The sequence below is a fragment of the Pedobacter sp. Leaf216 genome, assembly GCF_001421515.1.
Classification (GTDB): Bacteria; Bacteroidota; Bacteroidia; order Sphingobacteriales; family Sphingobacteriaceae; genus Pedobacter.
The window spans coordinates 115,343-171,886 of record NZ_LMKM01000005.1 but is presented as its reverse complement, the minus strand read 5'-3'; the positions used below and the strand labels follow the sequence as shown (position 1 = coordinate 171,886).

At 38.7% G+C, this 56,544-nt stretch carries 38 protein-coding genes and 1 tRNA gene (1 of these 39 running past the window's edge); 12 read left to right on the top strand and 27 right to left on the bottom strand.

From position 1 onward, the window contains the following. Positions 1-187: 187 nt before the first annotated feature. Together ASE74_RS04380 and ASE74_RS04375 are read right to left on the bottom strand one after the other, a co-directional pair. Positions 188-2,644 (bottom strand): TonB-dependent receptor domain-containing protein, encoded by a 2,457-nt coding sequence (locus tag ASE74_RS04380; RefSeq protein WP_055904707.1) that lies wholly within the window; start codon positions 2,642-2,644, stop codon positions 188-190. A 368-nt stretch (positions 2,645-3,012) separates the two neighbouring features. Further along, positions 3,013-5,403, bottom strand: a complete 2,391-nt coding sequence (locus ASE74_RS04375) for an ABC transporter permease (protein WP_055904704.1) — start codon at positions 5,401-5,403, stop codon at positions 3,013-3,015. A 396-nt stretch (positions 5,404-5,799) separates the two neighbouring features. Between ASE74_RS04375 and ASE74_RS04370 the strand changes: the two genes are divergently transcribed. Next, positions 5,800-6,258, top strand: a complete 459-nt coding sequence (locus ASE74_RS04370; RefSeq protein WP_029274701.1) for a MaoC family dehydratase — start codon at positions 5,800-5,802, stop codon at positions 6,256-6,258. Between the two features lie 93 nt (positions 6,259-6,351). After that, positions 6,352-6,585 (top strand): hypothetical protein, encoded by a 234-nt coding sequence (locus ASE74_RS04365; RefSeq protein WP_055904701.1) that lies wholly within the window; start codon positions 6,352-6,354, stop codon positions 6,583-6,585. Between the two features lie 232 nt (positions 6,586-6,817). On the opposite strand, the gene ASE74_RS04360 is transcribed toward ASE74_RS04365, so the two are convergent. Continuing rightward, positions 6,818-7,474, bottom strand: coding sequence for a hypothetical protein (locus tag ASE74_RS04360; protein ID WP_157255339.1), 657 nt, complete (start codon positions 7,472-7,474; stop codon positions 6,818-6,820). Positions 7,475-7,875: 401 nt separating this feature from the next. Here ASE74_RS04360 and ASE74_RS04355 point away from each other — a divergent pair, with 401 nt between their 5' ends. Beyond that, entirely contained in the window at positions 7,876-8,406 is a 531-nt protein-coding gene (locus tag ASE74_RS04355) for a DinB family protein (RefSeq protein WP_055904694.1), read from the top strand. 145 nt (positions 8,407-8,551) lie between these two features. Here the strand turns inward: ASE74_RS04355 and ASE74_RS04350 are convergent, their stop codons facing one another. The 6 genes from ASE74_RS04350 to ASE74_RS04325 all read right to left on the bottom strand — a co-directional run bounded on the left by ASE74_RS04350 (position 8,552) and on the right by ASE74_RS04325 (position 19,055). Beyond that, the gene (locus ASE74_RS04350) at positions 8,552-9,478 is read right to left on the bottom strand and encodes a metallophosphoesterase (RefSeq protein ID WP_055904690.1); all 927 of its coding nucleotides are present in this window, start codon (positions 9,476-9,478) and stop codon (positions 8,552-8,554) included. 327 nt (positions 9,479-9,805) lie between these two features. Next, positions 9,806-11,587, bottom strand: a complete 1,782-nt coding sequence (locus ASE74_RS04345; protein WP_055904687.1) for a RagB/SusD family nutrient uptake outer membrane protein — start codon at positions 11,585-11,587, stop codon at positions 9,806-9,808. A gap of 10 nt (positions 11,588-11,597) precedes the next feature. Further along, positions 11,598-14,975: a TonB-dependent receptor gene (locus ASE74_RS04340; RefSeq protein WP_082458641.1), complete on the bottom strand. Its 3,378-nt coding sequence runs from the start codon at positions 14,973-14,975 to the stop codon at positions 11,598-11,600. 227 nt (positions 14,976-15,202) lie between these two features. Continuing rightward, positions 15,203-16,375: a FecR family protein gene (locus ASE74_RS04335; protein WP_055904685.1), complete on the bottom strand. Its 1,173-nt coding sequence runs from the start codon at positions 16,373-16,375 to the stop codon at positions 15,203-15,205. 79 nt (positions 16,376-16,454) lie between these two features. After that, complete coding sequence (locus tag ASE74_RS04330; protein WP_055904684.1) at positions 16,455-17,021, bottom strand: RNA polymerase sigma factor; 567 nt, start codon at positions 17,019-17,021, stop codon at positions 16,455-16,457. A gap of 153 nt (positions 17,022-17,174) precedes the next feature. Next, on the bottom strand, positions 17,175-19,055 hold the full coding sequence (locus ASE74_RS04325) for a gamma-glutamyltransferase family protein (protein WP_055904682.1): 1,881 nt from the start codon (positions 19,053-19,055) through the stop codon (positions 17,175-17,177). Between the two features lie 261 nt (positions 19,056-19,316). On the opposite strand from ASE74_RS04325, the gene ASE74_RS04320 reads away from it, so the two are divergent. Continuing rightward, positions 19,317-19,904, top strand: a complete 588-nt coding sequence (locus ASE74_RS04320) for a hypothetical protein (RefSeq protein ID WP_055904679.1) — start codon at positions 19,317-19,319, stop codon at positions 19,902-19,904. A gap of 207 nt (positions 19,905-20,111) precedes the next feature. On the opposite strand, the gene ASE74_RS04315 is transcribed toward ASE74_RS04320, so the two are convergent. Then, entirely contained in the window at positions 20,112-21,092 is a 981-nt protein-coding gene (locus ASE74_RS04315) for an aldo/keto reductase (RefSeq protein ID WP_055904678.1), read from the bottom strand. A gap of 205 nt (positions 21,093-21,297) precedes the next feature. On the opposite strand from ASE74_RS04315, the gene ASE74_RS04310 reads away from it, so the two are divergent. After that, a complete protein-coding gene (locus tag ASE74_RS04310) occupies positions 21,298-22,053 on the top strand; it encodes a hypothetical protein (RefSeq protein ID WP_055904675.1) in 756 nt (251 codons plus the stop codon). A 56-nt stretch (positions 22,054-22,109) separates the two neighbouring features. Here the strand turns inward: ASE74_RS04310 and ASE74_RS04305 are convergent, their stop codons facing one another. Next, positions 22,110-22,466, bottom strand: coding sequence for a helix-turn-helix domain-containing protein (locus ASE74_RS04305; protein WP_055904672.1), 357 nt, complete (start codon positions 22,464-22,466; stop codon positions 22,110-22,112). A 100-nt stretch (positions 22,467-22,566) separates the two neighbouring features. Here ASE74_RS04305 and ASE74_RS04300 point away from each other — a divergent pair, with 100 nt between their 5' ends. Then, positions 22,567-23,097, top strand: coding sequence for an NAD(P)H-dependent oxidoreductase (locus ASE74_RS04300; protein WP_055904669.1), 531 nt, complete (start codon positions 22,567-22,569; stop codon positions 23,095-23,097). A 51-nt stretch (positions 23,098-23,148) separates the two neighbouring features. Here the strand turns inward: ASE74_RS04300 and ASE74_RS04295 are convergent, their stop codons facing one another. Further along, positions 23,149-23,697 carry a carboxymuconolactone decarboxylase family protein gene (locus tag ASE74_RS04295; protein ID WP_055904666.1) on the bottom strand — a complete coding sequence of 183 codons (549 nt, stop codon included), beginning with the start codon at positions 23,695-23,697 and terminating at the stop codon, positions 23,149-23,151. 162 nt (positions 23,698-23,859) lie between these two features. Here ASE74_RS04295 and ASE74_RS04290 point away from each other — a divergent pair, with 162 nt between their 5' ends. From ASE74_RS04290 to ASE74_RS04270, 5 genes are all read left to right on the top strand, one after another. Continuing rightward, positions 23,860-24,723, top strand: a complete 864-nt coding sequence (locus ASE74_RS04290; protein ID WP_055904740.1) for an AraC family transcriptional regulator — start codon at positions 23,860-23,862, stop codon at positions 24,721-24,723. 111 nt (positions 24,724-24,834) lie between these two features. Next, positions 24,835-25,695, top strand: a complete 861-nt coding sequence (gene bla / locus ASE74_RS04285) for a subclass B3 metallo-beta-lactamase (RefSeq protein WP_055904664.1) — start codon at positions 24,835-24,837, stop codon at positions 25,693-25,695. 150 nt (positions 25,696-25,845) lie between these two features. Further along, a complete protein-coding gene (locus ASE74_RS04280; RefSeq protein WP_055904660.1) occupies positions 25,846-26,079 on the top strand; it encodes a hypothetical protein in 234 nt (77 codons plus the stop codon). Positions 26,080-26,309: 230 nt separating this feature from the next. Then, positions 26,310-26,383 (top strand) — tRNA-Arg (locus ASE74_RS04275). A gap of 185 nt (positions 26,384-26,568) precedes the next feature. Beyond that, complete coding sequence (locus ASE74_RS04270; protein ID WP_055904657.1) at positions 26,569-26,955, top strand: VOC family protein; 387 nt, start codon at positions 26,569-26,571, stop codon at positions 26,953-26,955. A 455-nt stretch (positions 26,956-27,410) separates the two neighbouring features. On the opposite strand, the gene uxuA is transcribed toward ASE74_RS04270, so the two are convergent. The 15 genes from uxuA to ASE74_RS04195 form a co-directional block, all read right to left on the bottom strand. Beyond that, the gene (gene uxuA, locus ASE74_RS04265; protein WP_055904654.1) at positions 27,411-28,574 is read right to left on the bottom strand and encodes a mannonate dehydratase; all 1,164 of its coding nucleotides are present in this window, start codon (positions 28,572-28,574) and stop codon (positions 27,411-27,413) included. Between the two features lie 44 nt (positions 28,575-28,618). Next, positions 28,619-29,443, bottom strand: a complete 825-nt coding sequence (locus ASE74_RS04260; RefSeq protein WP_082458640.1) for an SDR family oxidoreductase — start codon at positions 29,441-29,443, stop codon at positions 28,619-28,621. 22 nt (positions 29,444-29,465) lie between these two features. Next, a complete protein-coding gene (locus ASE74_RS04255) occupies positions 29,466-30,932 on the bottom strand; it encodes a glycoside hydrolase family 30 beta sandwich domain-containing protein (protein WP_055904651.1) in 1,467 nt (488 codons plus the stop codon). 184 nt (positions 30,933-31,116) lie between these two features. After that, positions 31,117-32,295 (bottom strand): glycoside hydrolase family 88 protein, encoded by a 1,179-nt coding sequence (locus tag ASE74_RS04250; protein WP_055904647.1) that lies wholly within the window; start codon positions 32,293-32,295, stop codon positions 31,117-31,119. A gap of 1 nt (position 32,296) precedes the next feature. Then, positions 32,297-33,484, bottom strand: coding sequence for an alginate lyase family protein (locus tag ASE74_RS04245; protein WP_055904646.1), 1,188 nt, complete (start codon positions 33,482-33,484; stop codon positions 32,297-32,299). A gap of 21 nt (positions 33,485-33,505) precedes the next feature. Then, positions 33,506-35,968, bottom strand: coding sequence for a glycoside hydrolase family 2 TIM barrel-domain containing protein (locus ASE74_RS04240; protein WP_055904643.1), 2,463 nt, complete (start codon positions 35,966-35,968; stop codon positions 33,506-33,508). An 11-nt stretch (positions 35,969-35,979) separates the two neighbouring features. Next, positions 35,980-37,155 (bottom strand): DUF5009 domain-containing protein, encoded by a 1,176-nt coding sequence (locus tag ASE74_RS04235; protein WP_055904639.1) that lies wholly within the window; start codon positions 37,153-37,155, stop codon positions 35,980-35,982. 11 nt (positions 37,156-37,166) lie between these two features. Then, a complete protein-coding gene (locus tag ASE74_RS04230; protein ID WP_055904734.1) occupies positions 37,167-39,821 on the bottom strand; it encodes a glycoside hydrolase family 2 TIM barrel-domain containing protein in 2,655 nt (884 codons plus the stop codon). Positions 39,822-39,995: 174 nt separating this feature from the next. Next, positions 39,996-42,215, bottom strand: coding sequence for a beta-glucosidase BglX (gene bglX, locus ASE74_RS04225; RefSeq protein WP_055904637.1), 2,220 nt, complete (start codon positions 42,213-42,215; stop codon positions 39,996-39,998). A 12-nt stretch (positions 42,216-42,227) separates the two neighbouring features. Next, on the bottom strand, positions 42,228-43,322 hold the full coding sequence (locus tag ASE74_RS04220; RefSeq protein ID WP_055904634.1) for an endo-1,4-beta-xylanase: 1,095 nt from the start codon (positions 43,320-43,322) through the stop codon (positions 42,228-42,230). A 3-nt stretch (positions 43,323-43,325) separates the two neighbouring features. Then, a complete protein-coding gene (locus tag ASE74_RS04215; protein WP_055904631.1) occupies positions 43,326-45,128 on the bottom strand; it encodes a glycoside hydrolase family 2 protein in 1,803 nt (600 codons plus the stop codon). A 104-nt stretch (positions 45,129-45,232) separates the two neighbouring features. Then, entirely contained in the window at positions 45,233-47,026 is a 1,794-nt protein-coding gene (locus ASE74_RS04210) for a RagB/SusD family nutrient uptake outer membrane protein (RefSeq protein ID WP_055904628.1), read from the bottom strand. Positions 47,027-47,130: 104 nt separating this feature from the next. Next, a complete protein-coding gene (locus ASE74_RS04205) occupies positions 47,131-50,208 on the bottom strand; it encodes a TonB-dependent receptor (RefSeq protein WP_082458639.1) in 3,078 nt (1,025 codons plus the stop codon). A 36-nt stretch (positions 50,209-50,244) separates the two neighbouring features. Then, positions 50,245-51,978 carry a RagB/SusD family nutrient uptake outer membrane protein gene (locus ASE74_RS04200; protein WP_055904622.1) on the bottom strand — a complete coding sequence of 578 codons (1,734 nt, stop codon included), beginning with the start codon at positions 51,976-51,978 and terminating at the stop codon, positions 50,245-50,247. Between the two features lie 4 nt (positions 51,979-51,982). Then, a complete protein-coding gene (locus tag ASE74_RS04195; RefSeq protein WP_055904620.1) occupies positions 51,983-55,168 on the bottom strand; it encodes a TonB-dependent receptor in 3,186 nt (1,061 codons plus the stop codon). 470 nt (positions 55,169-55,638) lie between these two features. On the opposite strand from ASE74_RS04195, the gene ASE74_RS04190 reads away from it, so the two are divergent. Next, positions 55,639-56,544, top strand: partial view of a LacI family DNA-binding transcriptional regulator gene (locus ASE74_RS04190; protein ID WP_082458638.1) — the 5' portion only. The gene runs 114 nt beyond the window's last position; only the first 906 of its 1,020 coding nucleotides appear in the window; the start codon lies at positions 55,639-55,641; its stop codon lies beyond the right edge, outside the window.

The following is a 56,544-nucleotide window of genomic DNA, read 5'->3' as shown; positions in this document are numbered from 1 at the left end:
CCACGACACCCTTGTCTCGAGCTAACACTTCCTACTGCTAAGCGTGTTCGGGACTTGAACCCTATAGTCGATTGCCATGCCCGGCGCACGAAAAAAAATGGAAGATAAATTAATTACCTTCCATTCTTAAAACGAAACATTTAACACTAAAACATGGAAATTTATCCTACAATAATCTTTTCAACTCCTAAATTGGAATAATGACTTTAAAACTGAAATTTCTGCCCATATTGTAAATTCCAGATCGACCGTTGGCAGACTGTTTGTAATATTCAAAATATTTTAGCCTGTTTAAATTAGATTGGTAAGCGATATTGAAAATGTTATCTGCCTGAATAAAAATATCACACAAAACTTTTCCCTTTTTTGATTTTAAGGTTGATCCAATGCCACCATTAATTAATGTATAACCGGCGGTAAAAGTCTCCGTATCATCCAGGGCATAAAATTTATCCTGATCTGCAAAAAAAGCAGCATCAACCTTTATATAAGGCTTATCAAAAATGCCAAACGGTTTTTGTGAAGTTGCCTTAATCTCTGTTCTAAATTGCAATGGCGGAATAAATGGTAAATATTTAGCTTCCATGCCATATTTGTTCAATAGCTCCTGATTTTGATTTAACCCCACTACATAAGCCAGACTATTGTTGAAACTTAACCATTTTATGGCAGCAGGATGCAGGTTTACTGAAACTTCAGCACCATATAACCTGGCTTTCGATTGTTGATACTGGTAAGTTAAATTTCCCGGAACTATAACTACCGGATTTCCATTGGCATCGGTTAAACGCGATTGATAGATGTAATTCTGAATATTGTTGTTAAAAACTTCCAGGCTAATTTCTGCATCTTTTAAATAGGCAACAACGCCAATATCCTCCTGAAGATTAAACTCTGGCTTAAATGTCCTGTTGCCTAAATATACAATGTGGGCACCTGGATCTAGGCCATTAGAACCTATTTCGGTAATATTTGGGGCGCGGTAACCCCTTGCAATATTGGCCTTTACAAGTAATTTTTCAGAAATATTATACGTTATACCCAAACTTCCTGATAAGCCGTAATAATTTTTATTAAAAGCAGGAAACTGTAATTTCCCTGTAGGATCACTTAAATTAACCTGTTTACCAAATCCGGTTTGGGCATTGGTGCCTACGTAAAAATCGTTCCAGTTTATGTTTCTTCTATCAATTCTGATTCCTCCCGAAACCGCTACCTTACCCATCGATTTCTTTGCAAAATAAAAAGCACCAATATCAAAGAGGTCGTAATCAGGGATCGGAAAGTCGGTGGCCGCCTTGCTCCTATTGCCCTGGTACATTCCGTTTATGCCAATGGTGCTTTCGATACCACTAAAATCTGGCAGATTATATTTAAGATCGTAATTAAAAGTATTGAGCACTACATAAAGCCCAGCCTGGCTTGGCAACGTGGGGTGATTGTATTCTCTCCTTACACTTTGCTGTCCGCCGATTAGCAGATTAAGATCGCTGGTACCAAATTTAAACTGACTGGTGTTGTAAAACCGATAATGCTGAATGTGCTGATGCAGCGGATTAATGGTATAGCTGTTCAGATCGTTCTCCGCAACAATTGGTCTGTTTTTAATGTCATCACCCTCATCCAAAACCTGGCGTGTAAACTTTCTTGATAGAGAATCTCTGCTGCCATCGGGTATTTCCATTAAATTATCGTAATAGGTTATAGCCGTTTTAGAAAACCCCCAATCCTTATCTACCCTTGCGCTGGCTGATAAATTATATTCTCTAAAGGCTGTTCCATAAACTAAACCATCAATTTTATTCTTGTAGTTGTGCGCCGTTTTCCCTGTAGCCCTAAAGGTATATTTCCAGTCGTTTTTTATATAAGCAATGCCCAAAGAAGAACCAATCATCCCATTATTGCTTTGGTAATTTGCTGTAAAATCACCTTTTAAATTTTTATTCTCAAAATTTGGGCTAAATGGAATCATGTTGATTACCCCTGCCAGGGCATCAGAGCCATAAGTTAAACTGGCCGGACCTTTTACCACCTCAGCCCTAACAATACCATATTCATCTACTTCAATTCCATGTTCATCACCCCATTGCTGGCCCTCCTGCCTTAAGCCATCATAAAGTGTTAAAACACGGTTGTAACCCAAACCGCGAATAAATGGCTTTGAAACGTTTGGTCCGGTGGTAACTGCTGTAATGCCAGGAACACCTTTTACAATGGCTTCGATGAGGTTGGTATTGACATTCTGATCCATTGATTTTTTAGAAAGCACTGCAATTGGTACAGGGCTTTTACGCAGTTGTGTTGCCCGGTTAACGCCGGTAATTACCACATCACTTAAATCGGATGTTAAACTTAATAAATCAGCATTAACCTGAACACTATCCTCTTTAAGCAAAATCTTGATTCTTTTAGATTGATAACCTATGCCGGAAAAAATTAGGTCGTAATTTCCTGATTTGAGGCCACTCAATTGATAAATACCGGCATGGTCTGATTTGGCCGATAGTGCTGATCCAACAACTTTAATATTAATGTTTTCTACAGGTACATTTTGTGAGGTGACCAGGCCTTTAACAACAACTTTTTGTGCAATGGCATTTAGCGAGATAAAGAAAGTGAAGCAAAATAGAATTGAAGATTTCATGAACGCAATAGATTTATCTAAACATAATTTTAGACAAATCTAAATTTTAATTTAAATAAATCAAATAAAACATTTAGATAACATTTAATTGCAGGTAAATTTACATTCAGTTAAAGGCGAAAAGTGATGACTAAAACAGCGCAAATTCCTGTATTAAAGTTAAATACAAATAAATATTTTAAATGATTTAATAATCGTTCTGTGTTAATCTTCTTAAGTCTGCGGGAAATTGATAGCGAAATACTTACGCAGATTTCATGAATCAACACAGCGTTAGCTTTTAATTAGGCGAATTTTATTAGATCCTGAAACAAGTTCAGGATGACGAATGGCTTGAGAACACAATGCTAAAGATGCTCTACATTAATTTACTCATATTTAAGCGCATCTACAGCATTTGCCTTTGCTGCGCGGTATGATCTGAAACTGACTGTAATTAGCGTAAGCACCATTGATGCAACCATGGCCAACATAAAGGGCCAAATACCAGGCGAAACACGATAAGCAAAACCTGATAGCCATTTACTTGTTAAAATGTAAGCCAATGGCCACGCAACGAGGTTGGCAATAAAAACCATTTTGATAAAATTGCGATTCAGCATTTTAACCAGTTCAGCTGTGGTTGCGCCAAGTACTTTTCTGATCGCCATTTCACGCGTACGCTGAGCTGCAACAAAAGAAATTAACCCAAAAAGACCGATAAAGGAAATAAACATAATCACACCTGCAAATATTTTAAACAAAAGGCCTGTTATATGTTCCGACTCGTAATAATTATTAATGTCATCATCTAAAAATCTTGCATTATACACCTCATTAGGAAAAGTACTTGTCCAAAGATTTTCTATTGATTTCATGGCATGCATCATTTCCTTTGCGTCTAATTTTATTGCCATATTATAATATTGCCTTTTTTCCTGGTAAAAAACCATAGGCGAAATTTTTTCTTTGAGTGATTGATCATTAAAATCTTTAATAACGCCAACTATCGGACCTGTTCTTCCATTTTGTGCAATTACTTTTCCAAGGGCCAACTGAGGGTTGGCGATACCTATCTTCTTTACAAAAGTTTCGTTGGCGATGTAAGCATTAGCGGTATCACTCTTTTTGTAAACACTTCCTGCAATAAACTGTAGCCCGAACAGATCGAAATAGTATTCATCACTCATACTCAGCCGAACCTCAAAATCTTTATTCTCTCTACCATCAACATAAAAATTTGTGGTATTCATACTTCCTGAAAGTGGCGGCCGGGCAAAATAACTTTGCTTTTCAACCCCTGGTATATGAAGCAATTTTTCTCTAAACAGTTGCTGATGGCTTATGCTCGAACTATCTCCAGGGAATCCAATCATCACTACCGCATCCTTCTTAAAACCAAGTGGTTTTTCTCTTACGTATTGCATCTGTTTAATCACAACAAAAGTGGCAATGATGAGCACAATGGTAATAGTGAACTGTATTACAATTAATATCATTCTTAAACTCAAATTGCCTGATTGGACAACGATTTTGTTTTTTATGGCTAAGGCCGGACTAAAACCTGAAATAATCATTGCGGGATAAAAACCGGCTAAAAAACTAACCAGAACGATCATCAACAACAAAAACACAAAAACTGCCGGACTTGTAAATAGCGACAGAACAACTTCACCTTTAAGGAGATGCGACAATGAAGGCAAGAGTAATTCGGATAAGATACAAGCAAATAGCATTGAAATTAATACAATTGTTGTTGTTTCTGCCAAAAACTGAAATAAAAGTTGCTTGCGCATTGCCCCCATAACTTTACGTACCCCTACTTCTTTTGAGCGGTTAATCGATTGTGCGGTAGCTAAATTTATAAAATTAATACAAGCCGTAATGATTAAAAAAATGCCGATGATGGCCAGGCCATACACTTCTTTTTTAGTAACCGATGTTTCGGAAAAGTTACCATAACGTTCGCTGAAATGAATATCTCTTAAAGACTGTAAGTGACTATTTTGATTCCCTGCAAGCTTTTTCAGTTTAAGGTATTTCTCATTCATTCTTTTTAACGACTGCTCAAATGCAGCCACAGTTACACCCGGCTTTAGCAAAGTAAAACACTCATTATAAGTGCTTACAGAATCCCAATCTTGATTATTTTTCCCATAAAATGTTGGGTAGCTAATCATAATTTCCATTGGAATACTACTGCTGCCTGGTAAATCGGCAAATATCCCAACAACCCTGAGCGAGATGGAGTTCCAAAAGGTGAAATTTTTTCCCATGGCCGTTTCTGCAGAACCAAATAAAATTTTAGCTGTTCTCTCTGAAATAACCACAGTATTGGGTATTGAAAATGATTGGGTTGGTTTTCCAAGAAGCCATTTAACCTGTAGCACATCAAATAATTCCGATTCAGTGAAATATACATCCTTAACGGCTTTAAAATGTTCGGTACCATCATCATTGCGTACCAGTATAACACCACTATTACGCGAGATTCTGGCTATTTTTTCTATACCTGGAAGTTCGGCTTTGGCGGCAGGACCAAAAGGTAAAGGAACTCCGGCCGAGTAATCGTCAAAGCTATTGTATTTCCAATCGGTTACGAACCTGAAAATCCGGTCGCTATTTTTGAAATGGGTATCGTAACTCAGCTGAAATTGAATAAAAATAAAGATCAAAATACAACTGGTCATACCGATAGATAAACCAAGAATATTAATCAAGGCATATGATCGATTCCGCAACAGATTTCTAAAAGCAATCTTCAGGTTTAATTTGAACATAAGTTTATTTTTTATGACCAATGCGATTCTTATGCCAAATATAACCAAGCGTATTGAGCTTGTATACAAAGGGATTAAACAGTATTTTAATCAATTGCGCTGTTCGTTAATGAACAGCATTGTGCGTAAACGAACAGCAAAGATTAAAACATTTTGCTATAATAATCAATTGGTGACGCATTGCATACGAAAACAAACAAGCTGTATATTAATGCATTATCAATAAAACCCAAATGAGTAAAAAAAATCTTTAAAAGATTTTTATACGTATAGGCTTAAAAGCACCGTTATTATCGCTATAATTGGAAACAGAAGAGTGAAACCAACTACATAGCGGAAGGATTGCTGTACCTAACGGAGTTGTTAAAATAGTAATAAACAGATAAACAGAATTACATGTTGGTGATTAATAATTTTGAAGAGTATGAATCGCATTTAGGGAAAGAATTAGGCGTTTCACAATGGCATACCATAGATCAGGAACAGATTAATAAATTTGCTGATGCAACATTAGACCATCAGTGGATCCACACTGACCCTGAAAAGGCGAAGAACGAAGGACCATTTAAGGCTACAATTGCACATGGTTACTTAACCCTTTCGCTAATTCCTTATTTATGGAAACAAATTGCTGATGTACGCAATATTAAAATGGAAATTAATTATGGTATAGAGCGTTTTAAGTTTGGCCAGGCCGTTTTGGTAGATAGCGAAGTACAGCTGAAAGCAAAATTGAATTGCATTAGTAACCTTAGGGGAATTACTAAAGTAACCATCCAGGCTACTCTTGTTATTAAAGACCAACCCAAACCTGCTTATGTAGGCGATGTGGTATTTTTATATCATTTTATTTAATTACTTCTTTTGTCAGGAAACGTTACTTGGTATCCATTTGGCACGAATCCATCAGGATAAAAACCAATATGGGATAAGTTTGTTAGTTTAAGTATGGAAAATATCATCACACCTGATCAATTAATCAGCAACCATGCCAGCAACGGCAATAAGGCAACATTAAAAGTGGGAAGTAAATTTCAGTGGGATAGAAAACACGTTTCGAAAGAAATACCTACGCTAGAAGCATTTAAAAATGAAATCGATAACTTTTACGATTATAAATTGATATTGGGTTACGACGGTGCAGTAGGGCAAACGGTTTACATGGTTACTGCTATTAAATAGATTATTTTCTTCACTCAAGATTGCTTAAGTTACGTGTATGTAACTTGACAGATGAGGTATCTTGTTATTTAAAGAAGGCTTCTACGGGCGATGAAGCAAGGCAATCAGCATGAAGGATTACTTTTGTTTATTTTCACGAAGACGATTATTTATCGTAAACCTGTTTAATTGATGCCAAACCCGCTAAAGAATAGATTCAATCTGTAGATTTTAATACTATACGCCTAATCGCTTAATTAACTTCTGCAACATAACCGCCTTTGTAATCGGTTTTTGTTTCGATAATTTTGATATCAGGGATTCTGGTTTTGGCAACGGCAGTTTCTATGGCGAAAGATGCGTTTGATTTGGTGGCTAGGTCAGCTATATTTTCAGTAATTAACCTAATGGCTCTTAAAGCTGCAAAGTACTGGCGATCTAACGTTTTTATGGTATTAAGATCGCGTTTTTCGCGTTTGTTGGCCAAATTCGCCTGTGCACAGCAATACTGCTGCATCTGATCTAACTTTACTACTTTTTCGGTAATGGTTGCTAAAGCTGATGGCGAAAGTTCGATCCCATTAACACCGATTACCTTATTTTTTTTAACCAAATAATCAAATCCACTAAACGAAACGATGCTTGCCGGACCATTATTTATAATTGAGGTAATTTTTGGAGATTCTATTTTAGCATCAAAACCATTTTTGATGATTGACTTGTTAAAATTAAACCTTTGTAAGATTAATGTTTCAATCAATTGATCGCCATCTACCTTTTCCAATTTTGCCACTGGTAAGGTCTCATTCAGCTTATTACCTTTGAAAATCAGATTTTTATCCGACCGGAATCCCATACTTAGAGTAAGAATTACTGAGAGTCCTAAAGATAGTGAGATAGCGTTTTTCATAACCAAAATTTTATTTCGGTGCAAATTAGGAAAATAAATTCATGTTACAATTCACAATTTTTGTATAACTGGGTTTACAACTTTTACACATTTTTGTTCACAACCTATTTATAATACTTGATTATTCTCAATTGGTGTTTTGACTAAATCTTAATTAAACCTGTTTCATTATATTTTAGATATATAGATAATCAATGCTAATCTTCAGAAAATCGCAGTTAAAATAGTTTAATGCTATATTTAACATATACATTTCCCATTACCCCTCATTTATAAGGGTTTACATCGATTAGTAAAATGATGAATTTTAATCGTAATCATCTAACGAAATAAATTGCCAACCAGCAGATTGTAATCAATCACATTCTATCGTATCTTTATCATTACAAACAAAACAGATTATGAAAACGATTAAATTATTTTTAAGCCTGGCTTGCCTGTTGGTGATGTTAGGCACCGCGAAGGCGCAAACTGCAGCCAGTGTAAAAATTGCTGAATGGGAAAGAGCAAAAGCTTACACAAAAGAGTACCTGGATGCCATGCCTGAATCTGGTTATGCGTTAAAGCCAACACCCGAAATGCGCTCTTTCGCTGAACAAATGCTCCACCTTACAGATGCCAATTATGGTTTTACGGCAACGGCAACTGGCGAGAAAAGTCCTTTTGCATTGGGAGCAGTAGAAAAAATAACCGACAAATCGAAAGCAAACGTTACCAAAGAAGTAATGGCCGGTTATGATTATGTAATTGCAGCATTAAAAAAGATGACTCCTGCTCAATTGGAAGAAAAAGTAAAATTTATGGGCCGTTTTGAAATGACCAAGGATATGGTTTTTACTAAAGATTTTGAACACCAAACGCATCACCGTGGCCAGGCAACTGTTTATTTACGTTTAGCAGGGGCTAAACCTCCACAAGAAAAACTATTTTAAGGTTAAAGTATTGTTCCGTCATTTCGAGCGGAGTGCAACGCAGTTGAGAGATCTAATTTGAAACAAACTTCATTTTAGATCTCTACATTGCGTGTTGTTTCAGTTTAGATGATAATTTACTGATAACTAATATTACCTCGTATCACTATCCGGTTGTTTCGGGCCGCTCAGTTTCGATGTACTTATTTTCTAATGTACCATCACTGTATAATTTTAGTATGGCGTAACCCGGGGCTGTTTCCTGGTAATAATAAGGCCTGGCTGATCGTTTATCTCCTTTACCCCACCAGAAGCCACTCATTGCACCATTACAATAATATTCTACCCCGTTATACCATGCCCGATCTAATAAATGCTGATGACCGCTCAGGCACACTTTCACTTTATCTTTATGTTTATAAAACAATTGTTTAAGTTCTTTATGGTCGCCATGCTGCCCACCTTCAAAGGTACCTGTAACGGTTAATATAGGGTAGTGCGACATAAGCAATACAGGTATATTGGCAGGCAGATTTTCCAATTCGGCTTCGAGCCATTTATATTGTTCAGCATCCAAAGCTGTATTCTTATTATTTCCGTCTAATATGATAAAATGCCAGCCTTTTTTAGTGAAACTATAATAACGGTTAGGAATTTTTAGTCTTTTAACCACATAATCTTTTCCATACATTTCATCTGCGGTTGATGGTGCAGCCCACCAGATATCGTGGTTTCCGATACAGCTGTGTACCTCATAACCCGCAATTTGTTTGATGCAGTTATCCCAAATATCCCATTGCTCTGTTACACTTTCACGCGTAATGTCTTTATAATCTGCGGCATGGATACTATCACCTCCGTTTAGAAAAAAATCAACTTTCAGCTTTTTAATCTCCTGTAAACATTTCTCAAATCTTGCAGGCGCATTGTCGCCACCTCTGATATGTACATCAGTAATGTGTGCAATGGTTAATATAGGCTTACGGTTATTGCTTTTTTCAATAGGTGCAGCTAAAGTAACATTCTTTAAATCTCCTACCACAAGAGCAGCAGCAGCCAAAGGGATCGACTTTAATAAATTTCTTCTTTTCATATTGTTGTGTGTTTGTTGATTAAAGTAAAGGCACAACCGTTTTACTGAGCCTGTCAAAACATAATAAATGTTTTCAACCAAGTCTTTCGATAAGCTACCGTTGACAGGCTCAGTAAAGCGGTCGTTATTGCGAGGTACGAAGCAATCCTAAAACACACGCTACTAGCGATCGTTGTAAGATTGCTTCGTCGGCTGAAAAAGCCTTTTCGCAATGACGATAAACTGAGGATATTCATTTCCTTAAAATCATGTCACTCATATAGAGTTTTATACAATAAATTACTCCTCAATATGACGATGTTTTAATTAAACCCATCCTCTTATTTACTATTGCCAGCCAGTTGGTTGTTTTAAGTGCGGGTTAAGCAAAATTTGTTGTATTGGGATAGGAAAATAGTAATATTTTGGTTCAATGAATGATCTCGGAGCACTGATATTTTCGGGGAACATGATGAAGCCCGAACTCCCGTTACTCAAATAAAAACTGTTATCGCTAAGGTAATATTTTACCAGGTTCTTTTTTACATCGGCTGTAAGCCCATCAAGTGGACCTTCCTGATCTTTAGCCTGTAAAATGGCAATATCTTCTACCCCATCACCAGTTACATCATAGGCACCGAGTTTAGGTAAATACATGCCCTGGGTTGGCCTTTCGAGTAATTTACCTGCTTTCCACCTCAATAAATCACGAAATCTAAGCCCTTCACACGCCATTTCTACATTACGCTCTCTACGGATTTCTAAAAGAACTCCTTTGTTGCTTCCGTTAACCAATGGATACATATTGGCTAAAACAGGATCAGGTGAGGTGTTGGCATCAGTCATATTCAGTGGAGCAACTCCGGCACGGTTCCGTAGAACATTGATGGTAATATCCACATCGGCCTGGTTAAGCAAGCCCAGTTCGGCCTTTGCTTCTGCATTAATTAACAAAACCTCTGCATAACGCAAAATCGGAAGATCGGTAAACTCAGTGTATACCTTTGTGGTGGGATCAATAGCATAGTATTTAATTTGTGGGTAGCCGCCAAAGGTAGGTCTGGTTTTACTAGGAATACCACCCAATGTGGTAGAAAAACCCGGAGGCATAATGGTTACTGCCATCCGTGGATCGCGGTTATTAAAAATTTCGCCGTAAGTTTTTTTATCCCAGTTAGGGCTTGAGGTAAATGGTGTACCATCTGTCATGAGGTATGTATCTACCAAACTTTTATTTATGGCCCACTGCCAATCGAAGACATAATGTGTGCTGTTTGCCCGGTTTAATGCCTTATCGTAATCATCATAAAAGATCATTTCTTTATTGCTGCTTAAATCCTGACTGGTAAAAAGCTTTTGATAGTCTTCTCCTTTTTTGCCGGTGTTATATATGCTAAATCCTGCTCCCATTACCTCTTTACTTGCAGATTCTGCACGCTGGATAAAAGTATTGGCTGATGCCTGCAAACCAAGCTCATCATGATATTTGCGAAAAGTACCTTCGAAAAGGCAGAACCTTGCCAGTACAGTTAATGCAGCCCACTTGGTAATCCGCGTATTGGTTCCTGTGGGGATGATGTTGGTTGCAGCATACTCAAGGTCGGCTTTTACCGAATCGGCCACCAGTGCACGCGGATCTTTAGCTTTGTACAACTGCGCCTGGTCATCTGGATTGAGGACGCTGGAATAATATGGAACATCGCCATACCTAACGATCATATTATAATAAAATATGGCCCTGTAAAAGCGGGCAATGCCTACAAAATGTTTAATGGTTGCAGCATCTCCCTTTACCTGCTGTAAATTATTGAGCATGTAATTAATGGTACGCAGGTTCCCCCAACTCCAGCCTCCAACATTGGTTGGGCTGATTTTTCCCCTGATCATGTTATCAACTTCACTGCCCCCTAAGTTTACAGATATGTTATCAGAAAAAAGATCGTTCGTACTCGGGCCGAACATGCTATAAAAACCATTGCTGTAGGTTTCGAGATCTGCCGTTGTTTTAAAAAACTGATTGGGTGTAATGGTGGTTTCAGGAATCCGGTCTAGAAAATCCTTTTTACAACCCGCCAAAATTCCTATAATCAATACAAATAGGAAAATATGAATGTAATATATAGTTTTCATCTGTTCAGTGTTAAAAATTAAAGTTTAAGCCAAATGAATAGGTCCGTTGAAATGGATAAATATTGCCATCAAGGCCTTCAGGATCAAGCTTTACTTTAAGGTTAGAATGTTCAAAAAGATTTTCGCCGCTCACATAAAAATGCACGTTCTCTAACTTTGCTTTTCTTAAAAAGCTTTTAGGCAAGGTATAACCTAAGGTGATGTTCTTTACGCGTAAATAAGAAGCATCCTGTAAAAAACGGCTATTCGGTATACCAAGTTCCTCTCCGGTATCTTCGGCGGCATAGGCTTTTATCCTAGGGAAGTAGGCATTTGGCCTTTCAGGACTCCAATGATCGAGGTTCTGCACCGTAACGTTGGTCCATGGCTGTGCATATATGCCCCAGAAGTAAATGTTGCTTCCTGCGGCATACCAGTCTCTTTTGGCTACTCCCTGTACATATACCCTTAAATCGAAACCTTTCCATGCACCTGATAAATCAAAGCTATAAGGTAACCGGCTCCTGCTATTCCCAATTTTGTAATAATCACCGGGGTTATTTACCGTTTCATTTCCAAAATCCACTTTGCCATCACCATTGCGGTCTTTAAATTTCATATCGCCCACAAAATACTGGTAGCGCTGATCGTCGGTTCCTACTGCAGTTTGGTTGGCATGATTTTTCAGTTCATCAGCATTCTGGAAAAAGCCTTCTGATTCCAATCCCCAGATTTCGCCAATTTCCATTCCTTCATAATAATCACTTAATAGTTTATTTGGATTATCAAAACGGGTAATGTATGATCTGCTATCGCTCAGGGCAAAAACAGCGTTATACGTAAACGGAGAACCACCAAGCATAAACTGATCTTTCCAACCTATTTTCAACTCCCAGCCTTTGGTTTTTAAATCGGCGGCATTTGCCGTTGGCGATCCTGTTCCGAATACTGCAGGAAGCGGTTTTCCGGGCACCAACATGTTTTTGGTGAAACGGGTATAACGGTCGAAACTCAGGTCTAATCGGTTTTTAAAGAAACTCATATCAACGCCAAGATTAATGGTTGATACTTTTTCCCAGGTAAAGCTATCCGAAATTGCTGCTGGTGGATTTACATAATTCGGTTGAGAACCGCCTAAAATCTGGCTGGTTTTCCCACTGGTCATTTTTAAGAAATAATCATACTCATTTGCAGCGGCCTGGTTACCCAGCATACCATAAGATCCCCTAACTTTCAACATATCCATGGACAAAAGTTCTTTTACAGGTTCAAAAAACTGCTCTCTTGAAATTACCCATCCTGCGGATGCAGAAGGAACGAATGTCCACCGTTTATTGGGTGCAAAGCGCGAAGATCCATCATAACGGCCATCAAGCTCTAATAGATAGCGCTCTTTATAATTATAATTAAGCCTATAGAAAAGCCCCTGAACTGCCCATTCTGCAACATTCTCTGTTATTGTTTGATCACCGGTGGCCAGATTGACTGAAGGCAGACCATTTGAAATCAGTTGCTTACGAGAAGCTAAAAATTTGGCATTTCTAAAATGTTCTTGATTATAACCTACCAATCCTGATATAAAATGATCCCCTATTTGCTTTTGTGCCTGGGTGTAAAGATTGATAACATTGTATTTTACATTCCCATTCTGATCTGTTGCCGAGGTAGAAGTAGTTAAAGGTGGCGCAAGATTTGGTCCCGTTTTATACGGAACCGGAATTTCGTATGATTTATTTAAGCTATCTACCCTTCTAAAAGTTGCATCCCCTTTTAAGCTCCATATATTTTTAATTAGTGAAGCATCGAACGAAAAGGTACTTTGAACGGTATTAGTGCTTATGTTTTTTCTTCCGCCCTCTTGTACGGCGCCAAGCAATGATGCCCCGGCCGAAGTCCATGAACCATCAGGGTTCCGCGGAATATCGGTTACATTGGTGCGGTTAATATTCCAGAAGTAATTGCCATCTATAAATGTTGGTGCCTCATAAAAGGTTGAGGTTAGCATGGTGTTATTTGAAATGGTAAGCCATTTGGTTACATTTAAATCTACCTTGCCCCTTAAGTTATAAATATTATTGTTTTCATTTGCATTTTTGATCATTCCTTTTTGCCTGTAATAATTTGCAGATAAGAAATAACTGATCTGATCGGCCTTTTTAGAAATATTTAAGCCCACATTATAAGTTGGAGCAGATTGTTCGTAAGCTTCTTTTAACCAATCAGTAGATCCGATGTAAAACCATTTATTAGGATCAGTTGGATCGGTAATTACATCCGGTCGTGAAGGATCAAGCGAACGCAACCTTGCGGCCTCAACCAATGCTGCACTGTAAGCTGGATTATATAAAGGAAAAGCTGCTTCATTTTTTACTTTTAAAACCTCGTAAGGATCTGTAACTAATTCGGGCAGTTTGCCTACGGTACGGTAAGCGGTATAACTGTTTACACTCACATTTAACTTATTGCTTTTGGCAGATTTGGTAACCATTAATACCACTCCAAAAGGTGCCCTGGCCCCATATATTGCCGAAGCAGCAGCATCTTTTAATACCGATACACTTTCGATATCTGCCGGGTTAAGGGTTAATAACTCTGATGCGCTAAAAGGCACGTTATCTACCAAAATTAACGGTGCTCCACTCCCATTGATGGAAGCAAAGCCCCTAACATTAAAATTTGGTGCAGTATTCGGCCGTCCGTTTGCTATGGAAATATTCAGATTGGGAATTAAACCTTGTAAACCCTGACCTAAATTTGCAATTGGCCTGTTTTCTAACTGTTTTGCACTGATGGCATCAACTGCTCCGGTTAAATTTGCCCTTTTCTGAGTGCCGTAACCCACTACCACCACATCCTCAAGATCGGTCATATCTGGCTGAAGGGTGATGCTGATTTGGCCACCTTTTGAAACTGGTACTTCCTGGGTTTTATAGCCTAAATAAGAAACCACCAAGGTTGCACCTTCATCTGCGATGCTAAATTTAAAATTTCCGTTCTCATCAGTTTTATGGTAAGTTTTTGTTCCTTTTATAAGGATAGAGGCATTTGGAAGGGTATTCCCTTTTTCATCCAGTACTTTTCCGGTAATTTCTATAGCGCGGAAAATATTAATTACTTTCTCCAGTAATGATAAGGGCCTTGATTTGATAATTATTGTTTTCTCATCAATGGCGTAGGTAAGGTTTTTACCTTCGAAACATTTCCCCAACACTTCATCAAGAGAAGCGTTGTTAAATTTCGCATCGATGGTTTTACTGGTTTGGAGTTTATCGGCTTCCCAAAGTACATTATAACCGGTTTGTGTTCTAATGGCTTTAAAAACCTGTTTTATGGTTATGTTTTTTTTGACCAAAGATAGGCTCTGGGCATTGCTTGTTGTAGCACTTACCTGGATTAGGCAGGTTACCATTAAAACTATTATTAGTTTCATTACTCGCAAAAATTTGGTCGCGCAGGATCGATACCTGCAAAAAATATTAGCAGAATTTGTATACATTTGTTCGTTTGTTTTGGTTTAAGGTATTCTATCTCAATAGTGTATTTAAACTGAGCCAAAGCATTCCCGGGTAATCCGGTTAGGGTCAGTAATGTTCGTAGCATTGCTGACTTTTTTTTTGGACTGCAGTTTTTAAGTTTTTATTTTATCACCACAATCCTCCTTCCTTCAATTTTAAAGTGTACGGAACCTGTAAATTCTATCTTTTTAAGCACTTGCGATACATTTGCAAACCGCGAAACCGTTCCGCTGAATTCTTTTGATTTTAAACTGCTGTCATTAAATACCACCTCAACATCATACCATCTTGCTACCTGGTTCATAATACTTTGCAGGTTCTCATTATCGAACATAAAAAATCCTTCCTTCCATGCAAGTACCTGTTCGGTATCAACTGTTGAAACTTGCAGGGCCGAAGCGTTCAAAACCGATTGCTCACCAGGTTTTATGGTTTTAGCGGCTAAACTTATTCCCTTTGCAGGTATAGGATGTACTGCTACTGAACCTTCTAATAAGGTTGTTTTGGTGTTCCCATCTTCCTGATAGCTATTGATGTTGAAATGGGTACCCAGCACTTCTACTTCCTGCATATTGGTTTTTACCACAAATGGCAATCTTTTTCCATTAACTGTTCTTTTGGCCACTTCAAAATAGGCTTCCCCTGTAAGCGTTACTTCTCTTTTAGTTGCAGCAAACTGTGCAACATAGCGCAAAGATGAACTTGCATTTAACCAAACTTTTGTGCCATCGGGTAAATTAACCTGGTATTGCCCTCCTTTTGGTGTTTCAATGGTATTGAAGTTAGCCATGGCAGAATTTTTCTGATTGGATTTAGCATTTTCTGAAATGGTATAAAGCAATTGCCCGTTAGCAGTTTTCGAAATAACAACACCGGTTTGATCGGCAATTTTTCCGTTTTGAACATTATCTAAGGCAATGCGCTTACCATCAGCAAGTGTTAAAAATGCTTTATTTCCTCCGGGAGCAATGTCGTTACGCACAAAATCTGTTGTTTTTTGTACTGATGCATTTGTTTTATTAGCCAAATAATACACGCCCACACTTAGCGCAATAAAAACCGCTGCAGCTGCTGCCCATTTATATTGCGGCACCAATTTCCTGGTTTGATTATTTTCCTGCTGTATGTTTTTCCAAATTGATTTCTTTAATTCATTATAATCTGGTTCCGTTTGGAATGGTCCGGGATCTGCTGTTTCTTTTAAATACCAAGATTCTACAAGATCTATCTCTTCGGGGCTGCATTTGCCCTCCAGGTATTTATCAAGTAGTGCCTGAGCGCGTTTATTCTCCATACTATATTTCCTCTTTTGGTGAGATGTATGGTTATGAACGCTTGCTCTTACGATGGGAGTAGACGAAATGAAAAAAAAATTAAAAAATTAAAAAGAAAAGCGTTCCAAGCTTTAAACGAAGGATTTTTAAGGCATTTGCCATTTGTTTCTTCACAGTTTTATCTGAAATTTCCATTTGTGAGGCAATTTCACGATGAGAAAGATGCGATTTTCGGCTAAGTTCAAATACCGCCCTCATTTTTGGAGGCAACAGGGAAACTTCATGCTCAATCCGCCTGGCAAGTTCCCGATCACGTACCAGGTGGTCGGTAGTGTTGTTCTCATCATCCAAAAATTGAGTTAAAGAACTTAAATAGTTGGCCTTTACTTTTCCACGTTGAAAAAGCTTAAGAATACTATTTCGGGTAGCAGCATATAGAAAACAGGAAAGGGAAATTTGTATATGTAAGGTTTCGGCCTTCGACCACAGCATCACGAAAACATCCTGTACCACATCTCTTGATTCTTCATCATTTTGAAGTATTTTACGCGAATACCTAAAAAGTATGGCCCAATAACGATCGTAAAGTATGGCATATGCACGATGATTCCCTTCTTTCAATAAAAGAAAAAGTTCTTCATCCGTATACAGATTATAATTTGCCATTACTCCGCATAAATTTAGCTACAAAAAAACCATTTACAGATTAAAGATACAATTCTTCTTATATTATCAATTTGTTAAGTTAAAATCGCTGATCAATTTATGACCAGTTACTTTACATGGAGAATACTTTAAAATAAGTTGATTAACAGCTCATTACCAGCCTATGCCATAATCTTCGCCATGATTACTCGATCCGCCTTGTAAGCTACCATGTTTCCAATCGAAATAAATTGCATTGATCGGGCCACTTGTCCGCTCAGAAAAACTGAGTTTATAACCCATTTTTTTCAATTCATCACGCACAGTTTCTTTGGTATTTGCGTTTAATAAAATTTGTCCGGGTTTTGGTTCCCTGTCGCTGGTTTTAGTGCCACCCAATGAAAGCCAAAGCTGGTTGGTATTAAAGTTAGCTGCTTCGGTAGCTTTTTGCACCGACATGCCAAACTCTGCCATGTTTAAAAAAAACTGCAATAAATTCTGGTCTTGCGTATCTCCACCCTGAACTGCTGCAGAAACAAATGGCTTACCATCTTTCAAAAATAAAGATGGAGATAAAGTAACCCTTGGGCGTTTGCCGGGTGCAACAACGTTGAAAGGATTTAAGGTAGAATCAAGCACAAAACTTTGCATCCGCTGACTCATGCCCAACCCTGTATTGCCCGCAATGCAAGCAGGTAGCCAGCCTCCACTTGGTGTAACCGACACTACCCAACCTTCTTTATCAGCAGCCTCAATAGAGGTTGTACCTCTCCATAAGCGATCTTCATATATTTCTTTTGTAGAATTGTTGCCTAAATCGTGTTTTGGAGCAAAGTTCCTTTTGGTTGTATCCAGCTCGAAACCTCTATTTTTTAAAAGATTAAAGTAAGGATTTTTCTTTCCTTCATAAGGATAAGGATCGCCGGGACCAATGTGTTCATCGTTTTTATCCAACTGAATCAGCGATGCCCTTTGCTTTGCATAATCTTTACTCAACAAACCTTTCATGGGTTCGGCAGGTGCCTGATTAGGGTCTCCATAATAAAAATCACGATCTGCAAAAGATAAATTCATGGCCTGGTAAACCGTATGAATATACTTTGAGCTATTGTAGCCCATTGCTTTTAAATCAAAATTCTCCAAAATATTCAGGGCTTGCAGTAAAACCGGGCCTTGCGTCCATTGTTTTAATTTATAAACCGCTATCCCTTTATAATTGGTGCTTAAGGCTTCTTCCTCAACAGGTTTCCATTTGGCCAGGTCATCCATAGTAATTAAACCGCCTTGCTCTTTACTTCCACGAACAAATTCCTGTGCAATATCTCCTTTATAAAAACGATCATAAGCGGCCATCAATGCTTCCTCACGGGATTTACCTTTTTTTAATGCAGCCTTTTCAACTTCAACCATTTTAGTTAAAGTAGTAAGCAGATCTTTCTGAATAAAGATTTCTCCGGCTTCCGGTGCTTCACGTTTCTCGCCGGCATGTGGTAAAAGCACTTTTTTACTAAAAGGCCATGTTTTAATCAATTCTTTATCACGCTCGATGGCATTTGCTGCCTGCGCTTCAATAGCATAACCTGCAGCCATATGCATTGCCGGAGCCAAAACCTGCCCTAAACTCATACTTCCATATTTACTCAGCATAAAAATAAGGCCACCCGGCGTGCCTGGGGTAGTAGCAGCCAAAGGGCCATATTCTGGCGGAAAATTATAGCCTTTACTTTTAAAAAAGGCTACTGTAGCTCCGGTTGGTGCAACGCCCATTGCATTAATTGCGATAACTTTTTTCGTTTTTGGGTTATAAATCAGTGCCTGTGTTTCTCCTCCCCAACTTAAGGTATCCCACATGGTGCAGGTTGCAGCCAGCATGGCACAGGCAGCATCAACAGCATTTCCACCTTGTTGAAATATCATAGAACCAGCGGTTGCCGCCATGGGTTTACCCGTAATGGCCATCCAACTGTTTCCATAAAGCATTGGCTTTTGCGTTTGTTGGGCACATAGTGGAGCGATAAAGAGCGAGAAAACAAAAATTAGGGCAAAATTCTTCATAACCCTAAGATAAGTAAATTATAGAACTGAAAAGGCTAAATCTCCCCTATTATCCTGTTGAGGGAATTTAAGGCAGTTTTGCTACAAAATTTTGAGCGGAGCAAAAACATTCCGGTTTTTTGCTTGTTAACTGAAAAGAATGGGCTGGTTATAAATTTTAACTCACTATTTTTGAGTATTTTATATCAAATTAATTCTTTTCTCCACTTCGGGATATTATACCTCACAAACTAAGCCGTACCTTTGAAAAAAATTATTACAATGAACAATATTACGCCATACCCAGTTTTAGAATACGTTGTTAACGTCATCAAGAACGCCATTAGTGACATTAAAACCGAATATACTGCAGCAGATGCTGCCACCCTGAAGGACGGCAATGATACCATAGATTTAGTACAACGCTTTGATGAATCGGGAAAAACCGCAACAGTTTTTATAAAAGACCCGAAAGACATTATTTTTAGTGAAGATTTGTTCCCGGAATTAAAAGATTTGCAGAAAAGTGCGAAAGGAAAAGCAATTCCGGAGTTACAAAACGCCAAAGTAATTATTAACGATCTGAATATTGAAACACATTTAATTTTTCAGGGGGTAAAAGATTTTTTTGACGAGTTAAGCAGCAGTTACGAATTTGGTAAAACTGTTGAAAAAGATGCCAATATCACCAAGAATACCTATAAATTCGGAAGCCACTTTTTTGGTTTAACGGTAATTAACGAAGCCGATACCATTGTGATTAAAACTGGTTTTCAGGCGTCTACTGATCCAGCGATCAAGAAAATTATTGAAAATGATGCACTTAAAGTTCAAAACGCAGCCATAAAGATGTTTAAGAGCGGCAAATAACGATTTAATGGACGTGAAAATGTCCTTTAAATAGCCTCGTCGTCCTGAGGAGATATCGTCAATTGCGAGAAGGGTCTTTTTCGGCCAACAAAGCAATCTTACAGTAATGATCTCATTAACATTAAAGATTGCTCCGTTTTTCCTCCCGCAATTGACGACTTAATTTATGACTTGATTTCTATAAGCTCAATATTACAAATACGCGGTTTAATTGTTGGCCATTTTTTCTTGCTCGGCCGTATACCTTGCACCAGTATCAGGATATTTTTTTAATAAATCATCAATAACAGCCAAATCAGCTGCATTCAGATTTACATCCACTGCACCAGCATTTTCTTTCAGGTATTTGGTTTTCTTGGTACCCGGAATAGGAATAATATGCTCACCCTGACTTAATACCCAGGCCAGCGCAATTTGGGCCGGTGTAACATTTTTCGAGGCAGCCAATTCTGCAAAACCCTCTGCCAGTTTCTTATTGTTTTCGGCGTATTTTTCCTGGTAGCGAGGTAGGGTTTTTCTAAAATCATTATCTCCAAGTGTACTTACATCCAGCGTATTGGTTACCAAGCCACGTGCTAACGGACTAAAAGGAACAAATGCTATACCCAGTTCTTTTGTTAAGGGAAGAATTTCTTTTTCTACCTCTCTTGTTAGCAAAGAATATTCACTTTGAAGTGCGGCAATTGGATGTACTGCATGTGCTTTTCTGATTGAAGCAGCAGAGGCTTCGGAAAGGCCAAGGTACCTCACCTTCCCTTCTTTAACCAATTCGGCCATGGCACCAATGGTTTCTTCAATGGGTATATTTGGGTCTACCCGATGGGCATAATATAAATCGATATGATCTGTACGTAAACGTTTTAAACTTTGTTCCACAGCTGTTTTAAGGTAAGCGGGTGATCCATCAAAAGCACTGGTTTTATCGTCATCCCATCTGAATCCGAATTTTGTTGCTATAAAAATTTTATTTCTGTTCGGTACCAAAACCTGCGATACTAGTTTTTCATTATCTCCTTTGGCATAAATATCAGCAGTATCCCAAAAGTTAATACCCAGATCGATGGCCAAATTTAATGTCGCTATTGATTCCTGATCATCTGGCTCGCCATAAGCGTGATTCATACCCATAGTACCTAATCCAATTGCAGATAATTGTTCTTCGGTATTTCCTAATTTTCTATATTTCATATCCTTATTGATTAAAAGATTGATTTTTGAATTTACAACACAAATTTAGGCAGAAAAGGGAGTTGGTTAATTACCAAAATCAAACGAATTGTTATGCATTTCAAATATTCAATTGATCTGGCGGAGCTGATGCCTTTCAAATTTGATTTTCTCCTTATCATTTTCTACATTGAAGCGGAATTTAATCCTCCACGAATTAAGCGTTATGAAACGATACCTATTTATTCTCCTTTTAGCATTCTCTTTTTCTGTTCAGGCACAATCAAATGCCAACAATTACAAATACCTCATTGTGCCCGAAAAATTCAGTTTCCTTAAACAGGTTAATCAATATGGTTTAAATACCGAAACTAAAGCAATGCTCGAGGAGAAAGGTTTTACTGTTTATTTTGATAACGGAGATTTACCAACCGAAATTGCAACGGATAGATGTAAAGCTTTAACAGTAGAGCTACAGGAAAAAAATTCTATGTTTGTAACCAACCTTAGCCTGGTTTTTAAAGATTGTAAGGGAACTGTTGTGTTAAAAAGCAAAGAAGGTAAAAGCCGGGAGAAAGAATATAACACCTCTTATAATGCCGCATTAAAAGATGCATTTGCTTCTTTAGGCGATTTCCGGTATGTTGCGGGCAGCACAGCTGAAGTTTCTACCCCTACGCCTGCAGCAACAGCGCCAGTGCCAGCGGCTACAACTGCTCCGGCAACTTCTAATCAACCTGTTGCGGCCGAGGCAAAACAACCAGATGCTTTATTGTATGCCCAAGCCATTACCAATGGTTACCAAATGATTGATGCTGCACCAAAAATTGTTATGACGTTACTAAAAACTTCTGTTAACGATTTTTTTATCGCAAATAACGGAAGCCTTAACGGGGTGGTTATTAAAAAAAATGGAAACTGGTTTTTTGAGTATTACAAAAACAATTTGCTTGTTTCTGAACAGTTATCCATTAAATTTTAACAAAATAGATCGAAACATCGATTTTATACAGAATAACTGTAGCTTAATTGAGCCTTTTAGCTCAATGCTTTATGTTTTTCGCCCCAGCTTTCGAGTTGCTTAATAACCGTTTTCAATTCATAACCTATTGGCGTTAATTCATACTCTACCCGGGGTGGTATTTCTGCGAATACGGTACGTTTAATAATTTTACTTTCTTCCAGTTTGCGAAGTTGCAGTGTAAGCATCCGCTCGGTAATATTGGGCAGGTGTTTTTTCAATTCACTAAACCTGAGCTTTCCATTAATTAGCCACGAACAAATTACCAGTGCCCACTGGCCGCCAATAATATGGGCTGCATAAACCTCCGGACACTCATCGGCTAATGCCTGCTTATTGGCAAAATTGGTTGAAGTTTCCTTTATTTTAGTCATTACTTACATTTTTTATAGTACCCTACAATGGGTGGCTAATCTACAGAATTTACATTAGCTGCTTTATTTTTGTGGCTGATAAATTTGAAAATTGACAAAAATGAAGACCCTTATAATTGCAATACACCCCGATATTAAAAACTCAGTAATAAATAAAAGATGGATTGAAGAACTGAATAAATTTCCGGATAAATACCATGTTCATCAACTACATGAAATATATCCTGACGAAAAAATTGATGTAGCTGCAGAGCAAAAACTGATTGAACAATATGATAAAATTGTATTCCAGTTTCCTTATTATTGGTTTAACTGTCCTGCGCTATTCAAAAAATGGCTCGATGAAGTATTAACGCATGGCTGGGCTTATGGCAGCAAAAGTGGTTACAAAGTTGCAGGTAAAAAAGTTGCCCTGGCTATCTCTTTGGGGGTTGATGAGGATGAACTTGGCTCATCAGGAATATATAAATATCCTCTTTCAGAACTTACCCGCCCGTTCGAACTTTCTTTTGAATACGTTAAAGCAGCCTATCAACCTTTATTTGCCTATTATGGAATTGAATACAATTCTTCATCCGAAAGGATTGAAAACAGTGTAAAGTTGTATCTCGATTTTTTGGAGGCCTTATAATGTGGGCAGGGTTTTAAAATAATTAACGGGCGGTAAAAACCGCCCATTAAATTAAGCATTTTCTGTTTCTAACGCTACGGCAACAGGCCAATCTACCGGAACTTCTGTTAAAGCATGCAGATAGTTGGTAATAATTTTATCGCCGATTACCATATTTACATCTACCAAACTACCTTTAGTATAACCAGCAGCGTAAAAACTGCCCAATAGTTCGGTGGCTACATGTCCTTTACCCAAAACTATTCCTTTAACTAGTTTGGCAAGTGCATCAAGTTTAGCATCGAATGTTAGATTTACTTTTCTAATTTCAATAATCTGTTCATCACTAAACCCATTCATTTTGGCAAAAGCAGTGTGGGCACTTAAACAATATAAACATTCATTCAGCTGGCTTACAACAAGGTTAATAACCTCACGCTCTTTCGCTCGTAGCGAACTTTTACCATTCTGCAAGGTTAAGTAATTGGCCAATGCATGTTCTGAATGTGCAAAAACTGCATAAAGATTTGGCACAAAGCCAACCATACCTTCCAGGTTGGTAAAAATAGCCTGGTTTGCTGATGAAACGTCTTGTTTTACTGGGATTGTGAAATTTTCCATAATATTTTATTTTAAATAATTACTTGTTTCTTTATAAGGATAAAGGTCTTGAGTTTTTAGGCAGGAAAGAATGTACAAACTTCCCGAATGTTTGTAATTAACGCCTTGTTTTTCCAACACAGAAAAAACATTACGATATTGCAGCAAGTAAAACCATGTAAAATGAAATTCCAGTATCTGCAAGAGCTCACCCGGGGAGAATTCAGGCTAACTATAAATGAAAATCAACTTGACAGATTTTTTTTTCAGCGAGACAGGCAAGATAAATTTTTAACCATTGCCTGGAACAGGGGTGCTGCTCAACAGATTACCATTGATGGTGTAGGTTATGAATTTCCTCAACAAAGCATAATTCCATTGGTGGTTAGCCAGTCTTTCAGTTTTGAGAAACCCGAACAGATTGTAGCCTGGCAGTTTAACCGGAATTTTTATTGTGTGGTTGATCATGACAGGGAAGTTAGCTGCGTTGGTTTTATTTTTTATGGTTCATCGGGCAATATGTTCATCAACCTGGATGAAACTCACCAGAAAAAAATCGACTCCCTGATCGAAGTATTTGCAGATGAGTTTGGAACTGCTGATAACATTCAACTGGATATGCTGCAAATGTTATTAAAACGTTTAATTATTATTGTTACGAGGCTTGCAAAACAACAATTTATCCCCGCCAATACGGTAAGCGATGACAAACTTGATATCATCCGTAGTTATAATTTATTGGTAGAAAATCACTACCGTAAACAGCACACGGTGGCCTTTTATGCAGGCCAATTATACAGGTCTTCGAAAACATTATCCAACCTTTTCGCGCTTTATGGCCATCAATCGCCACTGGCAATCATTCGCGAGCGTTTACTGCTCGAAGCTAAAAGATTATTGATGTATACCGATAAATCAGCCAAAGAAATTGCTTACGAGTTGGGTTATGAGGATGCTGCATACTTTAGTTGCAACTTTAAAAAACAAACTGGATATTCACCCACCGATTTTAGAGCAGCAAAAACAGCGCTAGTTGTTCAGGTTTAATTACTCCGTAATTTTATAAGAAATAAGTTAATCCTTAGGTTTTTTAATCAATGCCACTGGATATTTTACTAATTTTGATTTACATAAATTCCTAAACTACCTGATCATCTTATGAAAATCCAAGCCTTATTCTACCTCTTTTTTCTTCCCATTTTTGCCTTTGCTCAAAATGTGCACGAACCGGGTGACACCCCAAAAGAATGGTCTGAACCCTATACTCCTTTCCGTATTGTTGGCAATATTTATTATGTAGGCACTGCTGATCTGGCTTGTTACCTGATTACTACTCCAAAAGGAAACATCCTCATTAATACGGGTTTAAGTTCATCAGCAGAACAGATTAAGCGCAATGTAAACACTTTAGGTTTTAAATTTAATGATATTAAAATTTTGCTTACCACCCAGGCGCATTACGACCATATGGGTGCAATGGCAGAAATCAAAAAGCTTACGGGCGCAAAAATGATGGTTGACGAAAAGGATGCCGCGGTAATGAAAGACGGCGGCAGATCGGATTATGCACTTGGCGGTAAGGAAAGTAGTTATGCGCCTGTTTTTGCCGACCGTTTATTAAAAGATGGCGATCACATACGGTTGGGAAATACCGATATCACTATGCTCCACCATCCCGGGCATACAAAAGGATCGTGCAGTTTTAAATTAACAACAAGAGATGAAAAACGCAGTTATGTAGTGTTAATAGCGAATATGCCAAGCATTGTTACCGATAAAAAGTTTTCTGAAATACCTGCATACACTGAAATTGAAAAGGATTATGCCTCTACTTTTAAATCGCTTAAAAACCAATCTTTCGATATCTGGCTGTCATCTCATGCGAGCCAGTTTAACCTGCACGATAAGCACAAACCGGGCAATGCCTATAATCCAGCTGCATTTATTGATCGCAAGGGATATGATACAGTATTGGCAGCGCTTGAGGCAGCTTACAATAAGAAAATCGGTAAACAATAGCATTAAAGTGATCTTTTACCTGGCGCGGGATTAAGTTGAGCAAGCTTAAACGTTTTGACCAGCGAACGATTTTAAAAACGAAATAACTGCCGATTTCCAAAATTTTACCTCACCTTTGCTTGTGGCTTGAAATTTGTGCCTTTTAAGATTATGGAAAACACCAATAACCCAAAAAAGAAGATTTTAACACCTTCTGTTGTACACGATGATTTACCAGAGGTTAAAAAACCTGAGCACTTAAGAAGAGTAGCACCAGATCATGATAATGGGTTACCAGAAAATCCGGAGAGAAATTACCACCACGAAGAACTAAAAAGTGTAACGTCCAGTCATGACGAAATTAGACATGCTGATGATGATATCTGGAACGGAGAAGATGCCTAAATTACTTTTTTGAAGATATCTTTTGTCAATTTACTGATGTTTTAAGCATACAAATGTTTAAAAATATCGCTTTTTGGCCGTTAGTTATGATGTTTTTGCATGAATATTCAATTTTAATTGCTTCGTTTTTAAATACTTATTTAAAATAAGAAAAACAGCCTTCAAATAGTTTAAAATATATTTTTACATATTCAATAGAACTTCTATATTTGCAGCTCATTAAAAAATGGGCCTCGGTAGCTCAGCTGGATAGAGCGTCGGTTTTCTAAACCGAGGGTCAGGGGTTCGAGTCCCTTCCGGGGTACAATTAAAGGCTTCTAGTTAAAACTGGAAGCCTTTTTTTATTCAATTTATTTTCTATTTTCTGCTTCACTGCAATATTCTCTTATCCAAAAATTATCCCAAATAGCCCTATTATATGTCGCTTAATAACCCCAACTATCCATGTCTTAAGACGTAAATTAGTATTTCTTATTAAATAACTTTAACATGAAGCCTAAAAAGATATGGTCGAATTTTACAGTGAGTGATCTAGACCGAACAACAAAGTTTTATACAGCACTTGGATTTAAACCAAACGGAAGAAATAACGACCTCACCAGCTTCTTAATAAGCGAGGATAATTTTATCATGCATTTCTTTTTAAAAGAAGTATTAAAAGCAAATGTTGAGATAGATATTTCGGATGCCCATATTGCTAACGAAATTATATTTACCCTTTCAGCAGAGTGTAAAGCAGAAGTTGATCAGTGGGCGAAAGATGTTGTGCAGGCAGGTGGCAAAATAGTTTCAGAACCTAAAGCGTTTGGCGAAGGATATTATGGTTTCGTATTTTCAGACCCTGACGGTCATAAGTTTAATGTTTTTTATATGTAAAACTGAAAAACGGGGATATTGAGTGCAGTGAAGGTCCTCCGACTCCGTTCAGAATGACACTTATAAAAGGAATAATGCGCATAGAAGAAATAAAAAATTTTCCGTGATTTCAGTGTTTCCGTGGCAAATGCAACAAAAAATTCAAACAGCTGTGATTAACTCATGACTAAGATCCTGAAACAAGTTCAGGAAGACGCGTGAGAGGAAAGTGGACGAATAACGATTCAGGAAGACGTATGAGGTGAAAGTGGACGAATAACGATTCACGAAAACACATAAGGGCTCAGGATGTCACTACTAAAAGGGGAAATACGTAGAAATAATAGATTTTCCGTGATTTCAGTGTTTCCGTGGTAAATGCAACAAAAATGCGCACATAAAACAAAGTTGTTTATCCGTGCGCATCTGTATTTAAAAATTAAGATCCTAAAGTAATTTCAGGAAGAAAAAAGAAATTAATAATTTCCGGTTACTCCTATTTCCAGGCCTCTCAGCTCTGCTAAACCTCTTAATCTGCCAATTGCCGAATAACCCGGATTGGTTTCTTTTGCCAAATCATCCAGCATCTGGTGACCATGATCAGGGCGGAAAGGAATGGTTTTATCGCGTAAAGCATTTTCCTCTGTTAATGCTTTCATGATCTCATACATATTTACGTCGCCGCCTAAATGATCTGCCTCATAAAAACTGCCATCTTCATCTTTTTTAACATTACGCAGGTGGGCAAAATAAACACGTTCTTTAACTGCATTAAAGATTTCGAGTGCATTATTATCCATTCCGGCCCCTAATGATCCTGTGCAGAAACACACACCATTGAAAGGCTGATCTACCGATTTAATAATGTAGTTGAAATCATCCAAAGTGCTCGCAATCCTCGGTAAGCCTAAAATAGCATAAGGAGGATCATCAGGATGTATGGTCATTTTAATACCTTCTTCAGTACATACATCAGCAATTGAGGATAGGAAAAACTTTAAATTTTCTTTTAAGCCTTGTGTACCAATGGCTTTATATTCTTTAATGCTATTGCGTAAAGTTTCCAGTTCGATTTCTTTTTCGTTAGGAATTCCCATCAACACATTAATGCGAAGATCGATAAGGTCTTGCTCGCTTAAGGTTGCAAATTTATCTTTCGCTCTTTTTAAAATTGATTCCGAATAGTCAGCTTCAGCTTCTTCCCTTTTCAAAATATAAAGGTCAAATATTGCAAGGTCGATCCAGTTGAAATAAAGTGCTTTCGAACCATCGGTCATTTCCAGATCCAGCTGCGTGCGGGTCCAATCTAAAACCGGCATAAAGTTATAGCACACGGTTTTAATTCCACAGGCCGATAAATTACGCAAAGAGGTTTTATAATTTTCTATATAATCGCCAGCATCAGCCCTACGGGTTTTAATGACCTCGTGTACAGGCACACTTTCTACTACCGACCAGGTTAAGCCGGCAGCTTCGATTATGGCTTTTCTTTCTTGAATATCGGCCAGTGGCCACACTTCGCCATGAGCAATATGGTGTAAGGCACTTACAATTCCGGTAGCACCCGCTTGTTTTACATCTTGTAAGCTAACCGGATCATTCGGACCATACCAACGCCAGGTTTGTTCTAATTTCTTCATATTATGATTGTACTGATAATGGAATAAAAACAGATTAATAATTGCTAAACGCCAGAAAATGCGGTAAATCCACCATCTACCTTGATATTTTCGCCGTTTACAAACTTAGAGGCATCGCTAAGCAAGTAAACCAGGGCACCAATCAACTCTTCAGGGGCCCCGAAACGTTTAAATGGTGTTTTATAAATAATGGCTTCTCCCCTTGCGGTTAAGCTGCCATCTGCATTGGTTAATAAAGCTCTGTTTTGGTTGGTGATAAAGAAACCGGGAACAATAGAATTGATCCTTATTTTATCCTGATAACGGTTAGCCAACTCCACAGCCATCCACTTGGTATAACTATCAATAGATGTTTTGGCCAGCGAATAACCCAATACGCGCGTAATGGCCTGATTGGCAGAAACCGAAGAAATATTAATTATACTGCCTCCATTTTTTGCTATTTCTTTACCAAAAATCTGCGTTGGCAACATGGTACCAAACAAATTAAGATCAAATGCTTGTTTTAGGGCTGATATGTTAAGGTCGAAGATATCACTTCCGGGTTGAATTACCGCTTCGGCCACATTACCGCCTGCTGCATTAACCAAAGCATCTATACGGCCAAACTGGTTAATTATCGTCTCATTTGCATCGATTAAATTTTGCTCATTCAATACATCGGCAATAATATAAATGGCTTTACCACCTGCCTGCGTTACATCGGCAACCCTTTGTTTTGCAGCATCTTCATTTCTACCTATTACAACAATTGTAGCACCTGCGGCACACAATCCGTTAACAAAAGCCTCGCCTAAAACACCTGTAGCACCGGTTACTACTACAACCTTGTTTTTTAACGAAAACAGGCTTTCTATTTCTTTCATCATTTTGTTTGGTTCTTATTTTGGTTTATTCTACTACTAATGTGGTTATTGAATGCGGTAAACTGGTTGTGGTTGCCGCCTCACCTTTAATCCATAAACTGTATTTCAATTTATCGTCTGATTGATTCATCACCACTACCACAAGTTTTCCATCGGTATTTAAAAAGGCAGTTGATTGCAGTTTATCGCGACTTGAGGCTGTTCCTATTCTTTTAGCTCCGGGACGGATAAATTTAGAAAAATGGCCCATGTAATAATAAGCATTGGTGTAAATCAATTTATCATTTTTAGTATCTGCATGCACAGGAGCGAAACAGAAATTACCTACATGGTTTGGCCCGCCTTTTTCATCTAAAAGTATGTTCCAATCTGTCCAGGCAGCTGTTCCGGCATTAAAATCGTTAATCATGGAATCGCCATAACGCTCACCCAAAGTCCAGTCGTCTAATTTATTCACATCGTATTTTTCCTTACATCCTTCAGTAAAGATTAATGCTTTATCGGGATAGGCTTCATGTGTTTGTTTTACATTGCCAAATTGCATTCCGCTACCTGTCCATGTTTCATACCAATGGAAACCAATTCCCCAAACGTATTTGGCTGCATCTTTATCATTTAAAATGGTGCTTGCCCTTTGGAAAATCTGATCGCGGTTATGATCCCATGCGATTAGTTTTTTAGAGGCTAAACCTGATTTCTGTAAAGTCGGACCTAAAAAGTTTTTGATAAAATCGCGTTCTTCTTCAGCTGTAAACACACAAGATTCCCATTTCTGTTTCGCCATCGGTTCATTTTGAACGGTTAAGCCCCAAATCGGCATGCCCATTGACTCGTAGGTTTTAATAAATTTCACATAATGATTGGCCCAACTTTGGCGAAAGGCAGGTAACAAATGCCCACCCTGAACTAAACTATTGTTATCTTTCATCCAGGCCGGTGGCGACCACGGGCTAACAAATAAAGGTAATTTGCCTCCCGCAGCAGCAATGGCCTGTTTAATCAATGGAATTTTAAATTCCTGATCGTGTGCTACACTAAACGTTTTAAGGTCTTTGTCATTATCCTGAACATAGGTATAACTACCGCTAGAAAAATCGCAGCTGGCAATATTGGTACGTGCCAAAGTATAGCCGATACCCTTAACAGGGCTATAATATGCGGTCAACAGTTCTTGTTGATTTTTTTTGGAAAGTTTAGCAAATGTTTCGGCAGAAGCATCGGTTAAAGCACCGCCAATGCCCACCAAAGTTTGGTATTTAATGGTAGGATCGACAAAAATACAAGGCTCTGTTTCAAAAGGTTGCTTGTTTTCGGTAAAACTTAAGGTTTCTGTTTTACTGATTCGGTAATCAGATTTTTCTGCCGTGGTATAAACTGAAACTTTTTTATTGCCAACGGCATAAGTTTGAACAGGTTTTACTGTTTTTTTGTTTTGGGCAACGACGGTAAATGCGGTTGCCAAAATCAATAGGATACTCAGATTTTGCTTCATTATTATATATTTATTTAAACCAGCGCCTTACGAATGGCGTCATTTTTATTTACAGGTCCAATTTCCGAATAAATCGTGCATTTTCGACCATACAATCTTAAATATTACAGCCCATTATGCCTGTTTTAAAGCCTTAATGATATAACCTTTTATCAATAAGGAAAATACATCAATCATTTTTTTATCATTTTAATTTATTACTTCTTAGCAAAGCCTCCAAATAGTAATAATCAGCATAGTTAATAGGCACATCAACTTCCGATTTTGCAGGGCGATGCCCGGTGCTGTGTTCTAAAATAAAACCATAATTATCGCCTATTTTACTGGTATACTTTGTACTTAATGAATTTAAAATTTTATCAGCTGCTGCCTTGTACTTTTTACCGTTTGTACTATATTTTACCAATTCGTAAAGTGCAGATGCTGTAATTGCAGCTGCAGAAGCATCGCGGGATACATCAGGTATTTTTGGGTCGTTATAATCCCAATACGGAATACCATCTGCCGGTGTAATTTTACTGTTCAAAATAAAACCTGCAACCCCGTCGGCCTGGGCTAAATAGGTTTTGTTTTTAGTTTCGCGATAACACATCGTGTAGCCATATAATGCCCAGGCCTGGCCACGTGCCCATGCAGATTCATTGGCATAACCCTGTGCAGTTAATTTTTGACGCACATTACCAGTAAGTGTATCATAATCAATTACATGATAAGAACTGAAATCGGGCCTGAAATGATTCTTCATAGTGGTATTGGCGTGGGTTACCGCAATTTTATAAAAAGACGAATCGCCTGTTAATTTGGTGGTTTCGAACAGTAATTCCAAATTCATCATGTTATCAATAATAACCGGATATTTCCATTTATCGCCATTATGATCCCAAGATTTTAAAACACCAGCTTTTGCATTAAAACGTGTAGACAGTGATTTAGCTGCCTGAATAATCACTGCTTTATAAGCAGGATCGTTCGTTAAGCGGTATCCGTTGCCAAATGGACAATAAATCATGAAACCCAAATCGTGCGTTCCGGTGTTAAACTGTTCTTTTTTAATGTCTTCAGTATATTTTTTTGCCAGGTTGAGCCATTTTTTATCATTGGTGTACTGGTAGAAATACCAAAGTTCTGCCGGAAAAAATCCACTTGTCCAATCTCTGGAAACAACCATTTTAAACTGGCCGTTTTCTACCGTTCGTGGTGATACTAAATTGGGCTTTACTTTTCTGGCCGAATCTACATTCTTAATCAGTACATCGGTTTGTTTGGCTGCCGAGGCAAATGCTGTTTTAACATTTACTTTTTGTGCCTTTACAACACTGAAAGACAATAGACTTAGTGCCGTGATTGTTAGTTTTAAGTTCATATTATAACCAGATTATTGGGTTACGGATAGGTAAATTTCTAATTACTTCTTCTACTTGTGGTTTATGGTCTAATTTAGCCCAGGTTTGGTACCAGTTTTCCTGATGGTAAGCTTCAGCACCGAACAATAAGAAAGGTTGCGCCACCGGCCAGTTCTCCCAATACATTATATCGGGTTTTAAAGTCCATTGATTTTTATCGGCAATAAACGGATACAAATAAGTTAATCCTTTTTTAATGGATTTTCCATCTGCTGTTTCAAAATTCCAGAGGTTATTTTTCGGTGTCGATAAAATCTGGCAAAGCATTGTCATCGCATCCAAATTAAAAATCGAATAACCATAAGGTTTGGTTCTGGCCATTTCTAATGGGAAACTACCATCTATTCCCATTTGGTTGGGTAAAAGGACGGTTTTATAACTGTTGCGTAAAGAATCAAGCATATTTTCATCGCCACATAACCTGGCAAATGACGCCACCTGCATGGCCCAACATGTTGCATGATTGTTTTTAACTGTTTTTTCCTGAATACCCGGTTTGCTGGTACTAAGCCATAAAGTATACTCTGCAAACCATTTTTTAACGCCCTTTGCTGTGTTTGGATCGAAAGCTTTGGCTTTCTGCATAATTAATGCACCTTGCGCCACTTCCATTAAATGAATGGTATCAATTATACCATAATTACGGCCTGTAAACTTACCTTTTACGGCTTGTGCGAAAAGTAAATTTGGATTCATCAGTGTTTCGGCATTGATAAACCAGGCCTGAAAATGTATAACAGCTGCTTTAACATATTTTTCGTTTCCTGTGATTTTATAAGCCGATGCCAGTGCACCAATTATTTTACTAAAACGCACCATTGCTTTGCGATGCGCTAAAAAATTATCAGGATTTGTTAAGCCATCTCTATTGATGTATGGCCCGTCAGGGTTTTGAGGATCGGGCCAAAAATAATCAGCTTCAGAGAAGAAATCGTGTTTTCTGCCTGCGCTTCTTGGCGAGGAGGAAGCAGTAACGGTAACCGGTTTTTGCTGCATCGCCCATGCTGCCTCAGTTAGAATCTGTTTTTTAAGCAACGCTTCGGCCTGTTTCTTAAAATCCCCCTCTTTTGGTTTGTCATGGGGAACTGCCAACACTATTCCCGTAAAAAAGAAGAGTGCGAGCATTGCAAATGTGATCAATTTTTTCATTGGTTAGAAATTTGTTAGCGGTTATAATGTAGTAAAAACTGTTTTCAAACCTTCGCTACTTACAGATACGGCACTCTGCCCTTTATTTAATTTAACTTTAATTATGGCCCTTCCGTTGTAAGCCTGTACCTTTCTTGATCCTGAAGAAGTACCTTGATTATCAATTAATTTACCATCACCAGTTAAACCAAAAGTTATCCAGTTGATTGCATCTAAACAAGGTATTCCCTTATCATCATATACTTTAACTTCTACAGTAGCTATATCATCCTGCTGATCGATTTTTTTGAGTTCCATTTTTGCGGGCTTGGTCCACTTTTCAGTTTGATAGGTAAACTTAATCTCGTCAGTTACGGTTTCTTTTCCATTCTTAGCAATTACTTTAACTGTATTTTCGCCTTTTGCAAAAGGAAGGTTCCAGCGTAAGCCTGCCGCGGGATAATCCTGACTGTTGCGTTTTTTACTTCCAAAACTTTTTCCGTTTAAAAAGATTTCAGCCTCGGTGCAATTGGAATATACTTTAACCATCTTTTCTTCGCCTTCATCGCCCCAACGGGTTGGCCAGGTATGGCCGTAAATGTGTACCATTGGTTTTTCTGTCCAATAAGATTGAAAAACGTAATAGGCTTCCTTTTTTGTAAAATCTCTTTCTACCATGCCTTTCTGGTTCATATAAGGCACAGGATTATCTGGACGGACAGGTGTAGAAAAATCTTTAAAAGGCCAGTAAGCTGTACCGCTTAACCAGGGCATGGTTTCCTGTTCTTTTAAATGCCAATCGATTAAATTGGTAATATAAGATTCGCTCCAGTCGCCATCTTTGGATATTCTGGCTGCACCGCCATACAATGAGGCATCTCCTGCCCTTTCATCGGCACTGCCGCCTGTTTTAATTTTACTTAACGCTTTATCCGGATTTTCTGAGTGGCGTAACGCATGGCTATCTCCTCCCCACTCTACATGTAAAAAGCGTTTAACCTTGGCAAACTCATCTTCTGATGCTTTTTTATAATCGGTATAAGCACCTCGGTACCAGCCAGCCCAAATGGAAGGCGAATACACATCTACAATATCGCTGCAAAAATCGCATCTGCGAATGGCGGTATAGCGCGATTTATCGAGTTTGTGCGAAAGATCGTTGAGTTCTTTCATAAAAGCCCTGATTTTCTCCTTATCAAATTCTGGGAAATCGCCCGGCCAATCGTTTTCATTGCCCATGCCCCAAATAATGATGGCCGGATGGTTATAATGCTGCTCAACCATATTGGTAAGCATTCTTTTGGCCTGCTGTTTATAAATATCGCCTCCTAAACCACCACGGCACCAGGGAATTTCTTCCCAAACCATAATGCCTAAACTATCGCAAAGGTTTAAAACAATACGCGATTGCTGATAATGCCCGAGGCGGATAAAGTTGACACCCATATCTTTCATCATTTGCATTTCCTGGCGGATCATGCCCTCCGTCATGGCTGCTGCCACACCCGCGTGGTCTTCGTGGCGGTGGGTTCCACGCAATAGCAAACGTTTTCCGTTAAGGTTAAAGGGGCCTTTCTCTATAAACTCGATATGGCGAAAACCAACTTTTTCTTCTCCTTTATAATTTCCTGCAGAGGAAATAATTTCGTACTGCAAACGGTATTGCACAGGTTTTTCGGTAGACCATAACTGAGGCTTTTTAAGCTCAATCGACCATAAATCTATATCAGCACTTAAATTAGTAAGCTTTTTATCTGTTTTACTTACAGTTTTACCCTGAGGATCAACTAATTTCAATAGAACGGTTGCCTCGTTAAGTGCTTTTGGGTTATATAAACGGGTTTTAACAGTTAATTTACCTAATTTACCCTGAGCATCTACTTCAGCTTTGGCAAACATTTTATCAACAGATAATTGTGGTGCATATACTAAATTCAGGTAACGGTAAATGCCGCCATATACATTAAAATCGGATAGATTGGAAGGAATCATTTCCAGATCCCTGGAATTATCCGTCAGTACCGAAACCGGAACCTTGCCTTTGAACTGTTTCTGATAAATAGCCGTTTTTTCGAAAGCAGCAACTGCATCCGTAATGTCTGCTGTCCATTCATCATAGCCTCCCACATGTGTAGCTACTTTGGTGGTATATACATAAACTTCAGTTTTTTGTCCGGCTCCTTCGAAATGTAAAATTGTTCTTCCGTTCTGGTAAGGATTATCTATTTTAAGCTGCGTGCGGTACCAAGCGGGGCCCTGATAATAATTAACATCAGGATCTACAGCATCTTCTGCATTAAAGCAGTGCGGCAAAGTTACCTTCTGCCATAATGGAACCGCCTCAGGATTGCCAACGCCAACGGGACGTACAGCTTCCCATATACCGCCCAAATCTTGCTTTAAAAATTCCCAGTTATTATTTAAACGTGTAGATTGCTGCGCAAACAATAACTCACTGTTAAACAACACAATAAACAAGAATATATACCTAATTAACTTTAACATTTATTTTTAAATTAAACTTTTAAACGTAATTTTTTCTTCTCCAAAAAATACACAATCCTGATCACCAAAAGTGCTATAACCAAAGAACGGATGATGCCACCTATACCTGAACTTAGAAAATGTGGAAAATGAAAATGAGCCAAACTAAAAATAGCATACAACAAATATGGAATAAGGTAACAGGTTAATGTACTGGTACCTGCGGGTTTAATTAACTTAAACCAATCGTTTTTATGTTTTACATCTATTAAGTAAATCAGCAGTTGGAACACAATGATGGTAATGCCCATGCACACAAATACCCAGGCAGGTGTAGCATAAATTTTTGAAATCCCCCCTGCGTAAGGCCTGATGAACATGCCAAAAGCGAACGACAATAAGCCATAAAAACTGATCAAGATCCAAAAATCCAGGTATTGTTTACTGCCAATGAGCTTTTTATATACGGAAGTAATTAATACACCGCCCAACATTAACACGATTGAAGAGGCATCACCGATGATCCATAAGTGGTGGTTAAATAAACCCAGGTGGGTAGTAATGTTAATGCCCGCAAAGGCAACAAAAGCCAACATGAGCAATAACAAATTACCTTTTAAAAAAAGGTACACAAAAGCAGAAACCAGATAAGCCCAGCCAATAATACCTAAAATGCCCCACCAATGTGGCTTTAAGCCCTCAGGATGATTTATTGAACCACCTTTGTATAGTAATGCCAATACAGCGAGTAATAAAATGCCAAACCCAATAAGGCCATACTTTTTATTTTTTGATAGATTTTCAGGGTAATCCAACCATATCAGAAAGAAGGCAATTGTGATGGCAATTGTATAAACCGGGTAAGGCAAAATTGCCGAATGGTGATTGTAATTTTCTAAATTAACATGAAAAAAGCCCATTACAATTAAAGCGAGTGCCCTTAAACCAATATAGCCTGAAATAGAAAATAAGCTTTCGCCTTTAACAATTCTACTTTGAATGGCGAATGGAAGGGAAAGGCCTACAATAAAGAGGAAAGCCGGGAAAATTAAATCTGAAAAACCCATTCCATCCACATCGGCAGGTGCATGTTCTATCCATTGCGGAATGTTGGAAACGCCGGCAACATCGTTAACAAAGATCATTAAGAACATGGTAAGTGCTCTTAAAACATCAATCGATAAAATGCGCAGTGGAAGCTGGTTCATGGTTTTACAGATTAATAGATTTTTCTTAATTGTAATGCATTTAAAACCGGTTTACCTTTTATCGCGTTAAAATCAATTGAAATTCCTTTTCCATTCTGTACGGTTACCCTGGTGGTTTTTTTAACCGCTGTGGTATAGCCAAAATCTGTAGCGAGGTTTAATCCGGGTAAAAAGGATACGCCATTAATGGAAACATCGAAAATGCGTTGCTCTTCCACTTCTTTTTTATGGTTATTATCTAAATTATAAGCCAATGCTTCTTTTGTTTCGCCACCAACCAACTCTGCAAAGTGCAAGGCCAATTCATATTCGCCATCAGGCACATCAAATTTAAATTGCTTAATACCTACCTGTTGGGTTTGGTAAACCGGATCATTATCAGTACCTAAAATGTTTTTGTCGCTGCCATAAGTAATGCGGTTGTTGGTTCCTTTGTAAGGATCGCCACTTATCCATCCCCATGCGCCTGTTTTGTAAGGTTGATCGGGCATCCAGAGCTGGTGTTCTTCTTCGTCGATATAAAAACGTTTTGAACCTAATAGGATATTGATGTTTTTAAAAGAAATATTGCTATCATTAAATTTAAAAGGTTGTAATTGAAAATCAATGTCGGCCTGATCGTTCTGATCACCAGCTATTACGCGTATTTGGTTGTTTCCATCAATAAATGGTACTTTCCATTCGATAATGTGATCTACAGCATCTTTTACACCTAAACTTTTACCATTTAAAAAAAGTTCAGCTGATTTTAGGTTGGTAGCCACCTGAACTGGCTGTGTACTGCTTAATGTGGCAGAATCGGCCGTTCCTCCTCTTTCTTTCCACTGCGCTGAAGTAATTTTAATAAAGGGCTTTTGCAATAAATAAGCCTGATAAAGGAAATAGGTATCTTTTGGATCGCGACCAATGGTTAACAAACCTTTGTTATTGATGTGCGGCATGGTTTCTTCGCGGGTTTCGGAGTTGAAATCGGCCAAATTCCAGGCTTCGCCTCCGGCTACAAAAGGCCTGCTTAACATTGCATTTAGGTAAACCTGGTTAAATTTAACGCCATATTCTACGCTTTTATCAAAACGGATTGGTGAAAATGATCGAATCCTAGGATCGGCATCTGCTCCGTATTCAGTAACCATAAAAGGGGTATTTGGCAATTCTTTGTGGTGACGGTCTAAAAATTTAGCAAAATCATCGGGTACACCAGAATACCATCCGGAGTATAAATTCCAGCCCACAATCATCGGTATTTTCGTTAAACCCACCTTGTTGTAAATATCCCAGGCACCGTGGTTAACCAAAAGGGTATAACGTGATGGGTCTTCTTTGCGGGTTAAACTATCTAATTTTTGGGCAAGTTGGCGTACATGATCAAAATAAATTTGCTGACGGGGTTTATCGTTAGAAAACTTTAGGCGAAGTAAGATTTCGTTCATATATGCCCAGATAATGATACTTGGGTGATTGAAATTCTGTTTGATCATTTCAGTTTGCATGTTCAAACAGGTTGCGGTAAAAGCTTCGGTTTCGGTAATGGTATTAACTACCGGAATTTCTACTGAAGCCAAAATGCCCAAACGGTCGCAGGCTTCTAAAATTTGTGGGTCTTGAGGATAATGTGCTACCCTTAAAAAGTTACCGCCCATGGCTTTAAGCAACTCAATATCTTTGATCTGCAACGCATCTGGTGTAGCATTGCCCCTATTTTCGTAATCCTGATGCTTACTAGCACCAATAATTTTCATTGGTTTATCGTTTAAGAAAAATCCTTTATCGGCATCAAACTTAAACCAGCGGAAACCTAAAGGATTAGATACCTGATCGATTACCGACTTGGTTTTAACATCGATAATCTTGGTCACCACGCGGTATAAATAGGGATTTTGCGGCGACCATAATTGAGGTTGCTGTATGGATTTAATATCCTGAACCACAACTATACTAGCCCCTTTATTAATATTTTGAGCAGTGTTTTTATTGGCTACCGCATTGCCTTTTGCATCGAAAATGGTGGTAACAACTTGTATCTTTTTATCTGTAGAAGATGCGTTATCAATCAAACTTTTAACTTGTACACTTGCCGCTGAAGCAGAAACTTGCGGCGTGGTGATAAATACACCCGAACTTCCGTTTTCTTTTTGCGAAAAATGAATTTGATTCGCAATTAACAGACTTACGTTGCGGTACATCCCACCAAAAAACGTAAAATCGGCAGTAAGCGGTGGAATATCTTCATTAAAACGGTTATTTGCCCTTACTTCTATAACATCGTTTTTATAATTTAAATATGGAGAGATGGGCACAGTAAAATGGGTATAACTGCCGATATGTTTTCCGGCTGTTTTACCATTGATTAATACTTCAGCCTCTTGTGCTACCCCATTAAATATCAGATAGATATCTTTTCCTTTCGCACTTTCATTAAGCTTTAATTTACGTTTGTAAATACCTAAGCCCCGGTAATAGCCCGGCACATCATCCAAAACATCTTTATCGTTCCAGGTATGTGGAACATTTACTTTTTCAACAGGTCCGTTTTCTTTATTAAATTCCCATTGATCGTTTAAGCTAATGGTTTTGCGGCCAGCATCCTGGGCAAAGCTGTTTAAGGCTGTAGTTGCTGCTATAAGTAGTAATAAAAGTGATTTCGATCTTAGGGATGATTTCTTCATGTTATATTTTTGCACTTTATTTTTTGCCACGGAAACACGAACGGATCGGAATTTTTGTTTTGAATTCCTTCCTCGCCGTTGCCACGAACCGTTTAATTTTTTCACTAAGAAGGCACTAAGCACACAAAGTAGCCTTGCGACATAATTGGGTGTTTCTGTGTCTCCCTGGCCAATCTAATTCAATAGCGTAAAATCCTTTTCCAGTTTAATATTATTCGAAGCAGTTCCGATCATTAATTTGAAACCGCCAGCCTCAGCAACCCATTTGAGCTGTTGGTTATAAAAGGAAAGTTTTTCTTTATTAATAGTGAATGTGATGGTTTTACTTTCTCCTGCCTTTAACATCACCTTTTGAAAATCTTTCAGTTCCTTAACAGGGCGTACAACTGAAGCAAACTTATCTTGTAAGTAAAACTGAACCACTTCTTCACCTGCATATTTGCCTGTATTTTTTAAAGTAAAACTTACACTTATTTGATCATACAGTTTCATTTGTGTTTTACTTACAGCCAAATTGCTATAATCGAAAGTGGTATAACTTAAACCATACCCAAAAGCGAATTTAGGACTGTTCGGCATATCCAGATAAGCAGAACGGTAACGGGTATCTTTATCATTTTTAGCCGGACGGCCAGTGCTTAAATAATTGTAATACAAAGGAATCTGTCCCTCATCGCGTGGGAATGTCATAGGTAATTTACCTGCCGGATTATAATCTCCATAAAGTACATTGGCCATGGCATTACCGGCTTCACTTCCTAACCACCAGGTATACATTATAGCCGGAACGTTGTCGGCTGTCCAATTGAAAATTAGCGGACGGCCGGCCATTACCAATACCACAACAGGTTTCCCTGTAGCTTGTATGGCCTTAATTAAATCTTCCTGTACACCAGGCATGTGGATATTGGCTTTACTTTTTGCTTCACCACTCATATCCAACGTTTCACCAACAGCCATAATTACTACATCAGCCTGTTTGGCTACTGCTACAGCCTCAGCAAAACCAGTTTTAGAAGAGTCGGCCACTTCACAGCCTTTGGCATATAATAATTCGGTTTGGTTGCCGACTTTGTTTTTTAGTCCTTGGTATAACGAAACCAGGTTATCTTTCTCCCATGCAATAGACCAAAAACCTTGCATATCCTTTTCAGATTTTCCTAGAGGACCAATCACAGCAATCTTTTTTAAGTTTTTGGACAATGGCAGTACCTGATTTTCATTTTTTAACAGCACAATACTTTTTTCGGCCATTTTAAGCGAAGCTGCTCTGTTTTCAGTAGAATTTAATTCCTTTTCCTCCCGGTTTTCATTACTGAAACGGTATGGGTCATCAAACAAGCCCAGTTCGAATTTCTTGCGTAAAACTCTTCTCACGGCATCATCAATCAAAGCAAGCGGCACTTTTTTATCGGCAACCAGTTTGGCCAGACCAGGCAGGTAACTCCTGCTTTCCATGTCCATATCGCTTCCTGCTTTGATAGCCAGCTCGGCTGCCTGTTCTTTATCTTTAGCATAACCATGGGCAATCATCTCCCCGATAGATCCCCAATCGCTTACTACAAAACCCTGGTATTTCCACTGTCCTTTTAAAATATCGCGTTGCAAATAACTATTTCCAGTAGCGGGAATGCCATTAAGGGTGTTAAACGAATTCATAAAAGTTGCAGCACCTGCATCAATCGCAGCTTTAAATGGCGGCAGATAGGTTTCCCAAAGCGTATGTTCGCTCATATCAACTGCGTTGTAATCTCTACCGGCTATTGCAGCACCGTAGGCTGCAAAATGTTTTGCACAAGCCATAACGGCATCTAGGTTGCCTAAACCTTTACCCTGAAAACCTTTTACACGGGCAAATGCAATTTTAGTACCCAGGTAAGTATCTTCTCCTGCACCTTCCATTACCCTGCCCCACCGTGGATCGCGGGCAATATCAACCATGGGCGCAAATGTCCAGTGTACACCCGAAGCCGCGGTTTCTCTGGCTGCTACTCTTGCAGCGTTTTCCATTTCGGCCAAATCCCAGCTTGCGGCTTCTGCCAAGGGAATTGGGAAGGTAACGCGGTAACCGTGAATAACATCCAAACCAAAAATCAACGGAATTTTCATTCTCGATTGCATGGCCACTTCCTGCACGGCTCTGGTTTCTTTTGCCCCACGCACATTTAGCATGGATCCCAATTTACCATCGCGGATATCCTTTAATTTATTCGGATTATTGGTAATTGGCCCTGTTGCATCCCTGTCGCCTGTATATTGATTTAACTGACCGATTTTCTCCTCGAGGGTCATCAGTTTCAAAACGGAATCAATTTTCTTTTCGATTTTTTTATCCTGCGCAGAAGCAGAAAGTGAAATCCCTAAAATTAAGGCTAATGGTAAGTATCTTCTCATAATTGATGTTTGCTATTTAACGCCATCTAAAATTGCTTGATAGGCCGGTTTTCGCTGATATTGTGCATCAAAAGGCAAAGGCCAATCGGCTCGATTGTAATTTGCAGGAATCCAACTGTCTGCATCGGTAACATTCCACTGGGTAATGCCAAATTGCTGACTTTTTGGTATGGCATTATAGGCCTGAACAATGGTTTTGTATTTTGCAGCCTGCTGTTCGCCCAAAGCAGTGGTGTATGTAATGGATGGTACGTTATCGGGATTTAAGGAAATATCAATTTCTGAAATGTGTATTTTTAAACCTGTGGCAGCAGCAGTGCTAATGGCAGCTGTTAAATTTGCATCGCTTTGTGTTACGCGGGTATGCATCTGGATGCCGATACCATCAATAGGAATGCCTTTATTTTTTAAACTGGTAACCAGGTTTAGTATTGCAGTGCGTTTTGTGGTGCCAAATTCATGCCCATAATCATTGTAAAAAAGTAACGCATTCGGGTCGGCTTCGTGTGCGTATTGAAATGCCCTGCCAATATAATCAATGCCTAACTTTTGCACCCAAATGCTGTTGCGGATGGTACCATCTTCGTTAACGGCTTCGTTTACTACATCCCATGAAACAACTTTGCCTTTAAAATGGCCCACAACGGTTTGAATATGGGTTTTTAAAAGGTTTTCCCAATCGGCGGTAGTCCCCTGGAAATTATTTACCCAATCTGGTAATGATTTGTACCAGTTTAAGGTATGGCCATGTATTCTTTTTCCATTGGCTACGGCAAAATCAACCAGGTAATCGGCATCGCTCCAGGTGTATGTATCTTTTGCAGGATGTACGGATGCAAATTTCATGGCATTTTCTGCCGTAACACTATTAAATTCTTTAATAACCAGATTACGGTAGTTCGTATTGCTTTTCAATAAACCTACATTAACAGCTGCCCCCATGAAGAAAGGCATATTTGCCTGCAAAGTAATTTCTGCTATTTTTGGTGCTGCTATTGCCATTCCAGGATCGATACTGGTACTCTTGTATTTTGCACAAGAAAGGGTTAAAAGCGACACCGAAAGCATTATTTTCGAAGCGAAACTAATTCTCTGTAATCTTTTCATAATCTATTTGTATTTAACCTGCATTTGGTCGTAAAAGTCTTTCAGCACATAGAAAATTAATCCTTTACGGTTCCAAAAATTTTGATAAATGGGATGTTGTCTTCTTGGCGACCTGAAATCGGTCAAAATCCAGGGGGTCATACCGCGTAGTGCACCAATTTTGCTCAGCATGGTAATTTGGTTTTTGTATAAAGCTTCCTGATATTCTTCGCTCCAGCGGGTATTTTCATCAGCATGGAAACCACCGAGCGCATCACCACCGAATTCGGTAATTACTACGGGTTTTTTATACTTAATATCGAAATTGTATTTAGTAATTTCTGAAGGATTACCTCCCCAGTACCAGCCCGCATATTCATTAAAACTTACCAGATCGATTTTTTCGCCCAAAGGATCGTTCAAAATGATGTTATTTCCTTCACGGTGCACCTCCAAAGCCGCAGCAACCAGGCGCGTATCGTCGAAAGTGCGGGCAGTTTCTGCCAAATTGCTCATAAAGCTTAAACGGGCATCGCTTAAAGGGGTTTCATTACCGATAGACCATACAATTACACTCGCCCTGTTTTTATCGCGTACAATTAAATCGGTAAGTTGTTGTTTGGCATTGGCATATGTTGCAGGGTTGGTCCAGCTGATGGTCCAATATACCGGAACTTCAGCCCAAACCAGTAAACCCATTTCATCTGCCAAACGGATCATTTCTTCGTTGTGCGGATAATGTGCCAGGCGAACATAATTACAGTTCATATCTTTTGCCCATTGCAACATCATGCGCATATCGCCTTCTGAACGTAAACGGCCTGCTAATAGCGGGTTTTCATCATGCAGGGATATGCCCCTTAAAAAAACAGATTTACCATTTAAAAGAATGCTGTCACCATCAACCTGAATGGTTCTGAAACCAATTTTATCGTTGATATTTTCTTTGTCGGTTTTAATGTTTACGGCATATAACTTTGGCGTTTCTGGCGACCATAAGCTTAAATTGTTCCAGGTAAATTCATCAGCTATTTTGCCTTCGCTATCTGTTTTGTATTTCTTTTCTAATTTTAATTCGGGGATAGAAAGTGTAATCTCCTGCCCTGCAGTTGCATCAGCAAGCTTTACTGAGAAATTTAACAGGTTTTTGTTTCCCTTTGCGAGTTGAAGTTTATAATCATTAATAAAATGATCGGGAAATTCTGCCAGAAATACATCACGGGTTATGCCTCCATAATTCCACCAATCGGTATTTACAGTAGGTATTTCATCTTGCTTACGGATATTATCTACTTTAAGTACAATAGAGTTTTCGCCAACCTTTAAATTGCTGGTAACATCAAACTGGAAAGGTGTAAAACCACCTTTGTGTACACCCAATTTTTTTCCGTTGAGGTAAACGTGTGCTTCGTAATTAACGGCAGCAAAGTACACGAAATATCTTTTTCCTTTTTCGGGTTTTGCATCAAACTTTTTGCGTAGCCAGACATTGCCTTCGTAAAGTTCTAATTTTTCTGACTGTGAGTTCCAATCGCCCGGAACATTCATTTGTGGTGAATGATCAAAATCATATTCTATCAGTTCTGACTTATCTTTTTGAACTTTATCGTCAAAATAACCACCTGTTCCGGTTTTGGATTGATCGAATGGTTCGTGGCGATAATCATAATAGCCATTTTCATATGGATCGACAATATAATTCCATTTGCCGTTCAAACTTTGGATTTTACGTGCCTGAATGTTCTGTATAGCCGTAACCTGACCGTAACTGATGGATGAAAGGAGCGAAAAGCAGATTAAAAATACGCTATAGGTTGTTTTTAGCATAACTTAAGTTTTAATTTAATTAATTGACTGTTTCAAAACTAACAATTAATTAACGGACGGTGTTTCCACCGCCCGCCTAAATTTGAGCAAAATCTAGTTTTTGGTTAATATCCAGGGTTCTGCCCCAAACCTGGAGCTTTATTTAATTCATTCTGCGAAATTGGATATAAGTAGTTTTTAGCCGTAAAAGCCCTGTTTTCTACCACAAATGGGGTATAGCTAAATGTAGTTGGCGTTAACTGTACAATGCGCATTCCTGTAACAGGTTTGTTAAATGTGGTTTCGCCTTCTTTCCAGCGGCGTACATCGTAAAAACGGTGTTCTTCGAAACAAAGCTCCACCCGGCGTTCGTTATGAATCCTTTTACGGAGTTCTTCTTTTGTTGGGGCAACATAACCCGGGCCCGATGGGTTTGTGGTTTGCAATGGAGGCATATCAACATTTTGTGCTGAAGTAGTTGTAGCTTTTCTTTGGCGAACTGCATTTACTGATCTCAGAATTTCTGTTAAAGCCGCTACACCTTGTGCCTCATTTAATGCTTCGGCATAGTTTAATAAAACTTCGGCATACCTAAAAAATATCCAAGGACGGCGAACATTGGTTGCTGTACCTGCCCAAACGGCACTTTCACTTAAATATTTACGCATGTAATAGCCTGTTTTTGTTGCGTTTACATTTAGGCCAAGTCCATCTTTACCGCCAACAAAGGTTTCTACAGGTTTTCCTTTAAATTGTGTGAGCAAATAAGCCGCATTACCTGGCGCTGTAACTGGTTGAATTGAGGCTGAATTATATAATATTGCAAAACCCAACCTTGGATCGCGGTTGGCATAAGGATTATTGGCTACATAGCCAGAACCTGCATCTGTAATCGGTTTACCCGTGGTTTTCATTTCAAAAGCATCAACCAGTTCTTGTGTGGGGTTTGTACGTCCGTTTGCCCCATCGTAGCTAATAGGTGCATTATTTGATTCTATCGTATTGGTATTGAGTGTTTGTGTAGCAAAAATAACCTCATTATTATAAGCTGCATTGGCTACATTCCATAACCATATGTTTTGGTATGAGGCATATATACCATGTTTACCAGTATCCATTAACCTTTTTGCCGCATTGGCTGCATCCTGCCATTTGCTAACATCGCCCGATGGATTATATTGTGGACTGGCCGCATACAACAACATTCTAGCTTTAAGTGCCATTGCTGAAGTTCCTGCAGCCCTACCCCGGTTTACATTATTCCAATCAGACGGAGAAGCAGGCAACCTTGTTATTGCCGATTCGCAATCAGCCGAAATCTGCGCAACACACTGATCAAAGGTGTTTCTTGGCAAATCTAAGTTATCGTTAATGGTTAAGGTTTTGGTTACTATCGGAAAACTGCCATAACGTTTAAGCAATTCGAATGCGAAAAAAGCCCTTAAAAAATAAGCCTGCCCTTTTAAACGCTCTATTTGCGAAGCAAGGGTTTGATTTTCGGGCACATTTGCTGGTAAAACTTCATCAATTGGCACAATTGCAGCTGCATCTATCTTTTCGAGGAACATGTTAGCTTTTCTAATCCCAGCATACATATCGGCATATACATCATCAAATGTTCTAACCGGACTCCAAGTACCATTATTTAGGGTAGAAATTGAGGCATTCTGATTTGAATTTACGGCTTCATCACTTCCAGAGGCTAATAAGGCACCATCGCCAAGGTTATACCGATCGGAAAGTGAGGCATAAACATTGTTTAAAAAATTTCTGGCATAATCAGGATTGGCCCACAGTTGCGCTTCAGTAACATCGTTACCCCCGCTAAAAGATCCGTCCTGAAGAAATCCATCTTTTTTACATCCGGCAACCTGTAAAATTACAAGGGCAAGAAGGAGATAAAATATATTTTTTTTCATCTTTTTTTCTTTATTTTAATGGTGATGAAGCTATCATGATTTTAAGCATATCTTAACTGAAAGTTGTAAAATCATGATGGTTTCATTGTTCATTGTCTTATCTATTAAAATTTCAGGTTCAACCCTAATGAATAAATTTTCATGTAAGGATATGAGGCATTGTATCCCGATTCAGGCAATTCCGGATCGATAGGTAAATCGCCTAGTTTATCAAATGTTAAGAGGTTTAAACCACCTACATAAAACCTGAGCTGTGAGATTTTTAATTTCCTGGTAAAGGATTGAGGCAGAGAATAACCCAGCTCTACGTTTTTTAACCTGATGTAATCGCCGGAGCGGATCCAAAAGTCTGAGTTGGCTGTATTATTGCCTCTATCGGTTAACAATAACCTGGGGTAAGCGGCACCGGGGTTAGCTGGTGTCCATCTATCTACACTAAACTGGCTCAAATAACCATTGTTTGCATTACCCGAGTTTACTAAGTTTTGAATGGTAATGGAACGGCCACTGGTACCTTGAAATAAAAAGTTGATATCGAAATTTTTAACGGATACTGAAGCACCAAAACCAAAGAAAGCTTTAGGTACAAAGTTGAAATCGGTTCTCACCCTATCCAGATCATTGATTACTCCATCACCGTTTTGATCAACATATTTAATATCGCCAGGTTTTACATCTCTTGATAAGATTTGTTTTGGCGAAGCATCAATCTGAGCCTGCGATTGAAAAATACCATCAGAGATCAGCATAGTTGATATATAACCGGCACTTGTATTAGCTGTAGCTGCCGGAGAAATTACACTCGAAATGGGATGCCCCAATTGTTTTTGATAAGCCGGCAGGCCAGCTGCTTCATTAATAGCCAGTATTTTACTTACGTTATAAGTGAAGTTTCCGAAAAGATTAACATTTACTTCTCCGATTTTCTTATTGTAATTAATACCTGTTTCAAAACCTCTGTATTCGGCCTCACCTTCATTTACATAAATTAAATTTTGACCAAGCAAACTAGGCAATAACGAAGCTGTGGTTAAATCTTTTCTATCCTCATAAAAATAATCGGCACTGATTGATAAAGATTGTTTAAACAGTTTAGCGTCGAAACCTAAACTGGTTTTATATGCTTTTTCCCAGGTTAAATCGGGATTAGCCAAAGCCAACTGACCAGAACCACTTACTCCGGCAAAAGCGGTACCGAAGTTATAACCGGTTGTACTTCTGCTGTAGAAATCGTTAAAGGCGAACCTTCTGGCAGAGCCAATGGCATCGTTACCCACTAAACCATAAGAACCCCTTATTTTTAAAAGATCAAGAAAACTGGTAGATCCTTTCATAAAATTTTCATCAGAGATGATCCATCCGGCTGATGCCGCAGGGAAAAAACCATACCTTTTACCTGGCGCAAAATTCTCTGAACCCGAATAGTTAGCGGTTACATCAACAAAATACCGTTGTATAAAGCTGTATGATAAACGGTTAGACCAACCCTCTCTCCTTACATCCAAACTGCCGAATGACGATAAGTTTGCTCTTGAAACACGCGTTGAAAATTTAATATCATGCTGACCAAAGGTGCGGTTATAATCCAATCCTGCCCAAAACTCACTTTTTTTAACGTTTCCAGAAAAAACATTTCCCTGGTAGTTTACCTTGCTTGCTGTACCGTAGGCAGGAAGATATTTTCCATCTGTCCCGATTTCAGAAGTGGCGTAAGTTTCAGAGAATCCTGAACGGTATAAACCTGCAATGTCATAAGCATAAAACACTTCAGCAGATAAACCTTTTAAAATGCCATCCATTTTCTGGCGGGCGCTGATAGTGGCAATCATGTTCCGCATTAAATCGGTACTTGCACCTCTTGCCTGTAACATAGCCAAGGGGTTACTTTGAGGATAAACTGAAGTACCTCCATAAGTTCCGTTAGGATTTAAAATTGGAAAAGCATTGGCCGGTGTAGCATATACAGTGGTTAAAAAAGTAGCTGTACCTGCATTTGGGAAAGTAAGGTTGGTAATTCTGCCACCAATATCAAGCGCAACATCTAAATTTTTATTTACATGCAAATCTAAATTGGTGCGGAGGTTATAACGGTTAAAATCGGTATTGGCATCATATGTTTCATTGTTTCCTCCTTTGTAAAAACCACCTTGTTGGTAGGCACTTAATACGGTATAATATTTAATAAAGGCATTGCCACCTGTTACTGAAGCAACATATCGTTGTGTTGGTGCCACCTTTTTGGTAAAATCGCGTACAAAATTGTTATTTGGATATTTTATTGGGTCTGAGCCATCCTGGTAAGCTTGTAAAGCTGTCTGACTATACACTGCAGCACCACCGCTGTTGATGGAAGCTTCATTGTATAGCGTTGCGTAAGAAAATGCATCTAACGGAGCTGTAATTTGCATAGGTGCCTGTAAGCCAGCCTGTGCATCAAAACTTACTTTGGTAGAAGTTGCACTGCCGCGGCGCGTTTTAACATAAATTACGCCGTTACCGCCATACATCCCATACCAGGCCAAGGTTGCCGCATCTTTTAAAACACTTACACTTTCAATTTCATTAAGGTCCATTGAGGTGAAATCTCTTTCAATACCATCAACAATTACCAAAGGTTCCTGATTGCTGTTGTATGATGAACGGCCCCTTACTAAAAAACTAGAAGCATCGTAACCTGGCTGCTGCGAACCACTCGGGTATACTGCTAAACCTGCTAACCTGCCGGTAAAAACATTGGTTAATGAAGATGAAGGTATCTGAGGAAGGTCTTCAGCCCTGATGGTGCTAATTGTTGCGGTTATCGCTCTTCTTTTCCGAACACCGAATGGAATATATACATCATCATCATCGCCAGCATCAACCAGTGATTTGGTTAATACAATATCTCCCCTGCTTACATCTGATGCTGGTTTTAATAGGGTACCATAACCTACAAATTTGAATATCAGCACATCACTTGTAGTGGTTTCGATAGTAAAACTACCATCAGTACCTGTAGAAACCGCTTTATTCGTTTTATCTTCCTGTATGGATATGGCTACTCCAGGCAGGGGCTTCTTATCCTGATCTACTACCTTACCCGTTACGGTTAATCTTTCATCAGATTTTTGCCCATAAACATGTAGCACTCCTGCCATCATGAATAAGAGACAAATGATATATTTTGATTTTATAAATTTCATATTGAAAAATCTTTTTAGCGTTATATTAATTCCCTACTATTCCCAACCCGGATTTTGAGTTAACACTCCCTTACTTTTATAAATTTCTGCCCTGGGAATTGGATAAAGATTTTGAGCTTCTGTCCAGGTTTTCTGATAAGTTGGCCCTAAAACAATTGGGGTATAGGTAAAAGTTGCATTGGCATTTTTAACTACATCCATACCTTTCATTGGCACCGCAATGGTTTGTGCACCAATTTTCCAACGCATAATATCGTACCAACGGTGATCTTCGAAAGCCAGCTCAATAGCGCGTTCGTGTCTTATTACTGCACGCATTTCATCCTGGGTCATGTTATCTTTGAGGCCATAACCATTACTGCCCGCACCTTTTGTAATTCCTGCACGTTGACGAAGGGCTATAAGCTGTGCATAAACTGTGGCATCAGGTCCTACTGCTTCATTCTGTGCTTCAGCATAGTTTAATAATATTTCACCATAACGGAAATAGAGGTAATTTAACAACGTAGTACTTCCACCAACGGTACGGTAAACCTCAGGCCAGTATTTTTTACAATAGTAACGTGTTGCGGTATAGGTTATAGTTGTGCTATAATCTTTACCAAATAATATTTTATTATTGGCATCCAAAGTGGTCCACATTTCGATTTTCCTCCCCTGCCATGCTAAATCGTTGTAAATAATATTGTTATAAAAACGTGGCTCTCGGTTTTGATATGGCTTTTGTGGATCGTAACCTGAAGTAGGATCGGTAATGGCTTTACCATTGGCCATTTCATACATATCCACATGGTTTTGTGTAGGGTTCATTTGTCCTTGTGCACCACCAGAACCTGGCGACATTGAAAAATCCTGCATCATTTCTCCAGCTAAAGGCGTTGGGCCTTTTATCCTCATCATGATATATTCTGGCGAAGAAGGCAGATTCAGCAATTCGCCATAATTAGGCTGTAATGAATACGTTTGTCTGGCTATAGTGCCCGCCATCACATCAGCTGCCGCAGCAGCAGCAACCTGCCATTTTGTTTTATCATTATTTGGATTGTTTAACGGACTTGCAGCATACAACAATACCCGTGCTTTTAAAGCTAACGCAGCACCAATGGTTGGGCGACCATAATTAGATGGGCCATATTCTGCATCGGTACCCAGTTTGGTAATGGCCACTTCAATATCTTTAAGGATAAAATCGGTTACCTGGGCAAAAGAACTTCTTGGTACACTATTCAAATCATCCGTTACGGCATAAACCTTATCTATAATGGGTACGCCACCAAATCTTTTAGTAAGTTCGAAATAAGATAACGCACGTAAGAAACGCATTTCACCTTCTACGCGCTTGGCATCGAATATTGGTACGTTAGCTGCCGGAGGCAAAGGCACTTCCCCTATCCTGGCGAGCATTTTATTTTCTACAGCAATACCCGCATACATCAGTTTCCAAACCCCATAAATATCATTTAATGAGGGTCCGTTAGAATGATCGTGATATAAACCTCGGTTTAAGGAAGTTACCGAGCCTTCTGAGTTTCCGGAAACGGCCTCATCAGATGCCTGTGCTGTACAACCACGGTGATCGTTAAAGCGAACATATTTTGTAATTACATAATTATAGGCATTATCGGCAAATCTTGCAGCAAGTGCCGGATCGGCAAAAATTTCATCTTCACTAATCGCCACCCCTGGCGTACGTTCTAAATAGTCCTTTTTACAGGAAACCGAGAAGAGCGTTAATAAAAGAATGGCTGTAAATATTTTATAATTTTTCATGATCTTAGAATTGAACGTTTAAACCAAAATTGTACACCTTTGAAGTAGGATAAATTGATTGCAATGGGAAAGCGGTATTTATCGTGTTTACGTTTTCAGGATCGGTATAAAATTTATACTTGGTCCAGGTGTAAAGATTTTGCCCCTGCACAAATACCCGCACATTGCTTAACTTCAATGCAGTGGCCCATTCTTTTGGTAAATTCCAGGCAAATTCTACGTTTCTGATTTTGAGGTAGGCAGAATTTTGTAAAGTAAAATCGTTTAAAGCATAATTTAATGATGCAGTTCCCCTTGCATGGATAATTGGCCAGGTTGCTGTTGCTGCCGTTGCAGGTGTCCATGAATCGAGCATAAAAGGATACATCTGTTGCCCGTTGTTCTGCTCGTTCAAAATAACATTGGAACTTACATTACCAACTCCCTGAAATAACACCGAAAGTGAAAATCCTTTGTATAAAACACGTGGACTAAAACTATAAATGTACTCTGGTGTATTGGTATGGCCAATGGCTTTCTGATCTAAACTGGTAACAATGCCATCACCATCTAAATCTTTAAATTTTAAATCGCCTGGTATTGGCAGGTAGCCCTGTAATTTTGGTGAAGCAGCAATATCTGCGGCCGATTGGTAGAAACCATCTGTTACATATCCAAAAAACTGGCCAACACTTGCTCCTTTTCTTACCAATGAAGCCGGCAGGCCATCTGGTTCATCGTTTTCTACTATCTTATTTTTGGCATAACTCAACTGTGCATTTAAACCAACTGTAATGCTGCCTATCTGTTTTTGGTAATCAAGTTCAACTTCGTAACCTTTATTGTATACAATCCCTCTGTTAAAGTTTGGATACGTATGGCCATAAAGTGCCGAACCACTTAATGATGGGGTTAAAATATCTCTCCGGGTTTCGTCAAACAAATCTGCCGTCACTTTTAAGTTATCTTTAAATAAACGCGCTTCAAAACCGATGTTGCGTTTGGTTCCGGTTTCCCAGGTTACAATTGGGTTTCCCAGATCGTTTCCTGTAGCCCCAAAAAACTGAGGATCTCTGATTAGAATTGTTGGATAATTGGTTATGGAGTTAGGATTTCCAAATGGAGTTACCTGCCCACCAGCTGTTGTTGTGGTATAAGTTGAGTAACTGGTTAAAAATAAGAAACGGCTATCCGAAATCCTGTCGTTACCAACCAAACCATAACTACCCCTGATTTTAAAGTAAGAAAGGATATCGTTTTTCTTCCAGAAAGGCTCATTGGTTAATGTCCACCCTGCCGAAACTGCCGGGAAAAAACCATAACGCAAGCCTGCTGCAAAATTTTCTGATCCATTATAAGATGCATTGAATTCTGCAAAATAACGCTCATCATAATTATAAGTTACCCTGCTTGCAACACCTTGCGAAGCTTTTGGAGGAGCGGTAAATGCAGTAGATCCTGTAGATTTTATTAACTGCCTGGTGCCCAATAATAAAGCACTTACATTGTGTTTTCCAAAATCTCGGTTATAATCAAATCCCGATTGGATATTCATGTTGGTACTCCCTTCAGTAACGCCACCATCTTGCACCGCACCTAAAGGCTCATCCCTGTTGCGGGTATCGGTTGATAAAGTAGCCTCACCAGTTGCTGGGTTATATACATAAGCAGCCCAGTTTGCATTTCTTCTTTCGATATTGTTATAATAAGAATCATAACCGAAAACTGTTTTAAAGCCTAAACCTTTGGTAATAAAGCCCAATTTATAATTGAGATTAAAAGTACTTTCGATGGTATTGTTATCATCATTTCGGGTTCCAAAACGCGTTAAAACAGCATAAGGATTCCAGATATTTGTACCCACATTAGGGTTTGCAGTAATTCTTCCATCAGGCAAAGTAACCGGATAAGCATAAGCAGGAACCTGCAATATCCGCGAAATCATTCCTTCAATCGTATCGTAAGAGAAAGCAGATGACGACCTTAAACCTGCCGGCTGATAACGATCGGCAAAACGGCCGCCCAGTTTAATTCCAACAGTAAAATCCTTATTCAGCGTTAAATCTACGTTCGAACGGAAATTGTAACGGTTGTAATTTGGAACTGTATTGATCCCATAAGGTGAATCGAACTTTTTGAAAATACCATCCTGAAAGGCGTAACCTGCCGAAACAAAATATTTGGCCACTTTAGTTCCACCACTGATGTTGATGTTGTGCTGCGTTTGCGAATAATATTTTTTGGTTAAATAATCGAACCATTGCACATCAGGATAACCAATCGGATCTGATTTATCCCTGAATTTCTGGATTTCAGCATCAGTAAAAAATACGGGCTTGTTATCATTAGTGTACGATTGGTTTAACAAAATTGCACTTTCAAGTGCTGGCAATCCTACAGCTAAACCAGTATAAGTTTGCAAGGCATAATTACCGGTATAGGTTACCTTTGGAGCACCAATTTTACCCTGTTTGGTGGTAATTACAATAATACCGTTTGCACCACGGATACCATAAATAGCAGTAGAAGCCGCATCTTTTAATACCGTGATGGTTTCTATTTCACTTGCATCCACATCCGAAAAACTCGGCCTTTCTACCCCATCAACCACCACAATAGCCGCATTGTTGGCCCCGTAGGTTGCAACACCCCTAACCTTTAGCTGGGCACCATCTGCACCGGGCTGTCCGCTAGTTTGTACAGCCAATAAGCCTGGTAAGCGACCAATTAAACTATTGGTAGGGTTTGGGGTTGGCGATTTCATAATCTCCTCCGAACTGATCTGTGCAATAGCACCAGTTAAGGTAGATTTTTTCTGCGCACCATAACCAACCACAACTACCTCATCCAATCCCTGAGAGTTATCTTCTAAAACAATGGTTAGGGTATTTTTGCTATTTACCGCAACCTCTTTATTTACATAACCAACATAAGTAAAGGTTAGGGTTGCAGTTTCTGCTGCTTTGATTGAAAATTTTCCATCATTATCGGTTACTGCCCCAACTGTGGTGCCTTTAACCCTAACACTCACACCAGGCAAAGTAATTCCTTTGTTATCCTTTACCACACCCGTTACTGTTGTTTGCGCAAAAGCAGAGAAACAGGAGCTGAGGAGGAAAAGAAAGGTTAAGGTATAGGGCACCTTTGACCATTGGATTTTCGCAAACCCAACACAGGTAAAAGTGCGGCTCAAATTGTAAAGTTTATCCATAATTATTATAAATATTAAATCTATTCGGTAAAAATTTAATGCATACTCCACACTGAACGACTGTAATTCAAGGAGAATCCGTCAAAAATCAGAGAATAAAAAATCTTAGGTATTGCTCAGCGTTATCGGGTCGGCACTCAGAAAATTGTTGTTTTTTTTAAACTGCCTCAGGCATTTTGAGAATTATACGATTTTGCCTTGAAAACGTAATATTTTGGAGACAAAACGATTTAGTTTTTTCAACTAAACCCGGCACTTCAGTTAAAGCCCTTTTTAAACTGAAATTGGTTTGTGATGATTTGATCATGTTTATTTGGTTAGTTTGTGTTAGCGGTAACGAATTTAGAAAAGCTTGAAAGATAAAAGTGTTTTTAAATAGCCTAAAACGCTATAAAATCCATTGAAACTACATTTCAAACGTTTGAAATAATTGCATTTTTTTTCTTATCTATGCATTGAGATTGGAAAAGATGATGAATAATACCCCTGTTACACTTAAGTTCTTGGCTGAAAAGTTAAAGATGTCAGTATCAACAGTATCAAAAGCCCTGAACAACTACCCAACCATTAATGAGTACACCAAAAAACGTGTGCAGGAAATGGCTCGCGATCTGCATTTTACACCCAATAAATCTGCCATCAACTTAAAGGAAAAAAAATCTCGCATTATTGGTATCATCTTACCAAACCTGCTTGATCATTTTTTTACCAGAAGCATATACGGGGTTGAACAGTTTGCCACTCAAAATGGATATAATGTAATTATCAGTCAATCGCATGATGACCTTGAAAAAGAAATTCAGTCGGCCAACATGTTGTTACGCAGTCGCGTGGATGGTTTAATAGTAGCCATTTCTAAAAACACACAGGATTTTGCCCACCTCGATCAATTCGAAAACATGGGCATTCCGGTAGTTTATTATACCCGAAACCCTAGTTTTAACTTAAGCTGCCATAAAGTATTGGGGAATACCTTTCAGGGCTGTTACCAGGCAGCAAAGTTTTTAATAGACAGGGGGCATAAAAAAATAGCGTATTTGGGAGGACCAAAGATGATTAATTTTACGCATGACCGTTTTAATGGATACATCAATGCATTAAAAGATAACCAGGTGCCTTTTTCATCTGAATTGGTGGCTTATACCGATTTTGATAAAGAAAATACCGTTTCAGCAATCCAGCATCTGTTTGCCAATCCAGCTAATATGCCTACAGCTTTGGTTGCCTTTAAAGAACCCATTTTGTTTGATGCAATAAAGTACCTCCGATCAATAAACCACCCAAACTTTAACGAAATTGAATGCATAGGTTTTGGCAATACCTCTTTTATTAGTTATCTTGATTCCCCTCCTATTGCTTCAATTGAAGAAAATCCG

Coding starts and splice junctions, on each gene's coding strand:
- ASE74_RS04380 (WP_055904707.1), bottom strand. CDS start 2,644: ATGAAATCTTCAATTCTATTTTGCTTCACTTTCTTTATCTCGCTAAAT.
- ASE74_RS04375 (WP_055904704.1), bottom strand. CDS start 5,403: ATGTTCAAATTAAACCTGAAGATTGCTTTTAGAAATCTGTTGCGGAAT.
- ASE74_RS04370 (WP_029274701.1), top strand. CDS start 5,800: ATGTTGGTGATTAATAATTTTGAAGAGTATGAATCGCATTTAGGGAAA.
- ASE74_RS04365 (WP_055904701.1), top strand. CDS start 6,352: ATGGAAAATATCATCACACCTGATCAATTAATCAGCAACCATGCCAGC.
- ASE74_RS04360 (WP_157255339.1), bottom strand. CDS start 7,474: ATGAAAAACGCTATCTCACTATCTTTAGGACTCTCAGTAATTCTTACT.
- ASE74_RS04355 (WP_055904694.1), top strand. CDS start 7,876: ATGAAAACGATTAAATTATTTTTAAGCCTGGCTTGCCTGTTGGTGATG.
- ASE74_RS04350 (WP_055904690.1), bottom strand. CDS start 9,478: ATGAAAAGAAGAAATTTATTAAAGTCGATCCCTTTGGCTGCTGCTGCT.
- ASE74_RS04345 (WP_055904687.1), bottom strand. CDS start 11,587: ATGAAAACTATATATTACATTCATATTTTCCTATTTGTATTGATTATA.
- ASE74_RS04340 (WP_082458641.1), bottom strand. CDS start 14,975: ATGGTAACCTGCCTAATCCAGGTAAGTGCTACAACAAGCAATGCCCAG.
- ASE74_RS04335 (WP_055904685.1), bottom strand. CDS start 16,375: ATGGAGAATAAACGCGCTCAGGCACTACTTGATAAATACCTGGAGGGC.
- ASE74_RS04330 (WP_055904684.1), bottom strand. CDS start 17,021: ATGGCAAATTATAATCTGTATACGGATGAAGAACTTTTTCTTTTATTG.
- ASE74_RS04325 (WP_055904682.1), bottom strand. CDS start 19,055: ATGAAGAATTTTGCCCTAATTTTTGTTTTCTCGCTCTTTATCGCTCCA.
- ASE74_RS04320 (WP_055904679.1), top strand. CDS start 19,317: ATGAACAATATTACGCCATACCCAGTTTTAGAATACGTTGTTAACGTC.
- ASE74_RS04315 (WP_055904678.1), bottom strand. CDS start 21,092: ATGAAATATAGAAAATTAGGAAATACCGAAGAACAATTATCTGCAATT.
- ASE74_RS04310 (WP_055904675.1), top strand. CDS start 21,298: ATGAAACGATACCTATTTATTCTCCTTTTAGCATTCTCTTTTTCTGTT.
- ASE74_RS04305 (WP_055904672.1), bottom strand. CDS start 22,466: ATGACTAAAATAAAGGAAACTTCAACCAATTTTGCCAATAAGCAGGCA.
- ASE74_RS04300 (WP_055904669.1), top strand. CDS start 22,567: ATGAAGACCCTTATAATTGCAATACACCCCGATATTAAAAACTCAGTA.
- ASE74_RS04295 (WP_055904666.1), bottom strand. CDS start 23,697: ATGGAAAATTTCACAATCCCAGTAAAACAAGACGTTTCATCAGCAAAC.
- ASE74_RS04290 (WP_055904740.1), top strand. CDS start 23,860: ATGAAATTCCAGTATCTGCAAGAGCTCACCCGGGGAGAATTCAGGCTA.
- bla (WP_055904664.1), top strand. CDS start 24,835: ATGAAAATCCAAGCCTTATTCTACCTCTTTTTTCTTCCCATTTTTGCC.
- ASE74_RS04280 (WP_055904660.1), top strand. CDS start 25,846: ATGGAAAACACCAATAACCCAAAAAAGAAGATTTTAACACCTTCTGTT.
- ASE74_RS04270 (WP_055904657.1), top strand. CDS start 26,569: ATGAAGCCTAAAAAGATATGGTCGAATTTTACAGTGAGTGATCTAGAC.
- uxuA (WP_055904654.1), bottom strand. CDS start 28,574: ATGAAGAAATTAGAACAAACCTGGCGTTGGTATGGTCCGAATGATCCG.
- ASE74_RS04260 (WP_082458640.1), bottom strand. CDS start 29,443: ATGATGAAAGAAATAGAAAGCCTGTTTTCGTTAAAAAACAAGGTTGTA.
- ASE74_RS04255 (WP_055904651.1), bottom strand. CDS start 30,932: ATGAAGCAAAATCTGAGTATCCTATTGATTTTGGCAACCGCATTTACC.
- ASE74_RS04250 (WP_055904647.1), bottom strand. CDS start 32,295: ATGAACTTAAAACTAACAATCACGGCACTAAGTCTATTGTCTTTCAGT.
- ASE74_RS04245 (WP_055904646.1), bottom strand. CDS start 33,484: ATGAAAAAATTGATCACATTTGCAATGCTCGCACTCTTCTTTTTTACG.
- ASE74_RS04240 (WP_055904643.1), bottom strand. CDS start 35,968: ATGTTAAAGTTAATTAGGTATATATTCTTGTTTATTGTGTTGTTTAAC.
- ASE74_RS04235 (WP_055904639.1), bottom strand. CDS start 37,155: ATGAACCAGCTTCCACTGCGCATTTTATCGATTGATGTTTTAAGAGCA.
- ASE74_RS04230 (WP_055904734.1), bottom strand. CDS start 39,821: ATGAAGAAATCATCCCTAAGATCGAAATCACTTTTATTACTACTTATA.
- bglX (WP_055904637.1), bottom strand. CDS start 42,215: ATGAGAAGATACTTACCATTAGCCTTAATTTTAGGGATTTCACTTTCT.
- ASE74_RS04220 (WP_055904634.1), bottom strand. CDS start 43,322: ATGAAAAGATTACAGAGAATTAGTTTCGCTTCGAAAATAATGCTTTCG.
- ASE74_RS04215 (WP_055904631.1), bottom strand. CDS start 45,128: ATGCTAAAAACAACCTATAGCGTATTTTTAATCTGCTTTTCGCTCCTT.
- ASE74_RS04210 (WP_055904628.1), bottom strand. CDS start 47,026: ATGAAAAAAAATATATTTTATCTCCTTCTTGCCCTTGTAATTTTACAG.
- ASE74_RS04205 (WP_082458639.1), bottom strand. CDS start 50,208: ATGAAATTTATAAAATCAAAATATATCATTTGTCTCTTATTCATGATG.
- ASE74_RS04200 (WP_055904622.1), bottom strand. CDS start 51,978: ATGAAAAATTATAAAATATTTACAGCCATTCTTTTATTAACGCTCTTC.
- ASE74_RS04195 (WP_055904620.1), bottom strand. CDS start 55,168: ATGGATAAACTTTACAATTTGAGCCGCACTTTTACCTGTGTTGGGTTT.